This window comes from Nonomuraea sp. NPDC051191, from assembly GCF_044455665.1.
Lineage (GTDB): Bacteria > Actinomycetota > Actinomycetes > Streptosporangiales > Streptosporangiaceae > Nonomuraea.
In genome coordinates this window covers 309827-365195 of sequence record NZ_JBITEZ010000009.1, presented here as the reverse complement: position 1 = coordinate 365195, position 55369 = coordinate 309827, and the positions used below count along the sequence as shown (strand labels likewise).

At 73.0% G+C, this 55369-nt stretch carries 52 protein-coding genes (1 of these 52 only partly in view); 28 read left to right on the top strand and 24 right to left on the bottom strand.

Features of this window, described 5'->3' with window-relative positions:
• The 8 genes from ACIA8R_RS27165 to ACIA8R_RS27130 all read right to left on the bottom strand — a co-directional run.
• A protein-coding gene (locus ACIA8R_RS27165; protein WP_357705085.1) for a YfjP family GTPase crosses the window boundary here: on the bottom strand, nucleotides 1-1449 show its 5' portion. The gene continues 177 nt to the left of window position 1, outside the view; the window shows 1449 of its 1626 coding nt (coding positions 1-1449); the start codon lies at nucleotides 1447-1449; its stop codon lies beyond the left edge, outside the window.
• Nucleotides 1446-4379 carry a dynamin family protein gene (locus ACIA8R_RS27160; protein ID WP_397041071.1) on the bottom strand — a complete coding sequence of 978 codons (2934 nt, stop codon included), beginning with the start codon at nucleotides 4377-4379 and terminating at the stop codon, nucleotides 1446-1448. The genes ACIA8R_RS27165 and ACIA8R_RS27160 overlap by 4 nt, the downstream gene beginning before the upstream one ends.
• Before the next feature lie 374 nt (nucleotides 4380-4753).
• A complete protein-coding gene (cobA, locus tag ACIA8R_RS27155) occupies nucleotides 4754-5986 on the bottom strand; it encodes a uroporphyrinogen-III C-methyltransferase (protein WP_397041070.1) in 1233 nt (410 codons plus the stop codon).
• 79 nt (nucleotides 5987-6065) lie between these two features.
• Complete coding sequence (gene speB / locus ACIA8R_RS27150) at nucleotides 6066-7079, bottom strand: agmatinase (RefSeq protein WP_357705078.1); 1014 nt, start codon at nucleotides 7077-7079, stop codon at nucleotides 6066-6068.
• Between the two features lie 37 nt (nucleotides 7080-7116).
• A complete protein-coding gene (cobT, locus tag ACIA8R_RS27145) occupies nucleotides 7117-8184 on the bottom strand; it encodes a nicotinate-nucleotide--dimethylbenzimidazole phosphoribosyltransferase (RefSeq protein ID WP_357705076.1) in 1068 nt (355 codons plus the stop codon).
• 13 nt (nucleotides 8185-8197) lie between these two features.
• Nucleotides 8198-9043, bottom strand: coding sequence for a sirohydrochlorin chelatase (locus ACIA8R_RS27140; protein WP_357705073.1), 846 nt, complete (start codon nucleotides 9041-9043; stop codon nucleotides 8198-8200).
• Nucleotides 9044-9110: 67 nt separating this feature from the next.
• Nucleotides 9111-10286 (bottom strand): precorrin-6Y C5,15-methyltransferase (decarboxylating) subunit CbiT, encoded by a 1176-nt coding sequence (locus ACIA8R_RS27135; RefSeq protein ID WP_397041067.1) that lies wholly within the window; start codon nucleotides 10284-10286, stop codon nucleotides 9111-9113.
• Between the two features lie 81 nt (nucleotides 10287-10367).
• Nucleotides 10368-11471: a GNAT family N-acetyltransferase gene (locus ACIA8R_RS27130; RefSeq protein WP_397041066.1), complete on the bottom strand. Its 1104-nt coding sequence runs from the start codon at nucleotides 11469-11471 to the stop codon at nucleotides 10368-10370.
• Between the two features lie 75 nt (nucleotides 11472-11546).
• Between ACIA8R_RS27130 and ACIA8R_RS27125 the strand changes: the two genes are divergently transcribed.
• Complete coding sequence (locus tag ACIA8R_RS27125; protein ID WP_364092232.1) at nucleotides 11547-11954, top strand: DUF2795 domain-containing protein; 408 nt, start codon at nucleotides 11547-11549, stop codon at nucleotides 11952-11954.
• A 3-nt stretch (nucleotides 11955-11957) separates the two neighbouring features.
• On the top strand, nucleotides 11958-12968 hold the full coding sequence (locus ACIA8R_RS27120; protein WP_357705064.1) for a Vms1/Ankzf1 family peptidyl-tRNA hydrolase: 1011 nt from the start codon (nucleotides 11958-11960) through the stop codon (nucleotides 12966-12968).
• Between the two features lie 20 nt (nucleotides 12969-12988).
• Here ACIA8R_RS27120 and ACIA8R_RS27115 read toward each other — a convergent pair whose 3' ends face one another.
• The 3 genes from ACIA8R_RS27115 to ACIA8R_RS27105 are packed head-to-tail and all read right to left on the bottom strand — an operon-like array spanning nucleotide 12989 to nucleotide 15688.
• The gene (locus ACIA8R_RS27115; RefSeq protein ID WP_397041064.1) at nucleotides 12989-13576 is read right to left on the bottom strand and encodes a lactate utilization protein C; all 588 of its coding nucleotides are present in this window, start codon (nucleotides 13574-13576) and stop codon (nucleotides 12989-12991) included.
• Nucleotides 13563-14960 (bottom strand): lactate utilization protein B, encoded by a 1398-nt coding sequence (locus ACIA8R_RS27110; protein WP_397041063.1) that lies wholly within the window; start codon nucleotides 14958-14960, stop codon nucleotides 13563-13565. The genes ACIA8R_RS27115 and ACIA8R_RS27110 overlap by 14 nt, the downstream gene beginning before the upstream one ends.
• Nucleotides 14957-15688: a (Fe-S)-binding protein gene (locus ACIA8R_RS27105; RefSeq protein WP_357705058.1), complete on the bottom strand. Its 732-nt coding sequence runs from the start codon at nucleotides 15686-15688 to the stop codon at nucleotides 14957-14959. The genes ACIA8R_RS27110 and ACIA8R_RS27105 overlap by 4 nt, the downstream gene beginning before the upstream one ends.
• Nucleotides 15689-15772: 84 nt before the next feature.
• On the opposite strand from ACIA8R_RS27105, the gene ACIA8R_RS27100 reads away from it, so the two are divergent.
• Nucleotides 15773-16453, top strand: a complete 681-nt coding sequence (locus tag ACIA8R_RS27100; RefSeq protein ID WP_364092226.1) for an FCD domain-containing protein — start codon at nucleotides 15773-15775, stop codon at nucleotides 16451-16453.
• On the opposite strand, the gene ACIA8R_RS27095 is transcribed toward ACIA8R_RS27100, so the two are convergent.
• Nucleotides 16447-17877 (bottom strand): sulfatase, encoded by a 1431-nt coding sequence (locus tag ACIA8R_RS27095; protein WP_397041061.1) that lies wholly within the window; start codon nucleotides 17875-17877, stop codon nucleotides 16447-16449. The two genes, ACIA8R_RS27100 and ACIA8R_RS27095, sit on opposite strands and share 7 nt — an antisense overlap.
• Nucleotides 17878-17951: 74 nt before the next feature.
• Between ACIA8R_RS27095 and ACIA8R_RS27090 the strand changes: the two genes are divergently transcribed.
• On the top strand, nucleotides 17952-18953 hold the full coding sequence (locus ACIA8R_RS27090; RefSeq protein WP_357705051.1) for an LLM class F420-dependent oxidoreductase: 1002 nt from the start codon (nucleotides 17952-17954) through the stop codon (nucleotides 18951-18953).
• A 30-nt stretch (nucleotides 18954-18983) separates the two neighbouring features.
• Here the strand turns inward: ACIA8R_RS27090 and ACIA8R_RS27085 are convergent, their stop codons facing one another.
• The gene (locus ACIA8R_RS27085) at nucleotides 18984-20924 is read right to left on the bottom strand and encodes an FtsX-like permease family protein (protein ID WP_357705049.1); all 1941 of its coding nucleotides are present in this window, start codon (nucleotides 20922-20924) and stop codon (nucleotides 18984-18986) included.
• On the bottom strand, nucleotides 20921-21598 hold the full coding sequence (locus ACIA8R_RS27080; RefSeq protein ID WP_364092223.1) for an ABC transporter ATP-binding protein: 678 nt from the start codon (nucleotides 21596-21598) through the stop codon (nucleotides 20921-20923). Before ACIA8R_RS27080 ends, ACIA8R_RS27085 begins: the two co-directional genes overlap by 4 nt.
• A 91-nt stretch (nucleotides 21599-21689) precedes the next feature.
• Here ACIA8R_RS27080 and ACIA8R_RS27075 point away from each other — a divergent pair, with 91 nt between their 5' ends.
• A complete protein-coding gene (locus tag ACIA8R_RS27075) occupies nucleotides 21690-22337 on the top strand; it encodes a response regulator transcription factor (RefSeq protein WP_357705044.1) in 648 nt (215 codons plus the stop codon).
• Nucleotides 22338-22383: 46 nt separating this feature from the next.
• Nucleotides 22384-23124: a DUF4328 domain-containing protein gene (locus tag ACIA8R_RS27070; protein ID WP_364092221.1), complete on the top strand. Its 741-nt coding sequence runs from the start codon at nucleotides 22384-22386 to the stop codon at nucleotides 23122-23124.
• 43 nt (nucleotides 23125-23167) lie between these two features.
• Here ACIA8R_RS27070 and ACIA8R_RS27065 read toward each other — a convergent pair whose 3' ends face one another.
• The 3 genes from ACIA8R_RS27065 to ACIA8R_RS27055 form a co-directional block, all read right to left on the bottom strand.
• Nucleotides 23168-26809 (bottom strand): DNA polymerase III subunit alpha, encoded by a 3642-nt coding sequence (locus ACIA8R_RS27065; protein ID WP_397041059.1) that lies wholly within the window; start codon nucleotides 26807-26809, stop codon nucleotides 23168-23170.
• Nucleotides 26809-27075, bottom strand: coding sequence for a DUF6504 family protein (locus ACIA8R_RS27060; protein ID WP_357705037.1), 267 nt, complete (start codon nucleotides 27073-27075; stop codon nucleotides 26809-26811). Before ACIA8R_RS27060 ends, ACIA8R_RS27065 begins: the two co-directional genes overlap by 1 nt.
• Before the next feature lie 81 nt (nucleotides 27076-27156).
• Nucleotides 27157-27915, bottom strand: a complete 759-nt coding sequence (locus ACIA8R_RS27055; protein WP_397041057.1) for a GntR family transcriptional regulator — start codon at nucleotides 27913-27915, stop codon at nucleotides 27157-27159.
• A gap of 112 nt (nucleotides 27916-28027) precedes the next feature.
• Between ACIA8R_RS27055 and ACIA8R_RS27050 the strand changes: the two genes are divergently transcribed.
• From ACIA8R_RS27050 to ACIA8R_RS27015, 8 genes are read left to right on the top strand one after another with little or no spacing between them, the layout of a single operon-like run.
• On the top strand, nucleotides 28028-29182 hold the full coding sequence (locus tag ACIA8R_RS27050) for an ABC transporter substrate-binding protein (RefSeq protein WP_397041055.1): 1155 nt from the start codon (nucleotides 28028-28030) through the stop codon (nucleotides 29180-29182).
• A complete protein-coding gene (locus tag ACIA8R_RS27045) occupies nucleotides 29179-30003 on the top strand; it encodes an ABC transporter permease subunit (protein WP_364092214.1) in 825 nt (274 codons plus the stop codon). Before ACIA8R_RS27050 ends, ACIA8R_RS27045 begins: the two co-directional genes overlap by 4 nt.
• Complete coding sequence (locus tag ACIA8R_RS27040) at nucleotides 29991-30845, top strand: ABC transporter permease subunit (protein ID WP_357705028.1); 855 nt, start codon at nucleotides 29991-29993, stop codon at nucleotides 30843-30845. Before ACIA8R_RS27045 ends, ACIA8R_RS27040 begins: the two co-directional genes overlap by 13 nt.
• Nucleotides 30842-31912, top strand: coding sequence for an ABC transporter ATP-binding protein (locus tag ACIA8R_RS27035; RefSeq protein WP_357705026.1), 1071 nt, complete (start codon nucleotides 30842-30844; stop codon nucleotides 31910-31912). Before ACIA8R_RS27040 ends, ACIA8R_RS27035 begins: the two co-directional genes overlap by 4 nt.
• Nucleotides 31905-32555 (top strand): HAD family hydrolase, encoded by a 651-nt coding sequence (locus ACIA8R_RS27030; RefSeq protein ID WP_397041053.1) that lies wholly within the window; start codon nucleotides 31905-31907, stop codon nucleotides 32553-32555. The genes ACIA8R_RS27035 and ACIA8R_RS27030 overlap by 8 nt, the downstream gene beginning before the upstream one ends.
• Nucleotides 32556-32609: 54 nt before the next feature.
• The gene (locus ACIA8R_RS27025; protein ID WP_397041052.1) at nucleotides 32610-33554 is read left to right on the top strand and encodes a hypothetical protein; all 945 of its coding nucleotides are present in this window, start codon (nucleotides 32610-32612) and stop codon (nucleotides 33552-33554) included.
• Nucleotides 33555-33579: 25 nt separating this feature from the next.
• Nucleotides 33580-35268: a serine/threonine-protein kinase gene (locus tag ACIA8R_RS27020; protein WP_397041051.1), complete on the top strand. Its 1689-nt coding sequence runs from the start codon at nucleotides 33580-33582 to the stop codon at nucleotides 35266-35268.
• 24 nt (nucleotides 35269-35292) lie between these two features.
• Nucleotides 35293-35442 carry a hypothetical protein gene (locus ACIA8R_RS27015; RefSeq protein ID WP_357705018.1) on the top strand — a complete coding sequence of 50 codons (150 nt, stop codon included), beginning with the start codon at nucleotides 35293-35295 and terminating at the stop codon, nucleotides 35440-35442.
• Nucleotides 35443-35556: 114 nt separating this feature from the next.
• Here the strand turns inward: ACIA8R_RS27015 and ACIA8R_RS27010 are convergent, their stop codons facing one another.
• Nucleotides 35557-36144, bottom strand: a complete 588-nt coding sequence (locus ACIA8R_RS27010; protein WP_357705015.1) for a TetR/AcrR family transcriptional regulator — start codon at nucleotides 36142-36144, stop codon at nucleotides 35557-35559.
• A gap of 71 nt (nucleotides 36145-36215) precedes the next feature.
• On the opposite strand from ACIA8R_RS27010, the gene ACIA8R_RS27005 reads away from it, so the two are divergent.
• From ACIA8R_RS27005 to ACIA8R_RS26975, 7 genes are all read left to right on the top strand, one after another.
• Nucleotides 36216-37781: an ABC-F family ATP-binding cassette domain-containing protein gene (locus ACIA8R_RS27005; RefSeq protein ID WP_397041152.1), complete on the top strand. Its 1566-nt coding sequence runs from the start codon at nucleotides 36216-36218 to the stop codon at nucleotides 37779-37781.
• Nucleotides 37775-38692, top strand: a complete 918-nt coding sequence (locus ACIA8R_RS27000; protein ID WP_364092203.1) for a virginiamycin B lyase — start codon at nucleotides 37775-37777, stop codon at nucleotides 38690-38692. Before ACIA8R_RS27005 ends, ACIA8R_RS27000 begins: the two co-directional genes overlap by 7 nt.
• A gap of 133 nt (nucleotides 38693-38825) precedes the next feature.
• On the top strand, nucleotides 38826-39773 hold the full coding sequence (locus ACIA8R_RS26995) for a quinone oxidoreductase (RefSeq protein ID WP_364092201.1): 948 nt from the start codon (nucleotides 38826-38828) through the stop codon (nucleotides 39771-39773).
• A 17-nt stretch (nucleotides 39774-39790) separates the two neighbouring features.
• Nucleotides 39791-40411, top strand: a complete 621-nt coding sequence (locus ACIA8R_RS26990; RefSeq protein ID WP_397041049.1) for a LysE family translocator — start codon at nucleotides 39791-39793, stop codon at nucleotides 40409-40411.
• A 156-nt stretch (nucleotides 40412-40567) separates the two neighbouring features.
• The gene (locus ACIA8R_RS26985; RefSeq protein ID WP_397041047.1) at nucleotides 40568-40942 is read left to right on the top strand and encodes a hypothetical protein; all 375 of its coding nucleotides are present in this window, start codon (nucleotides 40568-40570) and stop codon (nucleotides 40940-40942) included.
• Between the two features lie 58 nt (nucleotides 40943-41000).
• Nucleotides 41001-41813, top strand: coding sequence for a patatin-like phospholipase family protein (locus ACIA8R_RS26980; protein ID WP_397041046.1), 813 nt, complete (start codon nucleotides 41001-41003; stop codon nucleotides 41811-41813).
• Between the two features lie 40 nt (nucleotides 41814-41853).
• The gene (locus ACIA8R_RS26975; protein WP_397041044.1) at nucleotides 41854-42984 is read left to right on the top strand and encodes a 1-acyl-sn-glycerol-3-phosphate acyltransferase; all 1131 of its coding nucleotides are present in this window, start codon (nucleotides 41854-41856) and stop codon (nucleotides 42982-42984) included.
• On the opposite strand, the gene ACIA8R_RS26970 is transcribed toward ACIA8R_RS26975, so the two are convergent.
• Nucleotides 42954-44453, bottom strand: coding sequence for a cobyric acid synthase (locus tag ACIA8R_RS26970; protein WP_364092193.1), 1500 nt, complete (start codon nucleotides 44451-44453; stop codon nucleotides 42954-42956). The genes ACIA8R_RS26975 and ACIA8R_RS26970 overlap by 31 nt on opposite strands.
• A 148-nt stretch (nucleotides 44454-44601) precedes the next feature.
• Here ACIA8R_RS26970 and ACIA8R_RS26965 point away from each other — a divergent pair, with 148 nt between their 5' ends.
• Complete coding sequence (locus ACIA8R_RS26965) at nucleotides 44602-45912, top strand: MFS transporter (RefSeq protein WP_397041042.1); 1311 nt, start codon at nucleotides 44602-44604, stop codon at nucleotides 45910-45912.
• Here the strand turns inward: ACIA8R_RS26965 and ACIA8R_RS26960 are convergent.
• Nucleotides 45909-46784 carry a diacylglycerol kinase family protein gene (locus ACIA8R_RS26960; protein WP_364092191.1) on the bottom strand — a complete coding sequence of 292 codons (876 nt, stop codon included), beginning with the start codon at nucleotides 46782-46784 and terminating at the stop codon, nucleotides 45909-45911. The genes ACIA8R_RS26965 and ACIA8R_RS26960 overlap by 4 nt on opposite strands.
• A gap of 64 nt (nucleotides 46785-46848) precedes the next feature.
• Between ACIA8R_RS26960 and ACIA8R_RS26955 the strand changes: the two genes are divergently transcribed.
• From ACIA8R_RS26955 to ACIA8R_RS26945, 3 genes are read left to right on the top strand one after another with little or no spacing between them, the layout of a single operon-like run.
• A complete protein-coding gene (locus ACIA8R_RS26955) occupies nucleotides 46849-48411 on the top strand; it encodes a phospholipase D-like domain-containing protein (RefSeq protein ID WP_357704989.1) in 1563 nt (520 codons plus the stop codon).
• Nucleotides 48408-49133: a phosphatase PAP2 family protein gene (locus ACIA8R_RS26950; protein WP_357704987.1), complete on the top strand. Its 726-nt coding sequence runs from the start codon at nucleotides 48408-48410 to the stop codon at nucleotides 49131-49133. The genes ACIA8R_RS26955 and ACIA8R_RS26950 overlap by 4 nt, the downstream gene beginning before the upstream one ends.
• On the top strand, nucleotides 49120-49818 hold the full coding sequence (locus ACIA8R_RS26945) for a phosphatase PAP2 family protein (protein ID WP_364092187.1): 699 nt from the start codon (nucleotides 49120-49122) through the stop codon (nucleotides 49816-49818). The genes ACIA8R_RS26950 and ACIA8R_RS26945 overlap by 14 nt, the downstream gene beginning before the upstream one ends.
• Nucleotides 49819-49841: 23 nt before the next feature.
• On the opposite strand, the gene ACIA8R_RS26940 is transcribed toward ACIA8R_RS26945, so the two are convergent.
• On the bottom strand, nucleotides 49842-51017 hold the full coding sequence (locus tag ACIA8R_RS26940; RefSeq protein ID WP_357704983.1) for an acyl-CoA dehydrogenase family protein: 1176 nt from the start codon (nucleotides 51015-51017) through the stop codon (nucleotides 49842-49844).
• A 116-nt stretch (nucleotides 51018-51133) separates the two neighbouring features.
• Here ACIA8R_RS26940 and ACIA8R_RS26935 point away from each other — a divergent pair, with 116 nt between their 5' ends.
• Nucleotides 51134-52015, top strand: coding sequence for a DNA-3-methyladenine glycosylase family protein (locus ACIA8R_RS26935; RefSeq protein ID WP_397041040.1), 882 nt, complete (start codon nucleotides 51134-51136; stop codon nucleotides 52013-52015).
• Nucleotides 52016-52046: 31 nt separating this feature from the next.
• On the opposite strand, the gene ACIA8R_RS26930 is transcribed toward ACIA8R_RS26935, so the two are convergent.
• Nucleotides 52047-52970 (bottom strand): TIGR03620 family F420-dependent LLM class oxidoreductase, encoded by a 924-nt coding sequence (locus ACIA8R_RS26930; RefSeq protein WP_357704978.1) that lies wholly within the window; start codon nucleotides 52968-52970, stop codon nucleotides 52047-52049.
• Between the two features lie 94 nt (nucleotides 52971-53064).
• Here ACIA8R_RS26930 and ACIA8R_RS26925 point away from each other — a divergent pair, with 94 nt between their 5' ends.
• Nucleotides 53065-53610 (top strand): helix-turn-helix domain-containing protein, encoded by a 546-nt coding sequence (locus ACIA8R_RS26925; protein ID WP_364092181.1) that lies wholly within the window; start codon nucleotides 53065-53067, stop codon nucleotides 53608-53610.
• 70 nt (nucleotides 53611-53680) lie between these two features.
• Here ACIA8R_RS26925 and ACIA8R_RS26920 read toward each other — a convergent pair whose 3' ends face one another.
• Both ACIA8R_RS26920 and ACIA8R_RS26915 read right to left on the bottom strand, forming a co-directional pair.
• Nucleotides 53681-54340 carry a TetR/AcrR family transcriptional regulator gene (locus ACIA8R_RS26920; RefSeq protein WP_397041038.1) on the bottom strand — a complete coding sequence of 220 codons (660 nt, stop codon included), beginning with the start codon at nucleotides 54338-54340 and terminating at the stop codon, nucleotides 53681-53683.
• Nucleotides 54333-54671 (bottom strand): hypothetical protein, encoded by a 339-nt coding sequence (locus ACIA8R_RS26915; protein ID WP_364092177.1) that lies wholly within the window; start codon nucleotides 54669-54671, stop codon nucleotides 54333-54335. Before ACIA8R_RS26915 ends, ACIA8R_RS26920 begins: the two co-directional genes overlap by 8 nt.
• Nucleotides 54672-54751: 80 nt before the next feature.
• On the opposite strand from ACIA8R_RS26915, the gene ACIA8R_RS26910 reads away from it, so the two are divergent.
• The gene (locus ACIA8R_RS26910; RefSeq protein WP_397041037.1) at nucleotides 54752-55216 is read left to right on the top strand and encodes an AAA family ATPase; all 465 of its coding nucleotides are present in this window, start codon (nucleotides 54752-54754) and stop codon (nucleotides 55214-55216) included.
• The last annotated feature ends 153 nt before the right edge of the window (nucleotides 55217-55369 follow it).

Below are 55369 nucleotides of genomic sequence, written 5' to 3'. Positions count from 1 at the left end.
GGACAGGGCGCCCAGTCCGAGCACAGAAGCGATCATGAGCGCCACCCACGGCAGCGCGGCGCCGTCGCCGACCAGTTGCAGGGTCGCGGGCAGCTGCCTGGGCACGGTCAGCCCGGCCACCAGCCAGACCACGCCGGCCACGAACGCCACCACCAGCAGGTACTGCCACACCTTGAGCAGCCGCCACCAGCCGGGCACCCGGTCGAGGCGCGGCGCCACCTCCGTGAGCTCCTCGGTCAGCGCCTTCGGCAGCTGGGACGCGTGCGAGCGCGCCGCCTGTTGCACCGCGGTCCGCCACACCGGGTCCATCCCGGACGACAGCCCGTCGGTGAGCGCCTGCACGGCGTTGGCCACCTCGGCGGACTGCGCGCTCACCGAACCGGTCGTGATGCCGCGGATCTCGTCGCCGACGTCCTGGAGACGCAGGCTCTTCAACGGATCCGGACGGAACTTGGCGAACCACCGCGGATACGGCCAACCGACCCACTGGCTGGACCGCTCGGCGTAGACGTTCTCCATGGCCTCCCCGACGGCGGGGACGCCGATCGCGTCGCAGAGCGCGTCGGTGAGCCCCATCCTGCGCGCCTCGTCGACCGACGACGGCACGAGCAGCGCGTCGCCGAGCGGCATGGCCTCGCCGAGCCGCTGCTCCATGCGCTGGAGGTCGGCCTCCAACTTCTGGATGGCGGCGCGGCGGCGGCCGACGGCGGTCGCGATCACGCTCTTGAGGCTCTCGACGCCGCGCCCGGTGACGGCCGAGGTGGGGACGACGCTGGGATGCTCGACGCCTTCCCTGCGCAGCAGGTCGTTGAGGTCGATGACCAGCTCGGCCAGCTCCGCGGCGGAGAGCTTGTCGGCCTGGTTGAGCGCGAACACGGTCACCGCGTCGTGCCCGGCCAGCTCGGTGACGTAGCGGCGGTGCGTGGAGGCGTCGGCGTACTTCTGCGGGTCGAGCACCCACACCACCAGGTCGGCCAGCCCGATGAGCCGGTCGGCCTCGTTGTCGCTGAGCGCCCGGATCGAGTCGTGGTCGGGCAGGTCGAGCAGGATCAGCCCGTGGAGCTGGCTGTCGCCCTTGTCGAGCGCGCTGGTACGGGAGAAGCGGTGGCGCTGCTGGATCCGCAGCCAGTCGAGCAGCGGCGCCGAGCCCTCCAGCCCCCACACACAGGCGTGGGTACGGGCGGTCGTCGGGCGGCGTACGCCCGTGGGCGACAGCTCAAGCCCCGAAATGGCGTTGAACAGGGACGACTTTCCGCTGCCCGTGCCGCCCGCGAGAGCGACCACGGTGTGCTCGGACGACAGCTTGAGCCGGTCGCCCGCGTGCATCAGCAGCGCTCCGGCCTCGGTGAGCAGCTTCTGGTCGAGCCGTCCGGGGCCGAGCTCCACCACCTTGTTGAGCGCGGCCAACCTCGGCGCGAGCCCCGCCCTCGGGGGCGTGGTCGTCGTCATCGGGCGACCTCAAGGTTGTAGGTCGCCTGGAAGAGGCGGGTCGCGACGGACTCGTCCGGGATGCCCGCGGAGTCGAGAGCGTGTACGTAACGCATGGATTCCTCGTCGAACAGCATGCCTATCCTGGCTCGCAGGTCACTGAGCGCCTTGGAGCCGATGCCGCGTAGCGACTCCGCTCCGAGCAGCGCGTTCACGAGCCGGTGCGGGACGCCCGACCCGTCGCCGCCGCTGAACATGGCGACCGTGAAGATCAGGGAGAGCGCGTCGGGATCGAACGAGACGAGCTTGGACACCGAGCGCTTGGTCACGCCCTCGGTCCGTACGAGCTCGTTCAGGTGATCCTGCCAGGACGCGATGGCTCGCCCGGCGTGCCGCAGAAGGTTGTCCGACGGGCGGTCCAGCCCTTCGACGAGCTTGGCGCCCAGCTCCGAGCGGTGCCGCCAGCGAGCGACCACCTCCTCGGCGGCGCGGTTGGCCGCGGCGACGATCACCGACTCCAGCCCGGCCCGGATCGCCGCCTTGAACGCCAGCACGCGCTCGGGCGTCTGTCTGCCCGCCTTGCCGCCCTTGCCGAACTGCAGCGAGCGCATGAGGTCGCCGGAACCCGCGAAGTCCTGCCAGCGGGCCAGCACCTCGCCGTGCAGCAGCGAGCCGTTCTTGGACGCCTTGTCGATCTCGGCCAGCGCGCCCAGGTAGGCGGCCTCCACGTCGCTGCGCAGCTCGGCCCGGAACACCGCCTGGCCCTCCAGGTGCCTGGCCAGCGCGGGCACGCGGGTGCGGAAGCTGTTGAGCACCCCGTTCAGGGTCTCCTGCACGGCCTGCGCGCGGCGCGCCTCGTCGACGGAGAGCTCGGCCAGCCAGAGGCGCAGGTCGGTGACCTCGCTGTCGGGCAGCCTGCCGTCGGTCACCGTCGCCTCGTGGATCACGAACCTGTCGATGTCGCCCAGGCCGTATTCGGTCAACATGCGGACGAAGTGCTTGAGCACGACGTCGGCCGAGCGCGGCTGCACCCGCGACAGCACGATGGCCAGGCGGGCGCCGCGCTCCTTGGCCAGGCGCAGGAGGTTCCAGGCGGGGGCGTCGGCGTAGCGGGCGGCGGTGGTCACGAAGATCCACAGGTCGGCGGCGTCGAGCATGCGGTGCGCGATCTCGTGGTGCTCCTCGACGACCGAGTCGATGTCGGGGGTGTCGAGCAGCGCTACGCCCTGCGGGAGCTTCTCGGTGGACACGACGACCAGGCCGTCCGTACCGCTGTCGGGCGACGGCCGCTCCAGCCGTTCGAGGCCGGCGAGCAGCTCGCCCTCGGCGAACCAGCTCCTGTCGTCGGGGTGGCAGGCGAGGATCGGGGTGCCGGTGGTCGGGCGGCGCACTCCGGTACGGGAGATGTTCCGCTCGGCCAGGGAGTTGACCAGGGTGGACTTGCCCGCGCCGGTGGAGCCCGCGATCACGATCAGCGCGGGGGCGGTGTTGGTGCGCACCCTGGGCAGGACGTAGTTCTCCAGCTGGGCGAGCAGGTCGGCCCGTGCCTGCCTGGCCTCCTCGGCTCCCGGCAGGTCGAGGCTGAAGCGCAGGTCGGACACGCTTTCGCGCAACGCGCGCAGTGCCGCCGTCATGGCCTCGACGACCTCGGCGGGCAACTCCTCGACCCGCTGCCCTGCTTCCGCGCCCTGCGGATCTTCCGGCTCCGGCACGGCGTCCGCGTCGGCCGCCGTGTCGGCCGCCGTGTCGGTGTCGGCCACGGCATCCGGGTCGGTGTCAGGATCGGTCTCGCCGCTGTCGTCGGCGGGATCGGCGGCATCCGTTCCGGCCTTGTCGGCCTCACCCGGGATCGTGATGTCGTCGGTGTCGGCCTCGACGTCGAACTCCTCTTCCGCCAGGTCTCCCGGGTCGGTGGGGTAGTCGGCGTCGGCGGGGACATCGGTGGCCGCAGTGTCTTCGGTGGCTTCGGTGGTGGCGGTGTCGCTGGGTTCGTCGTCGGCGGGGGTGTCGTCGAGATCGCCGTCGTTGTCGTCAAGGGCGATCGCCTCGGCGAGGACGTCCTCGCCTTCCGTAGAAGGCGCCGCTTCGGCTTCGGGAGCGGGGTCGGATCCCGCGTCGGCCTGAGTGGCGGGACCGGCGTCGGCGTCCTCTCCTTCGAGGTCGGTCGCCTCGGCGAGGGCGCCGGTGTCCACGTCAGCGTCGGGAGCGGTGTCGAGGTCGGGGTCGCTGTCAGAAGCAGCGCTCACCTCGGAGGGGACGGCATCTGCGTCGGGGACGGGGGCGACGTGGGGAAGGGGGCCGTCCGTGGTGGGCGGGCGGTCGTCGCCTGTGGTGTCCGTCTCGTCGTGCGTATCCCGTGGTGAGAACTCTTCGGGGTGTGGGTCGAGCGGAGCGTCGTTCGGGGGTGCGTCGTCGTCGCCAGAAGCCGCGTCGGCCGGGACGTGCTCGGGCTCGATGTCGGAAGGGGTGGCTCCGGTGTCGTCCGCGTCGGCGTTCGGGCTCGCGGCCACCGGGTCGGACTCCGCGTCCGGGGTCGGCTCGGGGGAGGCGGGCTGGTGGGAGGGGGCGGCGGGTTCTTGGGCGGCGCGTTCCCAGAAGGCGGGCGGCCTCGGGCGCGGGTCGTTGCCCTCGCGCGGCTCGGCAGGGCGGGCCGGGGTGAACAGGCTGGGCCGTTCGGCGGGACGCGCCGGAGTGAAGAGGCTGGGGCCGGTGGGCTGGCCGGTCTCCGTCTCGGCGGACGGCCGTTGCGGCGCCGAGGGCACCTGCCGCGTGAAGGGCCGCTGCGGCGCGGCCGGCTCCTGCGACGCCGAGGCCGGCGGCCCGGACGGGTGACGCGGGGCGGCGGGCTCGTCGGCACGCGGCGGCCGCTGGAAGAGCGAGGGCCGGCCAGAGGAGGACGACGGCTCGTCCGCAGCGGACGGCAGCCGTTCGGCAGAGGACCGCGACGGCAAACCGGAGGGGGACCGCTCACCGGTAGACCGCGATGGCAAACCTGAGGAGGGCCGTTCAGCAGAGGACCGCGACGGCAACCCCGAAGAGGGCCGCTCAGCGGAAGACCGCGACGGCAACCCCGAAGAGGGCCGCTCAGCGGAAGACCGCGACGGCAACCCCGAAGAGGACCGCTCAGCGGAAGACCGCGACGGCAAACCCGAAGAGGACGACGGCCCTTCGGTGGGGGGAGGCGGCGGGGCCGCAGGAGGTTGGGGGGCCTCGGTGGACGAAGGGGCCGGGTTTCCGGGGTCGGGCAGGTCGTCGTCCGTCACCGGACGGAAGCTCAACGTCTGCTCCCCCAGCGACTCGTGCCGCCCGTCATCCATGGCGGTGTTCACGGCGATCGCTCCGCTCGAACCATCTCGACCTCCTGGCCGACCCGCACGACGTCGCCGACGATGACGATCGCCGGAGGCCGTATCCCAGCCGCGGACACGCGGTCGGCCACGGTGGAAAGCGGTGCGACTACCGCCCGCTGGGTCGGAAGGGTACCGTCCTGTACCACCATTACGGGAGTCTCCGGCGCACGTCCGTCTCGAAGGAGCGCCTCGGCCACCTTCGGCAGCCGCTCGACGGCCATCATCAGCACCAGCGTGCCCTGGGAACGGGCCAGGCCGGGCCAGTCGACGGTGGAGGCCGGGTCGTCGGGCGCGACGTGCACGGAGATGACGTGGAACTCCTGGCTGACCCCGCGATGCGTCACCGGCACCCCGGCAGCGGCCGGGACCGCGACGGCGCTGGTGATGCCGGGCACGACGAGCACGGGGATGCCGGCCCGGGCACAGGCGATCATCTCCTCGCCGCCGCGCCCGAACACGAACGGGTCGCCGCCCTTGAGCCGGACGACGAACTTGCCCTGCCTCGCCCGGTCGACCAGCAGCTCGTTGATCTTCTCCTGGGACAGCGACCTGCCGTAGGGCACCTTGGCGGCGTCGATCAGCTCGACGTCGGGGGCGAGCTCGTCGAGCAGCGCCCGGGGCGCGAGCCGGTCGGCGATGACCACGTCGGCCTGGGCGAGAAGCTGCCGCCCGCGCACGGTGATCAGGCCGGGGTCGCCGGGACCGCCGCCGACCAGGGCCACGCCGACGGGCTTGGTGCGGTTGCGCCGGGCGTCGACCGTGCCGTCGCGCAGCGCGTCGACGACCGCGTCGCGGATGCCCGCGGCCCTGCGCGGGTCGCCGCCCGCGGTGACGGCCACGCTGATCTCGTCGACCCGGCTGGAGGCGGGGGTCCAGGCGGCGGAGGCGTCCTTGTCGTCGGCGCGCACGCACCACACGCGCTTGGCCTCCGCCTCGGCGGCGACCGCGGTGTTGACGGCCCTGTCGTCGGTGCACGCCTGCACGAGCCAGGCGCCGTCGCAGTCGCCGACCTCGTACGGCCGCGGGTGCCAGGTGACCCGGCCCGCCGCGATCAGATCGTCGAGGGCAGGCGTGACGCCCGGGGACACGACGGTGACCTCCGCACCGGCCTCTAGCAGCGCGGGAACACGCCGCTGGGCGACGCGGCCGCCGCCCACGACGAGGACCCGGCGGCCGGAAAGCCGCAGGCCGAGGAGGTAGGGACCCATGGGGGAAATCTCCCGTTCGCGAAGGTTGTGTTCGGAGGTAAACCTACCGGCTCACCGTGCGTCGTTCGCTGCACACGGCTCAACGGCCGTCAAGAAGAGGCTGCGACGGGTCCCAGCGTGGCCCGCCCTGAGCGTCTTTGCGGCGTCTGGCCATGGCCGAGAGTGCCTCAAGAATAACGCGGTTCCCGAGGAACGCGGTGATGTCGGCGTGGTCGTACGGCGGCGAGACCTCCACCACCTCCATCCCGGCCACGGGCAGCTCGTAACAGATCCTGCGCACGGCGTCGAGGAGCTGCCTGGCCGACAGGCCGCCGGGCTCGGGCGTGCCGGTGCCGGGGGCGTGCCCGGGGTCGCAGACGTCGATGTCCACGGACAGGAAGACCTGGTCGCACTCGTCGAGCGCGATCGTGAACGACTCCGTCAGGCACTCCTCCAGCCCGCGCGTCACGATCTCGGTCATCTCGTACGAGCGCATGCGCTGCGCCGCCATCCAGTCGAGCGTCTCGGGCTCGGGCCAGTAGCCGCGCAGCCCGATCTGCAGGAACCTGTCGCCCCGGATGGCGCCGGACTCGATGAGCCGCCGCATCGGCTGGCCGTGTCCGTGCAGGTGGCCGAACTCGATGTCGCCGGTGTCGGCGTGAGCGTCGAAGTGGATCATGGACGTGCGGCCCGGCTCGTACGCCCTGGCGGTGCCCCGGGCGTCCGGCAGCGCGACGGTGTGGTCGCCGCCGAGCACCACGGGCACGGCCCCGGAGGAGGCGATCCGGTGGACCGCGTCCTCGATGGCGGCCAGCGAGCCCTCGACGTCGCCGGAGTAGCACTCGACATCGCCCGCGTCGAACACCCGCAGGTCGCGCAGGGCGTCGACGCGCAGGGCCAGGCTCGGACGGGACCCGTTGTGCGGCAGGTAGCAGGTCTGGCGCAGCGCCATCGGCCCGAACCTGGCGCCCGGCCGGTTGGAGGTGCCCCCGTCGAAGGGGGCGCCGATGATCACGACGTCGGCGCCGGCATGACTGGCCGGGTCCGCGAGGTCGCAGCGCTCGACGCCGAGGAACGTGATGTCGGGGCCGAACATGGGACCGTACCGGGACACTGCTCACCTCACGTGCTGTCTGGCGTGTCCCCCATCATCACACGGGTTTCTCGGTGACCCCCGCCGAGTCGAACGTCGCCACGTCGTGCATCACCCGTACGGCCGCGCACACCAGCGGATGCGCGAGCAGGCCGCCGGTGCCCTCGCCGAGCCGCAGCTCCAGGTCCACCAGGGGGCGCAGCCCGAGGTGGTCGAGCGCGGCGGCGTGGCCGGGCTCGGCCGAGCGGTGACCGGCCACGCAGTGACCGCTGACGTGGGGGTCGAGCGCGGCGGCGGCCAGGGCGGCCGAGCCGGCGATGACGCCGTCGAGGATCACCGGCACCCGGTTCGCCGCGCCGCACAGCACGAAGCCCGCGATGGCCGCGTGCTCGAACCCGCCCACGGCGGCCAGCGCGCGCAGGGCGTCGCTCGGCCCGGTGCCGCCCGGCAGGCCGTTGACGCGCAGCGCCTCGCGGACGATGTCCACCTTGTGCGCGTACGTCTCGTCGTCGATCCCGGTGCCCCTGCCGGTCACCTCGGCCGGGTCCTTGCCGGTGAACACGGAGATCAGCGCGGCCGAGGCGGTGGTGTTGGCGATGCCCATGTCGCCGGTGATCAGGCAGCGGGCGCCCTTGTCGATCAGCTGCTGGGCCACCGCGATGCCCGCCTCCAGCGCCCTGACGGCCTGGTCGACGCTCATGGCGGGGCCGCGGGACAGGTCGGCGGTGCCGTACGCGACCTTGCGCTTGATCAGGTCGGGGGCGTCGGGCAGGTCGGCGGCGACGCCGACGTCCACGACCGTCACGGAGGCGCCCACCTGGGCGGCGAAGGCGTTGGCGACCGCGCCCCCGGCCAGGAAGTTGGCGACCATCTGCGTGGTGACCTCCTGCGGCCACGGGCTGACGCCGCGCGCGTGCACGCCGTGGTCGGCCGCGAAGATGGCCAGGGCGGCCGGCTCGGGCACGGGCGGCGGGCAGACGCCGGAGGCGCCCGCAAGGCGTACGGCCACCTCCTCCAGAGCCCCGAGCGCGCCGCGCGGCTTGGTGAGCCGGTCCTGGTGGGCACGGGCCTCGGCGAGCGCCTCGGGGTCGGCGGGACGGATGGCTGCCAGGGTCTCGGCGAGCACGGGACACCTCCACTTAGTGAACGAGCTGGAGCGCTTCCTCGTAGCGGTCGATCACGACGTCGGCCAGCGTCTCGCAGTCGCCGATCACCTCGGCGCAGCGGATGTCGAGGTCGGGGTGGCCCGCGCCGTACGCCAGGGCCTGCGCCCACACGCGCTCCAGCAGACCGCCCGCGAACAGCAGGTACGGCACCACGATCACGCGCTTGGCGCCCAGCCGCCGGCAACGTTCGAGCCCGCCGGGCACGCCGGGCGGCGTCACCGAGACGAACGCGGTCTCGACGGTCATGTAGTCGTAGGCGTGCGTCTCCCAGAACAGCCGCGACACCCGGTGGACCTCGGCGTTGGCGACGGCGTCGGTCGAGCCCTCGCCGACCAGCACGACCGCCGTCTCGCCCGGCTCGACCTGCCCGGGGGCTTCGTCGAAGGCCGGCGTGTCAACGGCGCGCAGCCGGGGGCGGGCGCCGACCAGCTCCAGCGGGCGCGGCCTGGCCATCTCGGCGGCGGCCTCGCCGAGCCGGTCGGCCAGCAGCGCCAGCACGCGCGGGTCGGGGCCGAGGGGACGGCCGTAGTCGTACATGAGGGTGGGGTGGCGCTGCTGTTCGAGCGCCATCGCGGCCGGGAACTCCTCGCCCACCCTGCTGAGACTGAGCGGCAGCGCGACGAGACGGTGGTGGCCGCGCGCCATCAGGGACGCCACGGAGTCGCTCAGGCGCGGCGTGGCGCGTTCCAGGTAGCCACCGGAGACGTCGACGGCCGTCTGGTCGAGGCGGCAGCGGAGCCGGTGGACGAACCTGCCGAACTCCGCGGCGTAGGCGTCATCGTTCGAGCCCTGCCCGATCAGCAGGAGCGGCGGCTTCATTGAGGGAATCTCCGGTGCGTAGACAAAGTCACGCGAGGATAACCGATACGTGCCCGTGGGGGACAGGTCACGCTGCGTGCACGGGCCTGGCGTGCACCACGAAGACGGGGTCGGCGGAGGTCAGGCGGTGCGACCCGGCGGCGCCGAGCGTCAGCCCGGACGCCTGGATCCGCGTGCCCTCGGCGCGGTAGCCGTGCTCGCGCAGCAGGGCGAGCACGGCCACGGCCCGCTCGACCGTGCCGAGCGCGCACACCAGCGCGCGGGGCCCGCGGGCGGCGCAGGCCGCGAGCACGTCGGCGCCGCCGCCGCCGACGTAGACGGCGTCGGGGTCGGGCAGCGGTTCGAGCGCGGCCGGCGCCTGTCCCCTGGTCAGAGCCACTTTGACGCCGTGGGCCAGCACGTTGGAACGCAGGCGGGCGCAGGCGGCCTGGTCGCGTTCGACCGCCACGACGGCCGCGCCCAGCCTGGCGCACTCGACGGCGATCTCGCCCTCGCCGGCGCCGACGTCCCAGACCAGGTCGCCGAGCCGGGGACCGAGCTTGGCCAGGACGAACGCCCGCACCTCGGCGGGCAGCCCCTTCCCGGACGGCAGCGCCCACTCCGGCGGCCCCGGCTGCGCCCCGGCCAGCCAGCCGGGCTCTCCCGGCCGGTGCAGCGGGTCGATGACGAGCACCACGTCGGGGTCCTTCCAGGGCCGGGTGGTGGCCTCGCCCATGCGGCTGTGCGTGACGCGCTGCTCGGGGCCGCCCAGGTCCTCGCAGACGATCAGGGCGCGCGGCGTGGTCGGTGCCAGCTCCCTGGCGATCTCGGCGGGGCCGACGCCGGGCGCGACGAGCAGCGCGACCTTGGGGTGGGCGCGGCAGGCGTTCACCACGCGGGCGAGCTGGCCGGGGCCGGAGGGGGCGACGACGAGGGCGTCCTCCCAGTTGAGCCCGGCGCAGGCGAAGGCGCGGCTGATCAGCGAGGTGGCCGGGAGCACGTCCGGCCGGAGGCCGTGCGCCCGTAACGTGCGGACGACTCCGAAGAAGCCGGGATCGCCCTCGGCGACCACGACGGCCGGCCCGCGGCCCTGTCCGAGGTGGCCGTCGAGGGCTTGCAGCAGGTCGCCGTCGTTCGCGGCCCGTCCTTCGACCCTGAGCCGGCCGAGAATGGCGGCGGGGCCGACGACGAGCTCCGCCTCACGCAGCCTGTCCGCGGCCCTGGCCGGCAGCTCGACCCCGTCCCAGCCGACAACCGTGATCATTCAGCCTCACCGTCCTCATCCCCAGGGTGACGGTTCACGCCGGGTTTCACCATGGGTCGGCGGGGCCAGTCCGCTGTGCCCTCAGGCCAGGTCGGACGGGAGGAGGCTGTAGACGACCAGGTCCTCGCCGCCGAGCGCGGCGCGGGCGACGCCCTCGCGGGTGAAGCCGGCCTTCTCCGCCACGCGCTGTGAGCCCGGGTTCGACACCGCCGCCCGCAGTTGCAGCCGGCGGAAGCCGTGGCGCTCGAACAGCCAGCGGGCGATGCCGGTCACGGCCTCGCCCGCGTAGCCGTGGCCGCGGGCCCAGGGGGCGGTCATGTAGCCGACCTCGGCCGTACGGTTGTGCCAGTCGAGGTCCCTGAGGTCCACGTTGGCCACGAAACGGGTGGTCGTGAACTCCTCCGCGGCGAACGCGATGCCCGCGCCCCTCATCCGCATACGTTCGCAGATGTCGATGAAGCCGCGGGCGTGGTCCTCGGTGTAGTCGCGGGGGACGCCGGTCCTGGCCTGGGTGAGCGGGTCGGCGGCGGTGGCGGTCAGGTCGGGGACGTCGGCGAGATTGGGCTGCCTGAGCAGCAGCCGGGGCGTGCGCAGCTCGGTCTTCGGCAGGGCGGGCGCGGGCTCGCCGGAGTCCTCGCGCAGCCGTCCGAGGACGACCAGGTCGTGCGGGCCGTCCTCCTCCAGCACGGCGGCGCGCAGCACGCCTTCCCAGGTGAAGCCCGCTTTGAACGCGACGCGCAGGGAGGCCGGATTGTCCAGGTTCGCGGTCAGGTCGACCCTGCGCAGGGCGGTGGTGGCGAACACCCAGGCGGTCAGGGCGCGTACGGCCTCGGTCGCGTAGCCGCGGCCCCGGTACAGCGGGTGGACGCCGTAGCCGACCTCGGTCGTGCCCGCCGTCCAGGAGGTCTTGAACAGGCTGATGGCGCCCACGATGCGGTCGTCGGCCTCGGTCATGGCCAGGTGCAGGCCCTGCTGCGAGCGGTACAGCTCGTGCACGCCGTGCGTGAGCCACTGGCCGACGCCGGAGGGGTGGACGGGCGCGCCCGGCGGGAGGAAGCGGTCCCCGGGCCCGGACGCGGCCCCGACTGCGGCCTCGACCACGGACCTCACACGGTCGGCGTCACGGGGACCGAACGGCCGCAGCACGAGCCGTCCGGCGGCTATGCGCGCATCGGGATCGAACACGTGCGCACCCTACACACCCACGATGTTTGCCCACGAAAGCGGGGGTAGGGGCCGATCGAGAGGAGTGAGGGAACTATGGAACGTGGGAGCGACAAGCACGGTCCGCGCCTGGACGATCAGCAGAAACACGAGACCGAGGGCATGGTCCGCGGCGGCGGCAGCACGCACGCCGAGGAGTGGAAGGAGACCGAGTCCATGCCCGGGCCCGGCGAGGAGTCATTGCAGTCGTACCCCCCCGGACACGAGCCCGGCACCCCCCAAGGCATCACCCGGCGGGGCGTCGACATCCGCAGCGACCTGGCCAAGTGGCTCAGCGACACCCATTGGCCCGCGTCCAAGGACGATCTGGTCCAGCACGCCCAGGAGGTGGACGCGCCTGACCAGGTGGCCGACATGGTGCAATCCCTTCCCGACCGCCGTTTTGTGAACATCGCCGACGTGGCCAAGGCCCTCGGGCTCGGCCTGGAAGAGCGGAGGTGGTGACCGGTGCGCCTCGACTTCATCCGGCCGCTGTACGAGCGGCGCGGCCCGTACGCCTCGGTCTATCTGGGCGCGCTCACCGAGCCGCAGCGGGAGACGCACTGGCACAGCGTGCGTGACCAGCTCGACGGGACCGACCCCGCCACCATCGACGCCCTGGAGGTGGCCGCCAACCGGCCGGCCCCCGGCCAGGCGCTGTTCGCCACGCACGGGGCCGTGGTGCTGGCCGAGCCGCTGGCGCGGCCGCCGTACGAGCTGGCGACCGTGTCGCCGCTGCCGCACGTCACGCCGATGCTGATGCAGCGCGGCGAGAACGTGCCGCACCTGCGGGTCATCGTGGACCACGCGGGGGCCGAGCTGTCGGTCTTCGGCGGCGGCGCGGCGCGCACGACCACCGTGGAGGCGGCCGACTGGCCGCTGCAGAAGACCGCCCAGGGCGGCTGGTCGCAGAAGCGGTACGAGCGGGGCGCCGAGGAGACGTGGGAGAAGAACGCGGTCGCCGTCGCCCGCGAGATCGACGAGCAGGTCCGCAGGATCGGCGCCGAGCTGATCATCGTGGCCGGCGAGCCGAAGTCGCGCTCCTACCTGCTGCAGCACCTCAGCACCAAGTCCGCCGACCGGGTGATGATGGTCGAGCACGGCAGCCGCTCCGACCACGGCCAGTTCGAGGAGGACGTCGAGCGCGCGCTGGACGACTGGCTCGACCGCCGCCGCGCCGAGCTGCTCGACCGCCACCGCGAGTCCTCGGGGCCGGCGGGCCTGTCCCAGGTCGCGCACGCCCTGCGCGAGGGCAGGGTGCACGCGGTGCTCATGCCCGGCCCGCTCGACCGGAACGTGTGGACCGGCGACGGCGGCACCCAGCTCGCCACCGACCCGGCCGAGCTGCGGCGCTGGGGCGTGGAGCACCCCGTCGAGGAGCGCGCTGACTCGGCCGTGGTCAGGGCGGCCGCCATGACGGACGCCGAGCTGTGGTTCACCGACGACGTGCACGACGTGGCGGCCGTGCTCAGATACTGACGATTTGCGAGGGCGGCCGCTCAGGTGCTGATGATCACTTCGAGCGTCCTGGGGCCGTGCACGCCCTCGACGCGGTTCAGCTCGATGTCGCTGGTCGCCGACGGGCCGCTGATCCAGGTCAGCGGGCGGGCCGGGTCGAGCCTGGCCACCGCCTCGGGCACGCCCGCCACGATCTGATCGGCGCGCACCACGCACACGTGGTGGTCGGGGACCAGCGTCTGCGCCCTGGCGCCCTGGCCGGGCCCGTGGTCGAGGACGATGGTCCCGGTCTCGGCGACGGCCACCGCGCAGGCGGTGAACACCCCGTCGGCGGCGTCCAGCGCGTCCCAGCGCCGGTCGGTCCCGGCCTCCGGGCTGCTCGGCGCCGCCCAGGCGAAGCCGTCCGGGACGATCATCCGGCGGCCCTCGGCCAGCTCGGCCAGCTTGCCGGGCACCTCCGCGTCGGGGAGCACGTGCACGACGGCCCGGTAGTCGCGCACCCGCTCGGCGAACAGGCCCACCACGTCGTCCACCTGCGGGCGGGTCCGGTAGTGCCGGGCGACCTCCACCTCGGGCGCGTCCGCGACCGCCTTCCTGACCTTGGCCAGGATCTCTTCACGCGCGCCCATCGTCACGCTCCCACCAGTCTCTAAAGGATTCTTCAGGGATGTCCGGCACGTCCCGGGTGTCGGTCCAGGCCGACAGCGGGCCGGGGAGCCGACGTCTGGGCACCAGCCGGCGCAGCCGGCCCGCCAGCCGCTGCGCCCTGGCCAGCCGCGCCTGGTCGCCCAGCACCCAGCCGGCGGCCTTCATGCCCGCGCGCTCGGCCGCCGCGTGCGGCGCCTTGGCCCGCAGGTCCACCAGCACCTCCGGGATGTCGATGGCCACCGGGCAGACCTCCAGGCAGGCCCCGCACAGGCTGGAGGCGAACGGCAGCGAGGCGTCCAGGTCCGAGGACATGCCCCTGAGCTGCGGGGTGAGGATGGCCCCGATCGGCCCGGGATAGACCGAGCCGTACGCGTGGCCGCCCGCGCGTTCGTAGACGGGGCAGACGTTCAGGCAGGCCGAGCAGCGGATGCAGCGCAGCGCCTGGCGGCCGACCTCGTCGGCGAGCACGTCGGTGCGGCCGTTGTCGAGCAGCACCAGGTGGAAGTCCTGGCCCTCGGTGGCGCCGGTCCACGTGCTGGTGTACGGATTCATCCGCTCACCTGTGGAGCTGCGCGGAAGAAGCTGGAGGAAGACCTCCAGATCCTGCCAGGACGGCAGGAGCTTCTCGATGCCGACGACGCTGATGAGCGTCTCGGGGAGGGTCAGGCACATGCGGCCGTTGCCCTCCGACTCCAGCACGACCAGCGTGCCGGTTTCGGCGATCATGAAGTTGGCGCCGGAGACGGCGACCTTGCTCTTGAGGAAGCGTTCGCGCAGGTGGAGCCGGGCGGCCTCGGCCAGGGCGGGCGGCTCGTCGGTGAGGCCGGGGGGCGCGCCGGGCATGTGGTCGAGGAAGATCTCGCGGATCTCCGACCTGTTGCGGTGGATCGCGGGGACCAGGATGTGGCTGGGGAAGTCGTCCCCGAGCTGCACGATCAGCTCGGCCAGGTCCGTCTCGTACGCGGTGATCCCGCGCCGGGCCAGCGCCTCGTTGAGCCCGATCTCCTGGGTGGCCATCGACTTGACCTTGACCACCTCGGTCTCGCCGGTGGCCGCGACCAGGTCGCCGACGATGCGGTTGGCCTCGTCGGCGTCCCTGGCCCAGTGGACGGTGCCGCCCGCCCGCCGGACGGCCTCCTCAAGCTGGAGCAGGTAGCGGTCGAGGTGGCGGAGGGTGTGGTCCTTGACGGCCTTGCCGGCGGCGCGCAGTTCGGCCCAGTCGGGCAGCTCGCCGACGACGGCGGCGCGCTTGCCGCGAATGGTGTGAGTGGCTTTCCGGAGGTTGAACCGGAGTTGCGAGTCCTCCACGGCTTTCGCCGCATTTTTCGGGAAATTTCCGGGCATGCCGAGGAATGTTGCGCTCATGGGGTCTCTTCCGTGGCTGCGAGGATTTCCGCCAGGTGCATCGTCCTGACTCCCGTCTTCTGGCGGCTCAGGGTGCCGCCGATGTGCATCAGGCACGAGTTGTCGGCCGCGCAGATCACCTCGGCGCCCGTGTCGAGGATGCCGCGCACCTTGTCGGCCCCCATGGCGGCCGACACCGCCGGGTTCTTGACCGCGAACGTGCCGCCGAAGCCGCAGCACTCCTCCGCTCCGGGCAGCGGCACGAGCTCCAGGCCCCGGACCTTCCGCAGCAGCCGGGTGGGCCGGTCGCCGAGATGCAGCCCGCGCAGCGAATGGCACGTCGGGTGATATGTCACCCGGTGCGGGAAATATGCGCCAACGTCGTCGACTTTCAGGACGTCCAGCAGGAACTCGCTCAGCTCGTACACCTTGGGCACGACCTCGGCCACGGCCGCCGCGCCCCTGCTGCCCGGCCGCACCAGCTTCGGGTACTGCTCGCGCACCATGGCCGCGCACGACCCGGACGGCGCCACGACGGCGTCGTACCCGGCGAACACCTCGGTGAACTTCCTGGCCAGCCGCACGCCCTCCGCCCGGTAACCGGTGTTGACGTGCATCTGCCCGCAGCACGTCTGGGCGACGGGGAAGTCCACGTCGCAGCCCAGCCTGCGCAGCAGCGACACGACGGCCTTGCCGGTGCCCGGGAAGAGCGTGTCGTTCACGCAGGTGATGAACAGGGCGACTCGCACGACTCTCCCAATGAATGGTCTGACCACTGTATGGTCAGACCATACCCAACCACACTGTTCCGGGCCAGCACCGGGGAGGCATCGGTGAAACGCACACGGGCGTTCGAGGACGTGCTCGCCCAGATCGAACGGCGCATCGCCGAGGACGGCCTGACCGTGGGCGACCGGCTGCCGGGCGAACGCCGGCTGGCCGAGCAACTGGGCGTCGGCCGCTCGTCCGTACGCGAGGCGCTGCGCGTCCTGGAGACCCTGGGCGTGGTGTCCTCGCAGGTGGGACGGGGACCGGAGGCGGGGGCCGTGCTGACCTCGCGGCCCGACACCGCGCTGACCGACCTGCTCCGGCTCAACCTGGGCCTGGCCACCCTGGAGCAGCGCGAGGTCGTGGACGCCCGGCTGATGATCGAACGCTGGTCGGCCGCGCACGCGGCGGCGACCCGGGCCGGCACCTCGGCCCTGGACGCCGCGATCGAGGGCATGGACCGGGCGGGCACGGCCGAGGAGTTCGTGGAGCACGACACGGCCTTCCACTGCGCGATCGCGGACGCCTCGGGCAACCGGCTCATCGCCGCCATCATGCGCTCACTCCGGGACGCGATGCGCAGGAACGCCATAGAGGCGGTCGAACGCCTCGGCGACCCGTCCGTGCTGCGCGCCGACCACGAGCGCATCCGCGCGGCCATCGCGGCCGGCGACCCGGACGAGGCCCAGCAGGCGGTCACCGACCACCTGGCGCACGCCTACCCCGCCCTGTTCCCCGGTCACTGACGCAGGTCGGCCTCCCGGCACCCGGCGCCCGAGCAGGCCCGCATCGCCTGGAGCCGGGTGTCGAGCCCGAGCAGCAGCGCCGGGTCGGCAGTGGCCGCGAGGTTGTCGAGCTGGTACGGGTCGGCGGTCAGGTCGTAGAGCTGCCGCTCCCCCGTGTCGTACCTGACGTAGGTGTAGCGGTCGGTGCGCAGCGCCTGGTAGGAGGGCACCGGCGTCTGGGCCGCCGACGACCGGTTGACCGGCCTGTTGAACTCGACCAGCACGTTCCTGCGCCACTGGGCGGGCGGGCTGCCGCGCAGCAGCGGCACCAGCGAGCGCCCCTCGGTGAACGACGGCACGGCGGCCCCGCCCAGCGCGGCGATCGTCGGCGCGATGTCGACGGTCGCGCCGAGCTGCCCGATCGCCGAGCCCGGCTTGATCCCCGGCCCGCGCACCACGAACGGGACCTTGATCGCCTCCTCGAACGGCGTCGTCTTGCCCTGGGTGAGCCGATGCGTGCCGAGATGGAAGCCGTTATCGGAGGTGAAGACGATGTAGGTGTTGTCGAGCTTGCCGGACGCGCGCAGCGTCTCGACCACCGACCGGACCAGGTCGTCCACGCCGAGCATCGAGCGCAGCCTCCGGCGGTGGCGCTCGTCGACCCGGTCGATGTCCTCCTGGCTCAGCGGGGGCAGGGAGCGCAGCCACAGCGGCTCCTTGCTCACGTCGACCTGGTTGAACGACGGCGTGCGCGGCGCGCCGACCTCGGGGAGGTCGGCGACGTGCCGGACCGCCGGGTTGGCCGGGTTGTGCGGGCCGATGGGCGTCAGGTAGAGGAAGAAGGGGTCGTCGGAGCCGGTGATGAAGTCGCTCGCCTTGGCCGCCAGCACGTCGGACAGGTAGTCCTGCTCCGACCAGCCGTAGTCGTACAGGTCGCCGTTCTCGTTGAGACGGTAGCCGTACTCCTCGTAGAGCTTGCGGACCGGGACGTCCCATTCGTCCCAGCCGGGCGGCACGTACGCGGCGTCGGCGGTCGCGCCGGGATAGTGGTTCAGGAACTTGCCCATCAGCGCGGTGCGGTAGCCGGCCTGCTGCATCCACGTGCCGATCGTGGAACGTTCCAGATCCAGCGAATGGAAGCGGTCGAACCCCCCTTCGGGGGCGGTGTTGGTCAGGACGCCATGGCTGTGGACGTACTGGGACCGCAGGATCGACGTGCGCGAAGGGCAGCACCAGGAGTTCGTCACGAAGAAGTGGTCGAAGGAGGCGCCCTTGGCGACCAGCTCCGAGGTGATGGTCGGAAAGTAGGGCAGCACGCCGCTCTCCAGGTCGTCGGCCATCACGAACACGATGTTCGGCCGCGCGGCGCTCACGGCCATCGTCGGCTCGGCCGCCGGCGACAGCAGGAGCAGCAGGCAGAAGAGACGACAGAGACTCTTGAGCACAATGTCTGATCTCCCCGGAGGATCACGCATTGACACTGCGGCGTCGGTAATGGAACTTTATTCCGGAGGTACGTATGAAGCTCGGCCTGAATCTCGGCTACTGGCAGCGCGGCGCCGACGACGCCACGGAGACCGTCCTGGCCGCCGAACGCCTCGGCTACGACTCGGTGTGGACCGCCGAGGCGTACGGCAGCGACGTGTTCACGCCCCTGGCCTGGTACGGCGCGCGTACGAGCCGGATCAAGCTGGGCACGTCGGTGGCGCAGATCTCGGCCCGCCCGCCGGTCACCACCGCGATGACCGCGATGACGCTCGACCACCTGACCGGCGGCCGGCTGCTGCTCGGCCTCGGCGCCTCCGGCCCGCAGGTGGTGGAGGGCTGGTACGGGCAGCCGTTCGCCAGACCCCTGGCCAGGACCCGCGAGTACGTCGAGATCATGCGCCGCGTGTGGCGCCGCGAGGAGCCCGTGACCAGCGACGGCGAGCACTACCCGCTCCCCCTGGCGGGCGGCCTGGGCAAGCCGCTCAAGCTCATCACCCACCCGCTGCGCCCCGAGATCCCCGTCTACCTCGGCGCGGAGGGCCCGAAGAACGTCGCCCTGGCGGCCGAGATCGCGCAGGGCTGGCTGCCGCTGTTCGCCTTCCCCGGCCGGATCGAGGAGATGTACGGCGACGCGCTGGCGGCCCGGAGCCCCGGCTTCGAGATCGCCGCCATGGTGATGGTCGTCATCTCCGACGACGTCAGGGCCGCCCTCGACGGCGTCAAGATGATGCTGACGCTCTACATCGGCGGCATGGGCGCCAAGCAGCGCAACTTCCACGCCGACATCATCGGCCGCATGGGCTTCGCCGAAGCCGCCGAGCACATCCAGGCCCTCTACCTGGCCGGCCGCAAGGACGAGGCGTTCCGGGCGATCCCGGACGAGCTGGCCGACGGCATCTCGCTCGTCGGCCCGCCCGGCCGGATCAGGGAACGGCTCGACCTGTGGCACAAGAGCCCGGTCACCAGCCTGCTGGTCATGGGACCGCGCGACGAGCAGTCGCTGCGCACGGTCCGCGACCTCGTGCTCGGCTGAGCGGCCAGTTCGGACACCCGGTCCGGGTGGTCAGTCCGGGCGCGGCGCCGGGTCGTCGGTCACCGAGCGCAGCAGTGGCCTGCTCAGCGCGCCCGCGCCGATCACGCCCCCGAAGCCCGCGGCCACGCAGACCAGCAGCGTGACCACCCCGGTCGTGCTGATCCCGCCGATCATGAACGGTATCGCGCAGAACGCGCCCACCAGGATCGCGCCGCCGCCCATCACGGCCATCGGGATCAGCGTCTCGGCCCGCCGGGCCCGGTCCAGGACCTCCAGGGGCGTGCCGGCCAGCCGCAGCAGCGCGTACGTCTGCCGCCGGTCCAGCACCGACGACGCCGCGGTGATCCCCGCACTGGCGATCGCCACGAGGAACGACACCGACAGCACCACGATCGTGCCCACGCGCACGTCGGCGAGGATCTGCAGGCCGAAGCGCTGGTCGTCGGCCTTCGTCGTCGGGGTGTGCCCCGGCACGAGATCGCTCAGCACGGTGCGCGCCCGGTCGACCACGACATCGTCGGCGCCGCTGCCGAGCGCCGCGACCACGGTGTGCTTGGTGGTCTTCACCGTGGCCGTGATGCCCGCCCGGCCGAGCCGGTCGCGGGCCTGGTCGGCCACCTTCGACACCTCGCCCACCGGCGCCGCGACGCTGAGCTGGGCGGGCCCGGTGTCCCCGCCGAACGCGCCGGGGCTGAGCAGGCCGAGGAACCCGGCCACGAAGCCGGTCAGGGCCACGCCGCTGACGGTCCGCCAGGCCGAGCGCGGATCGTCCACGAGCCTGCGGGCCGCCAGCAGCCGCGCGGGCCGGCGCGCGGTCCCGGCCGCGACCTTGCCGATGAGGCCGACCACCCACGGGCCGGCCAGGTTCAGGCACAGGAACGCCAGTCCGAGCGCCACGGCCACGATCGCCACGCTGGTCCCCCTGGTGAGCAGCGGGAACGCGGCCAGCACCGCGAGCAGCGCGAGGACGCGGACGAACCGCATGCCGGGCGGCGTCTCGCGCTTGGCCACGCCCAGCGGGCTGACCACGACCCGGCGCAGCCCGACCACCGCCGACACCCCCACCAGCAGCGGCACCGCGACCAGCACGCCGGCCAGGATCAGCAGGTTCGGGAACAGGTCCGCGACGAACCAGGTGCCGCCCTGGATCGGGATGCGCGCCAGCAGCGGCACGGCCGCCCCGAACGCGACCGCCCCGGCCAGCGCCCCGGCGAAGGCCACCAGCACGGCCTCGGCCACCGTCATGCCGATCACCTGGCCCGGCGTGGCGCCGACCAGCCTGAGCGCGGCCAGCCGCTGGTCGCGCCGGGCGACCGTGAGCCTGGCCGCCGCGCCGCCGAACACCAGCAGCGGCACGACCATGAGCACGCTGGCGATCAGCGCCAGCACCTGGTATGCGGTGGCGTCCTCGCTGGGCGTGCCCGCCAGGGTGGCGACCTTGACCGGCGGCTTGCCGAGGATCCAGTCGTCGCTGCGCTCGGCGGTCATCGCGGGCGAGTCCGGGGCGTGGCCGACGACCGCGACCAGCTCCTCGGGCTGGACCAGCGCCTCCGGACCCAGGACGCCCTTCGGCGCCGGGTAACGCTTGGCGAGCTGGTCGGCGGGCAGCCGGGCGGCCAGCTCGGACAGGGCGGGCGACAGCCACACCTCGCCGGGCGCGGGGAAGTGCGGCATGCCGGGCGGGGCGGGCGCCCCCGGCTTGAGCGCGGCCAGGTCGACGACGGTGATCGCCTGGTCCCCCACGTAGTCGAAGCGGCTCGCCTCGACGGCGACCGCCGCGTCCTTCTGGGCCGCCGCCACCGGGTTGCGCCAGGCGCTGCGGTCGGCCCTGGCGTCGAAGGCGACGTTCGCGGCGACGGCGAACAGCAGCAGCGCCGTGGCCACCGCGACCGCGCCGAAGGTGAGCCAGGTGCCCAGCATGCCCCTGCGCCCGCCGCCCTTGAGCAGCCGCCAGGTCAGGTCGAAGTTCACGCGGTCACCCCGTGGGCGAGCAGGCGGCCGTCGCGGACCTCGACCGTGCGGTCGCACCAGGCGGCCACGTTGGGGTCGTGCGTGACGACGATCAGGCAGGCCCCGTTGTGCCTGGTCGCCTCGGTGAGCAGGCGCATCGTGTCCTGGCCGGTCTGCTGGTCGAGCGCGCCGGTGGGCTCGTCGGCGAAGACCACGGCGGGCTTGCTCACCAGCGCCCTGGCGATGGCCACGCGCTGGGCCTGGCCGCCGGACAGCTCGCCGGGCCGCCGGGCCTCCATCTGGTGCAGGCCGAGCAGCGGGAACCACTCGCGCGCCTGCCGTACGGCCTGGACGCGCGGCACGCCGCCCAGCATGAGCGGGAGCGCCACGTTCTCCTCGGCGGGCAGCTCCGGCAGGAGCTGGCCGAACTGGAAGACGAAGCCGAAGCGGGTGCGCCGCAGGGCGCTGCGCTGGCGTTCGCCCATCGCGTCGATGCGCTGGCCCAGCAGGTGGACCTCGCCGTCGTCCGGCTTCATGATCCCGGCCAGGCAGTGGAGGAGGGTCGACTTGCCGGAACCGCTCGGGCCCATGATGGCCACGGCCTCGGCCGCCCGTACCGTGATGTCCACGCCGCCCAGGGCGACCGTCTGCCCGAACCGCTTGGCCAGGGCTCGTCCAACAAGCACGTCGTTCATGGGCTCCAGCCTTCCGGGACAGGGGGTGCCGGCGGATCGGCCGTGCGTCCATTTCGGCCTCGGCCGAACGGCTGATCCTTAGAGTTGAGCCGTGACTATTCGGGTTCTCATCGCCGACGACCAGCAGCTGGTACGCACCGGCTTTCAAATGATCTTGGACGCACAACCGGACATGGAGGTCGTGGCCGCCGTGGCCGACGGCGCCGAGGCCGTGGCCGAGGCCAGGCGGCTGCGGCCGGACGTGTGCCTGCTCGACATCAGGATGCCCAAGCTCGACGGGCTGGAGGTGACCCGCGTGCTGTCCGGGCCGGGCGTGGAGAACCCGATGCGGGTGGTCATCGTCACCACCTTCGACCTCGACGAGTACGTCTACGGCGCGCTGCGCGCCGGGGCCACCGGCTTCCTGCTCAAGGACAGCGGCCCCACGCTGCTCATCGAGGCGGTCAGGGCGGCCGCCGGCGGGGACGCGCTGGTGTCGCCGTCGGTCACCGTACGGCTGCTGCAGCACCTGACCCAGCCCAGGCGGGCGGCCGAGCCGCCGAACGGCGCGCTGACCGACCGCGAGCTGGACGTCGTGCGCCTGGTGGCCAGGGGACGCACCAACCAGGAGGTGGCCGCCGAGCTGTTCGTGTCGCTGTCGACGGTGAAAACGCACCTCGGCAGCATCCAGGCCAAGCTCGGTGTCCGCAATCGAGTGGGAATCGCAGCTTGGGCGTGGGAATCCGGCGTGGTGAGCTGATTAACAGCGGTGCTCACGGGATACAAGTGAGTCAGAACCTCAGCGCATGGCCCGGGGGGAGAACATCGTGCGCTACGCCCAGGCACCGCCAACCAAAGCAGCTTCCGCCGTCTACGTGACGCTCGCCGCGCAGGTCCTCTCCCTGGGCGCCCTCGTGGTCTTCGAGCGGTCCAGCGGCCGTCATCTCGCCGTCCAGCTCGCCGCGTTCGGCGGCCGTCCCCATGGGGCGCAGGCCGAGGCGGTCGTGGGGGCGGTGACGATGTTCGCGGTGCTGATGATGCTGGTCGCGGGCACCTCCGTCGCCGCCGCGGCCGCCTACGTGACCTGGCTGGTGCGCGCCCGCCAGGTCAAGGACCGTTCCAGCCCCACCGGGCCGGTCGCGGCCGCCTGGCTGATCCCCGTCGTCAACCTGGTCGCGCCCGCGCTGCTGGTCGACGACGTGTGGCAGCGGGCCAAGCCGCCGGCCGGGCGGCGCGGGCGGTGGCTCGCGCTGCTGACGGCGTGGTGGCTGAGCTGGCTGGCCATGCTGACGCTGATCACGGTCCGCCTGCCGCTGGAGTCCTCCTCCGACGGGCTGACCGGGGTGGGGTTGCTGGAGCTGGCCGGCGCGGTGACGGCGGCCCTGCTGTGCGCCGCCACCGTCCGCGAGGTCACCCGCGTCCAGCGGCTCGACGTGGCCGGACGGCTGCGCGAGGCGGTCGCCGAGGCCGCGCCCGGCCCCGAGGTCGTGACCCGCCTGACCACCCGGCCCGCCCAGGGCTCGACCCCGTTCGGCCACACCGGCTAGCCGTGGCGGCCACGCGGGCTCTGTCGGGTCAGAAGCTGCCGGGTCAGGCCGCCGTCGGGCCCGAGCTGCCGGGGCTGGCGTGCCAGAGCTGCCGGGGCGGGGCGGCGATGGCGGGGCCGAGGTCGGAGTAGGGCGAGAGCCGGAAGCCGTTGGCGTACTCGATCTTCCGTCCGCCGACGCCCTGCGACTGTTCCGGGGCCTGGTCGAGCAGGGCGCGGACCGCCTCGACGCCCTCCGCGCGCCACAGCGCGTCCAGGTCGGTCAGGTTCCAGCAGTCCACGGCGCGCATGGAGACCGCGCGGGCCCCCGTACGGCGGACCACTCCCCTGGCGAGCATGAGCCACGAGCCGAACACCGTCGCCGCGCACCTGCCCTGCACCGACTCGAAGAACGTCAGGTCGATCGGGCCCGTCGAGTCGTCGAGGGTGGTGAAGATGACCCGCTGCCCCGAGCGCACGGCGGGCGTCTGGGTGGCCACCTTCACCCCGGCGACCAGCACCTCCGCGCCGTTGCGCTGGGCGAGCAGGTCCTTGGAGCGCACGACCCCGAGCGCGTCGAGCAGCTCGTCGTGGAAGCTGATGACGTGCCGGCTGACGTCGATGCCCAGGATCTCCAGCTCGGCCTCGACCATCTCCGTCTCCGTCATCTCGGGCAGCTCGCCGGGCGGCAGGTGCTCGCCGAAGCCGAGCGGGAGCTGCGTGGACGGCTGCTCGGCCCGGGGGCGGGGCGCCGCCGCGGTGTAGCGCCTGGACCGGGGCGCGGCCGAGCGCACGCCGATCGACGACGCCCGTTCCAGCGCGCCCACCTGGGCGATCAGGTCACGCCGGGTCAGCTCTCCCGGACGCCAGCGGGGACCGCCGGGACGCAGGCCGTGCAGCGCGTCGAGGCCGCCGACCTGGACGATGCGCTCGATGGTCGGACGCGAGGGCCGGGCCCGGTCCCAGAAGTCGGCCAGCGACGTGTACGGCTGCCCCGCCACCATGCGTTCGACCTCTGCCTCGCTCACCCCCTTGACCGCCGAGAACGGCACCCGCAGCGCGTAACCGCGGCCGATCTCCCCGATCCGGAACTCCTGCCGCACCGGACGCCGCTCCTCCCCCAGCTCCGACGGGCTCACCCGCAGCCGCAGCGGCGGACGCGGGCCGAGCCGCTCCACCCGCCAGTCCTTGCCGGACCCGTTGACGTCGAGCGGCAGGATCTCGACCCCGCACTGGCGGGCCTCGTCGATGATGACGCGCGACGGGTACATGCCGGGCTCGTGGGTGAGCACCCCGGCGAAGAACGCCGCCGCGTGGTGCCGCTTGAGCCAGGCCGACTGGTAGGTGGGCAGCGCGAACGCCGCCGCGTGCGCCTTGCAGAACCCGAACGCGCCGAACGCGTCGAGCACCTTCCAGGCCCGCTCCACCGCCGCGTCGCCGAACCCGTTGGCCCTGGCCAGCGGCACGAACGCCTTGCGCACCCGCTCCCGGCCCGCCGGCGTGTCCAGGGTGCGCCGCAACGTCTCGGCGAAGGACAGGTCACGTCCCGTCATGACCGAGATGACCTTCAGCACCTGCTCGTGGAAGACGACCACGCCGTGCGTCTCCTTCAGCGCCTCGCGCAGCCGCTCGTGCGGGTAGTACGGCCGCCGCCACCCGTGCCTGGCCTCCAGGTACGGGGTGACCATGTCGGAGTTGACCGGCCCCGGCCGGAACAGGGAGATGTCCACGATCAGGTCGTGCATCCGGCGCGGCTCCAGCTTGGCCACCAGCTCGCGCTGGCCCGGCGACTCGATCTGGAAGCAGCCGAGCGTGCGGCTGGCGCAGATCATGTCGTAGGTCTCCTGGTCGTCGTGCGGGACGTACTCGACGCCGGGGTCGTCGCCGGTCTGCTCGTCGAGCCTGACCTCGATGTCGTCCACGCGTTTGATCTCGCTCAGCGCGTACGCCATGGCCGACTGCATGCGCACGCCCAGGACGTCCAGCTTGAGCAGGCCGGCCTCCTCCACGTCGTCCTTGTCGAACTGGGACATCGGGAACTCCAGCAGGCTGCGTTCCACCGGCGTCCTGTCGCGCAGGCCCGAGTTGCCGACCAGCACGCCGCACGGGTGCAGCGCGATGTGCCTGGGCAGCCCGTCGAGCCTCTCGGCCAGCCGGAACACCCGGTCGAGCCCGGCCTCGCCGAGCCGGCTCTCGCGCAGCTCGGGCAGGTCGGCCAGGGACGCGGTGATCTGCCTGGCCCTGATGTGCGGGAACGCCTTGGCGATGGCGTCGATCTCGTGCGGGGGCAGGCCCATCGCGCCGGCGACGTCCCTGATGGCGCTGCGCGCCCGGTAGGTCTCCATCATGGACACGCAGGCCACGCGGGCCTCGCCGTAGCGTTCGAAGATGGCCTTGTAGCAGTCGAGCCGGCGGGCCGACTCCACGTCCACGTCGATGTCGGGCAGGCCGACGCGCCCTTCCGACAGGAAGCGCTCCATGAGCAGGCCGTGTTCGAGCGGGTTCACCTCGCCGATACCGATGAGGTAGTTGACCAGGCTGCCGGCGCCCGAGCCGCGGATGGCGCAGCGGATGTCCATGCCGCGGATCATGTCGGTGATGCCGGCCACGGCGATGAAGTACCCGGACAGGCGCTTGCGCTCGATGACGTCCAGCTCGGCCCGCAGGCGTTCCCTGGCCTGCGGTGAGCGGTCGAGGCCGCGCCTGACCAGGCCGTCCTCGACGCGGTTGCGCAGCAGCGGCACCGGGTCGCGGCCGATCTCGGGCAGGTTGAGGTCGGGCGGGTCGTTCCTGAGCGCGAGCAGCCGCAGCGGGTCCATCGAGCACGCCTCGGCCAGGCGCCTGGTGGTGAACAGCAGCCGGGCCACCCGTTCCCGGTCGGCGCCGCAGACCTTGGCCGCCACCTGCCACATCTCCTTGGTGCTCTTGAGGTAGGCGTGCGAGGTGGTGCGTTCCAGGTGCCGCGGGTGCAGCGGGACGAGCTGGCGGGCCGCGTCGAGCACGTCCCCGACCTGGTGGTCGGCCGGGTCGAGGTAGCGGGCGGCGTTGGTCAGCACGGCCGGCACGCCGGCGGACTCGGCCAGGCCGAGCATGCGGACGGCCGTGGTGGCGTCGCGGAAGCCGTACTGGTCGACCAGTTCGATCACCACGCCGGGGACGGCGGCGCGCCACAGGCCGAGCAGCGTCCTGGCGTGCTCGTCGCGGCGTTCGGCGATCGCGCGGCCGACGTCGGAGCGCGGCCCGAGCAGCACCACGAGCCCGTCCTCGGCGCCGAACCCGTGGTCGCCGCCCTGCGGCCCGGCCCAGGCGCCGAGCAGCTCGCGGGTCACCTTGGGCGCGCCGCGTTCCCCGGCGGCGTGCGCGGCGGTGACCAGGCGGCACAGCCGTGACCAGCCGCCGGCGCGGGCCAGCACGGTGACCCGGTCCTCGGCGCCGGGACCGGTCCTCGGCCGCGGCGGGCGGAGGCCGGGCGCCGGGGTGGAGGCCGGGACGTCGAGCGCCAGGTTCACGCCGACCACGGGGGCGATCCCGGCGTCCGCGCACGCCTGGACGTGCTTGACCGCGCCGTAGAGCCCGTCGCGGTCGGTCAGCGCGAGGATGTCCATGCCGTGCTCGGACGCCCGGTCCACCAGGGCGCGCGGGAAGGCGGTGCCGTACCGCATGGAGTACGCCGAGGCCACGTGGAGGTGCGGGAACGGGGGCGCCATCAGTCCCACGCCCGCAGCAGCAGCCAGCCGTTCCCGGCGGTGTCGTAGCGCAGCTCGTACGAGCCCACCTCGCGCCCCGGGCTCGCCTCCACCCGCCAGAAGCGGCGCTCGCCGGGGTCGCCCTCGCCGGTCTTCCACCACTCGCGCGCCACGACCCAGTGGTCGAGCACGTTGCGGACGAGGTAGAGCCGGTCGCGCCAGACGAATTGGGTCGGCTCGCCGTCTCTGGTCCACACCTCTATCGGATCGCCATAGAGTCTGCTCAAGACGCTTCTCCCCGCGGCTCTGGTTCGTTTGCTGAGCCACCCGGGGGAAGACGGGCGTGCTTATGTATCGAACATATGTTCTTACGGCCCGAAGCGCAAGTCACCCGCCCGTCTTGTCAGGGGGTTGGCGCCGATCGAGTTGCGGATGCTGAAGGTGACGCTGCCCGCCCGGTACCTGTCGTCGGAGGACTCCACCGGCCGGCCCTCGTGGGTGGTGGTGACGCGGCGCTGGCGCAGGAGCGGGCTGCCGCGCCGCACGCCCAGCAGCCGGGCGTCCTCGGCCCCGGCGGGCACGGCGTCGATGAGGTGCTCGCCGTAGGCGAAGATCAGGCCGACGGAGTCGTACAGGGCCTCGGTGACGGACGCGCAGTCGGCGGGGAGCGCCTCGACGGCGGGGGCCACCCAGCCGGCGTAGACGGTCCGCTCGACGAGGACGGGCTCGCCCTCCAGCGAGCGCAGGCGCAGCACCTCCAGCACCTCGCCCCCATCCTCGCCCGCGCCGAGCCTGGCGGACTCGGGCGCGGTGGCGGGCCGGCGGCGCTGGGAGACCACCTGGCCGCCGATGCGGTAGCCGTTGGCCCTGGCCCACTGGGCGAAGCTGTGCAGCTCGGCGAAGCTCTGGCTGCGCGCGTTGCCGAGCACGATGCGCCTGGCGCCCTGCCGCGACCCCACCAGCCCCTCGGCGACCAGCACGGCCACCGCCTGCCGTACGGTCCCGCGCGCCGCCCGGTGGCGGGTGGCCAGCTCGGCCTCGCTCGGGAGCTGGGAGCCGACCGGGTACGCGCCCGTGAGGATGTCATCACGCAGCTCAGCGGCTATCCGTTCATAGCGCGCAACCATTCGCGACCCTCTCCATTCATGAAAGAGCAATGTTTATGCGACTTACTGGTGCTCGCTTGTTTGTACAAGTTCCCTTAGGTTCTTTCCACACCCCCCGGAGAGTGGAGGCGACGTGTTCACACCTCGCGCCCGTACGGCCGGCGTCATCGCGGCCCTTACCGTTGTCACCGCGGCGTGTGGCGCCGCCCCGAGCAGCCAGCAGACCACCAAGACGACCGAAGGCGGGGCGAACGCGGCGACCGCCGCCTCGGCCGCCGACTTCGGCGGCTTCGACAAGCTCGTCGAGGCCGCCAAGAAGGAGGGCAACCTCCACGTCATCGCACTGCCGCCCGACTGGGCCAACTACGGCGAGATCATCAAGTCGTTCGAGGCCAAGTACGGCATCAAGATCGAGAGCGAGACGCCCGACGCGGCCAGCGCGGACGAGATCAACGCCGTCAAGACCCGCAAGGGCCAGGACCGCGCCCCCGACGTGCTCGACCTCGGCCAGTCGTTCGCGATCAGCGGCGCCAAGGAAGGGCTGTTCGCGCCGTACAAGGTGCAGGCGTTCGACAAGATCCCCGAGGGCCAGAAGGAGCCGACCGGGCTCTGGACCAACGACTACGGCGGCTACGTCTCGATCGGCTGCGACGCCAAGAAGATCGCCAACTGCCCGACCAGCTACGCCGACCTGCTCAAGCCCGAGTACAAGGGCAAGGTCGCGATGAACGGCAACCCGACCAAGTCCGGCTCGGCCTTCGCCGGCGTGTACGCCGCCGCCATCGCGAGCGGCGGCTCCTTCGACGACATCCAGCCCGGCATCGACTTCTTCAAGAAGCTCAAGGACGCCGGCAACTACAACCCGGTCGAGACGACCCCGGCGACCATCGAGAAGGGCGAGACCCAGATCAGCATCGACTGGGACTACAACAACGCCGCCTACGCCCCCCAGATGTCCGCCAAGGGCCTCGACTGGAAGGTGAACGTGCCGACCGACGGCAAGTACTTCCAGATGTACGCCCAGGCCGTCAACAAGGACGCCCCGCACCCGGCGGCGGCCAGGCTGTGGCAGGAGTACCTGTACAGCGCCGAGGGCCAGAACCTCTACCTCAAGGGCTTCGCCCGTCCGGTGCTGCTGCCGTCCATGACCTCCGACGGCACGGTGGACAAGGCGCTGGCCGAGAAGCTGCCCCAGGTCGAGGGCACGCCCGAGTTCCCCACGCCCGAGCAGGTCGACGCGGCCAAGGCCAAGCTGGCCAGCGGCTGGGACGCCGCGATCTCGGGATGACCCGCTCGCGTTCCAGGGGCTGGGCGGGAGCCCTGCCCCTGCTGGCCTTCTTCGCCCTCGTCTTCGGCGTCCCGGCGGTCGCGCTGGTGGCGGGGGCCTTCACCGCGCAGGGACGGCCGAGCCTGGCCAACCTCGCGCAGAGCCTCCAGGGCGGCTATCTCGTCGCCATGGCCGGGAGCGTCAAGCTGTCGGCCGTGGTGGCGCTGGCCGGGGCCGTCCTCGGCACGTTCCTCGCCTACGCCGTGGTGACCTCGCGCTTCACGCTGCTGCGCGAGGCCGTGCTGACCGCCTCGGGCGTGCTGGCCAACTTCGGCGGGGTGCCGCTGGCGTTCTTCTGGATCGCCACGCTGGGCAACTCGGGCGTGATCAGCGGCCTGGTGGGGCTGCCCTCGGGGGCGCTGTACACGTTCTGGGGGCTGGCGATCGTCTACCTGTACTTCGCGATCCCGCTGATGGTGCTGGTCATGGCGCCCGCGCTGGACGGGCTGAAGCCCCAGTGGCGCGAGGCCGCGGCCAACAGCGGCGCGACCGCCTGGCACTACTGGCGCTTCGTCGCGCTGCCGGTGCTCGCGCCCGCGATGCTGGGCGGGGTGGTGCTGCTGTTCGGGTCGGCGTTCTCGGCGTACGCGACCGCCAACGCCATGGTGGGCACCGTCGTGCCGCTGGTCACCCTGAAGATCGCCAGCGCGCTGACCGGTGACGTGCTGGTCGGCTACGAGAACATCGCGCTGGCGCTCAGCCTCGACATGATCGTGGTGGCCGGCCTGGTGATGGCGATCTACCTGCCGCTGCAGAGGAGGAGCTCCCGATGGCTGCGCTGACCGGGCTGGAGCCCGTCGCCGCGGCGGCGGCGAAACCGCCCGCACGGCCCCGCTGGTGGCGCGGCCTGGTGTTCGCCCTGGCCGCGGCCTACTTCCTGATCCCGCTCGGGGCCTCGCTCTGGTACACGATCCACAACCCCGCCACCGGGGTGTCGTTCTCCGCCTACGGCGAGCTGCTGACGGCCGAGGGCTTCGCCCGCTCGCTGCTGATGTCGCTGTCGCTGGCCGCCGCGACGATCGTGCTGGTCCTGCTGCTGGCGCTGCCGGCGATGCTGGCCGTACGGCTGTTCGCGCCGCGGCTGCGGCCGGTGATGGAGGTGCTGTGCACGCTGCCGCTGGTGGTGCCGCCGATCACGTTCGTGGCCGGGCTGACGACCTCGCTGCGTGACGGGGCCGATCTGCTGGCGCCGACGCCGTTCTGGGGCACGCTGATCGCGATCCAGGACCCGGGGTTCCCCGTCGTGCTCGTGCTCGCGTACGTCGTGCTGGTGCTGCCGTTCGTCTACCGCTCGCTGGACGCCGGGCTGCGCACCATGGACGTGCGCACGCTGGTCGAGGCCGCGCGGAACCTGGGCGCGTCCTGGCCGCACGTGCTGCTGCGGGTCGTGGTGCCGAACCTGCGCTCGGCCCTGGCCAGCGCGTCGTTCCTGACGCTCGCGCTGGTGCTCGGCGAGTACACGGTGGCCAGCCTGCTCGGGTACGAGCCGTTCGCGGTGTGGATCGTGACCGTCTCCGGTTCCAAGGGGCAGCTCTCCGTCGCGGTCTCCATCCTCAGCCTGCTGCTCATCTGGGCGTTGCTGCTCGCCGTCTCCACCGTCTTCAGTGGAAGGAAGAAATCATGACCGCTCAGGTGGAGTTCCGCGGGCTGCGCCGGGTGTTCGGCAGGACGGTCGCGCTCGACGGGTTCGACCTGACCATCGCCCCCGGCGAGTTCGTGGCCCTGCTCGGGCCCTCGGGCTGCGGCAAGACGACGGCGCTGCGCTGCGTGGCCGGGTTCGAGCGGCCCGACTCCGGCGCGGTGCTGCTGGACGGCAAGGACATCACGAACGTGCCGGCCAACAAGCGCGACGCCGGGATGGTCTTCCAGTCGTACTCGCTCTTCCCCAACCTCAACGCCCGCGACAACGTGGCCTTCGGCCTGCGCGTACGCAAGGCGCCCGCGGCCGTCCGGCACGCCAGGGCCGCCGAACTGCTCGAACTCGTCGGGCTCCCCACGCACGCCGACCGTTTCCCGCACGAGCTGTCCGGCGGCCAGCAGCAGCGCGTCGCCCTGGCCCGCGCGCTCGCGCTCGAACCGCGCGTGCTGCTGCTGGACGAGCCGCTGTCGGCCCTCGACGCCAAGGTGCGCGTGACGCTGCGCGAGGAGATCCGCCGGCTGCAGCTCGACCTCGGCATCACCACCGTCTTCGTCACCCACGACCAGGAGGAGGCCCTGTCGATCGCCGACCGGGTCGCGGTGCTGCGCGAGGGGCGGCTGGAGCAGTGCGGGCCGCCCGCCGAGGTCTACGACCGCCCGGCCACGCCGTTCGTCGCCGAGTTCGTCGGGGCCATGAACCACCTGGCCGGGCGGCTCTCCGGCGACGGCGTGACCGTGTTCGGCCAGCTCCTTCCCGTGGACGGCCCGGTGCCCGCCGAGCCCGACGTGGACGTGCTGATCCGGCCCGAGGCCGTACGGGTCACGCCCGACCCCGACGGGCGGGCCGAGGTGCTGGCGGCGTCCTTCCGGGGGGCCTCGGTGCGGCTGCGGCTGTCGCTGGAGGGCGGCGAGGTGCTGGCCGACGTCCCGGGGCACGAGGCGGCCCGGCTGGGCGCTGGGGCCCGGGTCACGGTCCGGCTGGTGGAGCGGCCGGTGCTGGTGGCCGCCCGTACGGTCACGGCGCCCGCGCCGGTGTTGTCGGCCGATGCCTGAGGCGCTGCCCGACGCGGTCCAGGTTGATGCCGTCCCTGCCGACGCTGTCCTGTTCGACATGGACGGCACGCTGGTGGACACCGAGGGGCTCTGGTGGCAGGCCGTGGCGGCGGTGGCCCGGTCGCTGGGGCGCTCGCTGACGGCGGCCGACGCGCCGCACGTGGCGGGCCGCACGGTGGGCGACACGGCCGCGTACCTGGTGGACGGGACCGGCGCCGGATCCTCTGGCGAGGTGGCGGAGGCGCTCACCGAGGCGTTCGCCGAGCGTGTCAGGGAGGGGCTGACGGTCCTGCCGGGGGCGCCGGAGCTGCTGGCCGGGCTGGCCGCGGCCGCCGTGCCGACCGCTCTGGTGACCGCCTCCCCCCGGAGCATCGCGGAGCTGGTGCTGCCCCGGCTCGGGCACGCGTTCGACCTGGTGATCACCGACGGGGACACCGCCCGCGGCAAGCCGCACCCGGACCCGTACCTGGAGGCGGCCCGCAGGCTGCGGGTGGCCCCGGCGCGGTGCGTGGCCGTCGAGGACAGCCCGGCGGGCGTGGCCGCGGCCACGGCCGCCGGCTGCCGCGTGCTGGTGGTGGACCCCGCACACGGGCTGGCGCGGGTGCGGGCCGCGCTGCTCGGCGCTCCCCCGCACGGGGGATGAGCACACCTCCCGCAGGGGAGGGACGGGCCCGCGGCCGTCGGCAGGATGCCGTTCATGAGCATTGTCAGGACGCCCGTCGCGGCGCTCGCGCTGGTGGTCCTCTACGGCGGCCTGCGCGTCTACTGGGAGCTCGGCCACATGCCGGCGCGGATGTCGCCGATCGGTCCCGATCTGATCGTGTTCACCGGCTGGGCGGCGGTGGGCCTGTGCGCAGCGGCCGCGGCGGCACTGGTGGTCATGATGACCGTGCGCCCGGACGGCCCGCTCGGGTGGGCGCCGCCGGCGCTGGCGTGGGCGGTGGGCGGCGCGCTCATCGTGTCGGGGGCGCTGCTGCTGCTCGACGTGGTGTCCGCGGTCGTCCCCGGGCTCGGCATCCCGTTCTCGTGGACGGGGGCGCTCAGCAAGGCGGCCTGCGTGGGCTCGGGGGTGCTGCTCTGGCGGTCGGCCGCGGCCTACCGGCGGCGGGCCGCGGCGACCTGCGAGGCGTGCGGGCGCGGGCCGCGTTCGGCCAGGGCGCTCGGCCGTACGCCGGGGTGGGCCTTCGCGGCGGCCTACGTGTCCGTGGCCGGTTGCCTGGCGCGGATCGCGGCGCAGGCGGCCGTGGGGTTCGACGCCGTGCCGTACCGGGCCGGGGCGGTGGCGTTCGAGGTGGAGTTCCTGCTGGCCGGGACGCTGCTGCCGCTGGCGCTCGTCCACCGGTTCGGGCGGGTGTGGCCGGGATGGGTGCCGTGGCTGGCCGGTCGGCCGGTGCCGCGCCGGCTGGTGCTGTGGCCGGGCGCGGGGGTGTCCGGCGGGCTGCTGGCCTACTTCGGGGTGGCGCTGGGGCAGATGGCCGCCGAACGGCTCGGCGGGGGCGTGCCGTTCTCCGGGGGCGACCTGCCCGAGGCGTTCTTCTGGGTGGCCGTGCCCGGGTACGTGGTGTGGGGCGCCGGGATGGCCGTGGCGGCCTGGTCGTACGCGCGGCGTACGCGTACCGCCTGCGAGATCTGCGGCGGATAGCCGTCAATCGGTAAGCTGACCCGCCGTGAGCGGTGATATATCCCAGATCGGGCGCTACCGGCTGCTGAGCGTGCTCGGGCGAGGCGGCATGGGCACCGTCCACCTCGCCGAGGACCCGGCCGGGCAGCAGGTCGCCATCAAGGTGATCAACCCGGAACTCAGCCAGCACGAGCAGTTCAGGATGCGCTTCCGCCGGGAGGCCGACGCCGCTCGCCGCGTACGCAGGTTCTGCACCGCCGCGGTGATCGAGGCCGCGCTCGACGGCGACCTGCTCTACGTCGTCACCGAGTACGTGCCCGGCCCCAACCTGGAAGAGGCCGTACGCCGGTCGGGGCCGCTGCGCGGGTCCAGCCTCGACGCCCTGGCCGTCGGCGTGGCCACCGCGCTCACCGCCATCCACGGCGCCGGGGTGGTCCACCGCGACCTCAAGCCGTCGAACGTGCTGCTGTCCCCCGTCGGGCCGCGCGTGATCGACTTCGGCATCGCGCGGGCGCTCGACACGCTGGGCGGCGTCACCGGCACCGGCGAGCTGGTCGGCACGCCCCGGTACATGGCGCCCGAGGTGCTGCGCGGCGAGCCGGTCTCGCCCGCCTGCGACGTGTTCTCGTGGGGCTGCCTGATCGCGTTCGCGGCGAGCGGACGGGCGCCGTTCGGCGGCGACACGCTGCCCGCCATCGTCTACCAGGTGCTCAACACCGAGCCCGGCCTCGACGACGTCGATCCCGGCCTGCGCGAGCTGGTCGGGGCCGCGCTGCGCAAGGACCCGGCCATGCGGCCCACCGCGCAGCAGCTCCTCGACCACCTCGTGGGCCGCTCGGCGGCGCCCGCGCAGGCGGCGCACACCGTGCAGGTGGCCTGGCAGCAGGCCACCACGCCGTTCACCGAGGTCGCGCCCCCGGCCGGCACAGCAGCCAACACAGCGGCCAACACGGCGGCCGGCACGGCGGCGAAGCGGCGCGGCAGGCTGCTCGGAATCGGCGCGGCCGCCGCGGCGGTGCTCGTGGCGGGCTCGGTCGCCGCCTGGGCGATGCTCACCCCGGGCGGGCCGCCCGACGACCTGGACGTCCTGTACCGCGAGGACTTCACGCAGACCTCCGGCGGCTGGCTCGGCACGTACGACCCCACCACCACGGGCAGCAAGGGCTACCGCACGGACGGCACGTACGGGCTCGACGTGGCGGACGGCCGCGAGGAGCAGCGGGCCAAGGCCCCGATCCCCTTCCTCGTCGCCACGCCCACGACCACGCCCGATCCCTCGGCCACGCCCACGCCGATGTTGCCGTCGTCGGTGGTCGTCGGCGTCACCGCCGAGATCCGGGAGTCCGCGGGCAACGGCGAGTACGGCGTCTACTGCCACGACTCCGACGACGACGACACCTACTACGAGTTCGGCCTCGACCTCCAGGGGAACGCGCGGATCCGCCGCGTGTACGACGGCGCGGGCGGCACGCTGACCCAGCCCGCCAAGGTGGCCAAGCCGGAGGGACGCGTGCGCATCGTGGCCTCGTGCGAGCAGCGCGGCGCGGCGGTGCGGCTGACGATGTGGGTGAACGACAAGCGGGTGGCGCAGGCCGACGACCCCAACGGGCTCGGCAACGGGCACGTCGGGCTGTTCGCGCGTACGCCCAAGGACAGCGAGTCGTCGCTGAAGCTGACCTTCGACGACTTCGAGCTGCGGGGGCAGAAGGAACCCCAGGCGGGCCCGCGTTCATGACGGCCATCGGGGTAGGGGATGCGGATGGCGAAGCTCATGGACCGGGTGCGCGCGTACCTGCGCAGCCCTGAAGGCAGGCAGAACGTGGAGAAGGCCAAGCGCATGGCCCGCGACCCGCAGAACCAGGAGAAGGCCCGGCGCTTCCTGAACCGATTCCGCACCCGCCCACACTGACGGCCCTCTCCGTCCGCCGCCGCTGACCGGCCCCTCCGGCCTCAGCCACTGACGGGCCCTGCCGGTCGCCGCCGCTGACCGGACGCTGCCGGTCGCCGGCCTGATCCGGGACGCTCAGAGGACCCCGGCGCGGGCGGCGGCCAGGGCGGCGTCGGCGGCGCGGTCGGCGTCCCGCTCGCTCACCGGCTCGTGCGCCACGAACAGCCGGTAGTAGACCGGGGCGACGGCCACCCTGATCACCTCCCGCACGTCGACGACGTCGGGCAGCTCGCCACGGGCGATCGCCCGCCGGACCACCTCGGCCGACTGGTCGTGCCGCGCGGCGAAGAACTCGTGCAGGGCCCGCGCCGCCTGCGGATCCTGGACGGCCGCCGCCACGAACGCCGACGACACCGGCCCCATCTCCGGGTCGGCGAACCCGCTGCGGACGAGCTGGACGACCCCCCGCAGGTCGCCCTCGACGCTGCCGGTGTCGGGGATCGGCCACGGCTCGTCCTTGGCCAGCTCCAAGGCGTCGGAGATCAGGCCCTCCACGCTGCCCCACCGCCGGTAGACGGTGGTCTTGTGCACGCCCGACCGCTCGGCCACGTTCTCGACCGTCAGGCCGCGGAACCCGTGGGCGGCCAGCTCGGCCAGGGTCGCCTGGCGCACGGCGTCGCGCACCCGCGCGCTGCGCCCTCCCGGACGCCTGCTCGTCTCCAAAAACTACTCCAGTTGCTTTTACGGCTCGACCTGTGCCAAACTAAAGCTACAATAGTTGCGATTGGAGTTCCATCCTGATCAACGTCCGCAAGCTCAGCAAGTCGTACGGCGACCGCGCCGTGCTCACCGAGGTGTCCCTGTCCGTGGGGTCCGGCGAGCGCGTGGCCGTCGTCGGCGAGAACGGCTCCGGCAAGTCCACGCTGCTCAGGCTGCTGGCGGGCGTCGAGCGGCCCGACGACGGCGAGATCACCGTCACCGGCGACGTCGGCCACCTCGGCCAGACCCTCGGCCTGCCGCTCAGCCACACCGTCCGGCAGGCGGTCGACCACGCGCTGGCCGGCCTGCGGGCCATGGAGCGGCGGCTGCGCGAGCTGGAGTCGTCGCTCACCGACGACGTCATGGACGAATACGGCGAGCTGCTGACCGCCTACGAGGCCCGCGGCGGCTACGAGGCCGACGCGCGCGTCGACAGGGCCTTCCACGGCCTCGGCCTGGCGCACGTCACCCGCGACCGGGTGCTGTCGAGCCTGTCGGGCGGCGAGCGCGCCCGGCTGGGGCTGGCCTGCGTGCTGGCCGCCGATCCCGCCACGCTGCTGCTCGACGAGCCGACCAACCACCTCGACGAGCCCGCGCTGACCTGGCTCGAAGAGCGGCTGCGCGGGCACCGGGGGCCGGTCGTCGTGGTCTCGCACGACCGGATCTTCCTCGACCGGGTGGCCACCGCCGTCCTGGAGGTCGAGGAGGGGGTCGTCACCCGCTTCGGCGGCGGCCACACCGGCTTCCTGGCCGCCAAGGCGGCGGCGCGGGCGCGGTGGGAGCAGGCGTACGCGGCCTGGCGCGAGGAGGTCCGGCAGGTGCGCGAGCACGCCGCCACCACCGCTCACCGCGTGGCGGCCGGGCGGGCCATGAAGGACAACAACAAGATGGCCTACGACCGCAACGCGGGCCGCGTCCAGAGCTCGGTGGCGGCCCGGGTGCGCAACGCCCACGAGCGCCTGCGCCGCCTGGAGGAGGACCCGGTCCCGCGTCCGCCGGCCCCGCTCCGCTTCCGGGCCGCCTTCCGCGGTCCCGCCCCGGCGGGCGACGGTCCCGGCACGCCCCGGCCCCTGGTGGAGCTGCGCGACGTCCACGTCGGCGACCGGCTCCACGTCGAGTCGCTGACCGTCCGGCCGGGCGAGCGGGTGCTGGTGAGCGGGCCCAACGGCGCGGGCAAGTCGACGCTGTTGCGGATCATGGCCGAGCGCGCCGCGTGCCGGGCCGGCCACCTCCCCCAGGACGACGACTTCGACCCCGGCCTGCCCGTGCCGGCCGCGCTCGGCCACGACGGCTACGCCGACGAGCGTCGCGCGGCCCTGCTGGACACCGGCCTCTTCCCGCCGCACGTGCTCGGCCAGAAGGTGGGCGCGCTCTCGGTCGGCCAGCGGCGCCGGCTGTCGCTGGCCAGGCTGCTGATCCGGGAACACGACCTGCTGCTGCTCGACGAGCCGACCAACCACCTGTCGCCGACCCTGGCCGACGAGCTCGACCACGCGCTCGCCGCCTACCCCGGGGCGGTGGTCATGATCACCCACGACCGCGCGCTGAGACGGCATTTCTCAGGCACCGAGATCCGACTGACAGGGGGACACGTATGTTGACCATGATTCCCGAAGGCGCGCCCTACGGCGTGGCCACCGCCGCCGACGGCGCGCTCTGGTTCACGCTCGTGCACCAGGGCCGCGTCGGCAGGCTGGTGCCGGGGCGCGAGCCGGTGATCCACCAGCTCGACCCGGCCGACGGGCAGCCCGGCGTGATCGTGCCCGGCCACGACGGCGCGATGTGGTTCACCGAGGGCAAGGGCGGCCGGGTCTGCCGCATCACCGGCGACGGCCAGGTCACCGCGTACGCGGCCGACTCGCCGTACGGGATCGTCGCCGGGCCCGACGGGGCGATGTGGTTCACCCAGATGGGCAGCGGGCGCATCGGGCGCATCGGCGGCGCGGGCGAGCGGTCCGACTTCGACGTGCCGGTGGAGGGCGGGATGCCCGCCTTCATCACGGTGGGCAGCGACGACGCGCTCTGGTTCACGATCAACCAGGGCCACGCCGTCGGCCGGATCTCGTTGTCCGGGGAGGTCAGCGTGCATCCGCTGCCGACCGAGGGGGCCGCCCCCGTGGGCATCACGCTGGGGCCGGACGGGGCGGTGTGGTTCGTGGAGATCGGCGCCGGGCAGGTCGGCCGGATCGATCCGGCCGGGAAGATCACCGAGTTCCCGTTGCCCGATCGCGCCTGCCGTCCGCACGCCATCGTGGCCGGTCCCGACGGCGCGCTCTGGTTCACCGAGTGGGCCACCGGGCGGCTCGGCCGCATCACGGTCGACGGCACGATCGAGGAGCACCCGCTGCCCTCGGTGCCGCCGTCCGCGTCCGCCGGAGAGGGCGCCCCGAGCCCCGCCGAGGGCAGCGAGCCGCACGGGCTGACGGTCGGGCCCGACGGAGCGATCTGGGTGGCTTTGGAGGCCGGCGCCCTGGCCCGCGTCACGCCCACCCCGGACTCGGCACCCCGATGAGCCACACGTAGCGGCGCAACTGGCGGGCGCGCGGCGCGGCGCGGGGCGCGGAGAGGCGCGGCGGGGGTGCGGCGGGGTGCGGCTTGGTGGGTCAGGGTGGCGGTGGGAGGGCGGGGCGGAGTTGACTGGGGGGATGCATGCCATCATCGTCTCCGCCCAGGGCGGTCCAGAGGTTCTCGAGTACGTCGAGCGTCCCGATCCGGTGCCGGGCGACGGGGAGGTCGTGGTCGACGTCGCGGCCAGCGGGGTCAACTTCATCGACATCTACCACCGTTCCGGCGCCTACCCGCTCTCCCTGCCGAGCCCGATCGGGTCCGAGGGGGCGGGCGTGGTCTCGGCCGTCGGCCCGGGGGTGCACGAGTTGGCCGTCGGCGACACCGTGGCCTGGGCCGGCGTGATGGGGAGCTATGCGGACAAGGCCGTGGTGCCGGCCGACCGGTTGGTGCCGGTGCCCGACGGCGTGTCCGCCGAGGTGGCGGCGGCGGCGATGCTCCAGGGCATGACCGCCCACTACCTCACCCACTCGACGTACGAGGTCAAGGAGGGCCACCAGGTCCTGGTGCACGCCGGGGCCGGCGGCATGGGCCAGTTGCTGATCCAGCTCGCCAAGCTGCGCGGCGCCAAGGTCTACAGCACGGTCTCCACGCCGGAGAAGGAGAAGCTGGCCCGCGCAGCGGGCGCCGACGAGGTGCTGCACTACGACGACTTCGCCGAGGCGTTGCGCGGCCGGATCCACGTGGTCTACGACGGCGTGGGCAAGACCACGTTCGACGGCGGTCTGGAGGCGCTGCGTCCGCGCGGCCTCATGGCCCTCTACGGCGCGGCCAGCGGCCCGGTCCCGCCGATCGACCCCCAGGTGCTCAACCGCAGCGGCTCGCTCTTCCTGACCAGGCCCACGCTCGTCCACTACGTCGCGGAGCGGGAGGAGCTGCTCTGGCGGGCCGCCGACCTGTTCGGCTGGATCTCCTCCGGGCAGCTCAGGATCAACGTGTCCGAGCGCTACCCGCTGGCCGAGGCGGGCCGGGCCCACGAGGACCTGGCCGCCCGGCGTACGACCGGAAAGTTGCTGTTGATTCCCTAGCGCTACGCTCACCCCTTGTGGACATCAATGCGGCAGTTTGGTCCTTCGCTGCCGTCGTCGCGCTCCTGACGATCACGCCGGGGCTCGACACGGCTCTCACCCTGCGCACGTCGCTGCTCGTGGGCCGGCGTGCCGCCTGGGGGGTGGTGCTGGGCATCCAGCTCGGCACGCTCGTCTGGGGCGTGCTCACCGCGGCGGGGCTGTCGGCGCTGCTGGCGGCCTCGCGGCCGGCCTACGACGTCCTGCGCTGGGCGGGGGCGGCGTACCTGGTGTGGATGGGGGTGCGCATGCTCCTCACCAAGGCGCGGGCCGGCGAGGAGGAGGACGGGCAGCACGCGTTCGGATTCGGGAAGGGGTTCCGGCGCGGGCTGCTCACCAACCTGCTCAACCCCAAGGTCGGGGCGTTCTACGTGGCGATGTTGCCGCACTTCATCCCGGCCGGGGCGCCGCACGCGGCGATGGGGCTGCTGCTGGCCGGGGTGCACGCGGCCGAAGGGCTGCTGTGGAGCACGGTGCTGATCGGGTTCGCCTCGCTGATGAGCGACGTCCTGCGGTCGGCCCGCGTACGGCGGGTCCTCGACCGGGTGACCGGCGTGGTCATCATCGGGTTCGGGCTCCGGCTGGCCCTTCACGACTGACCACGGGCCGATCCGGCAGCCGCTTTCCGGACGTTTCCAGAAACAGCAGTTTCCAGAAACCGGACTTTCCTTATATCTCTCGCAAATCTTTGAACTCATTTCGCATTCGCTCCCGTACGTCCCCACACAAGCAATTCCTTCGGGACAAGGAGCGAAATGTTCACCACCCGCACCACCGTCGGCGCGTCGGTGCTCGCCGCCGCGTTCGTCCTCGCGGCCGTTCCCGCGAGCGCCCAGACGCAGAGCCAGGCCCCCGCGGCCTCCGCCTGCCGCCAGATCGTCATCACGGGGTCCAACGTGGGCGTGCGCGAGTTCGCCTTCAACAACGGGCAGGTGCTGCAGACACGCAAGACCGGCAGCGTCCTCACCTCCTGCCAGTTCCTCAGAGGCAACGGCAGCAACGGGTACACCCCCAAATGCGGGGCCAGTGGTTACAACTGGTACCAGGTCAACATCAGACCCACGCGCGACGAGATCGGCCTCGTGGTCACGAAGGGGTACGTGCCCGCCACCTGCGCCCGCGTCCGCTAGCGTCGCCGCCGGTTCCCTTCCAGGACACTGCGCCGGGAAATGGGGCAGGGTGAGGTGCGTGAAGACAGCGTTCGTGCTCGGTGGCGGTGGTGTGCTCGGTGCTCACGAGGTGGGCATGCTTCAGGCGCTCGACGACTTCGACGTCCAGCCCGACCTGGTCGTCGGCACGTCGGTGGGCGCGCTCAACGGCGCGCTCATCGCCGCCGACCCGGCGCGGGCGGTCGACCGGCTGACCTCGCTGTGGCGGTCCGACATCGTGCGCACGGCGTTCGCCGGGTCGTGGGTGGCCCGGCTGTCCACGCTGGCCAGGACCGGCACCCACCTGCACCCCAACGGCCCCCTGCGGGACGTGCTGGCCGGGACGGTGCGCACGGAGCTGATCGAGGAGCTCGCGGTGCCGTTCCAGTGCGTGGCGGCCTCGGTCGAGCGGGCCGCGGCCCACTGGTTCACCAGCGGGCCGCTGGTGGAGGCGGTGCTGGCGTCGTGCGCGGTGCCGGGGCTGCTGCCGCCCGTGAAGATCGACGGGGAGCACTTCTTCGACGGCGGGCTGGTGCACAGCATCCCCGTCGGCCGGGCCGTGCAGCTCGGGGCCAGGCGGGTCTACGTGCTGCACGTCGGCCGGATCGAGCGGCCGCTGACCGCGCCCCGGCGGTTCTGGGAGGTGGGGATGGTGGCGTTCGAGATCGCGCGGCGCTACCGGTTCGCCGAGGAGATGGCCACGTTGCCGCCGGGAGTGGAGGTGCACGTGCTGCCTGCCGGGGTCGGTGAGCCGCTGTCGCCGTTGCGCTACCGGGACCTGTCCCAGATCTCCACCTACATCGACCGGGCGTACGAGGCTTCTTCTCGTTATCTGCGGACAATAGGAGGATGAAGACCCAACCTCAGGGAGGCTGACCCAAGGGAGGCCACCGATGCTCCCGCCGCGGATCGTGCGCCGGATCATCCTCGCGCCGCTCGTGATCGTGGTCACCGTGCTCGTGCTGGTGACGCTGCCGTTGTGGCTCCTGGTCACGTTCGGGGCCTCCTTGCGGCTGCCGCCGCCGCAGCGCAGGGGGCTGCGGTTCGTCTGGTTCGGGGCGGCCTGGCTGACGCTGGAGTCGGCGGTGCTCATCGCCTGCCTCGGGCTGTGGCTGTCGGGGGCGTTCGGCCGGGCCCGGCGCCAGGAGCGGCACTACGCGCTGATCCGCTGGTTCCTGTCGAAGGTCTACGCGGTGGCCGTGCGGATCTTCAGGCTGACCCTGGTCGTCGAGGAGCCGCCGCCGACCCCGCAGGAGCGCGCCGCCCGGCTGAGCCGCCCGGTCGTGGTGCTCTCCCGGCACGCCGGGCCGGGCGACTCCTTCCTGCTGATCTATCTCCTGCTGTCCCGGTACGAACGCCGCCCCCGGATCGTCATGAAGGCCGCCCTCCAGTACGACCCCTCGCTCGACGTCGTGGTCAACCGGCTGCCGAACGCCTTCGTGCCGCGCCGGTCCGGCCGCGAACGGGTGGTCGCGGAGATCCGGCGGCTGGCGACGACCATGGACGACCACGACGCGCTGGTGATCTTCCCGGAGGGCGGCAACTTCACCCCGCGCCGGCGGCGGCTGGCGATCCGGCGGCTGGAGGAGAAGGGGCTGGCCGAGGAGGCGGAACGGGCACGCGGCATGGACCACCTGCTGCCGCCCCGGCCGAACGGCGCCATCGCCGCGATCACCGCCTGCCCGGAGGCCGACGTGATCTTCGTCGCCCACACCGGCCTGGACGACCTCGTCACGATCGGCGACGTGTGGCGCAGGCTGCCGTACGCGGCGCGGATCACGGCCAAGTGGTGGCGGGTGCCGGCGGCCGAGGTGCCCCGGGACCGGGAGAGCCAGGTCCGCTGGCTGTACTCCCACTGGGAGGAGATCGACGCCTGGATCACCGCCCAGCGTTCCACGCGGGACGGGGAAACGCCGCCGGACCGGGAAACGGCCCGGGATCAGGAGGCGCCACCGGATCAGGAAGTGGTGCCGGATCAGGAAGTGGTGCCGGATCAGGGTGAGGGGGCGCCCGGCGGCAGGTAGGGGACCGGGGCGGGGCCGTCGCGCAGCAGGCCCAGCAGGGCGTCGGTGTCGAGGTTCTCCTCGATCAGGTCGCCCAGGGCGTCGAGGCGGGCCTCGCGCAGACGGGCGAAGTCGGTGTCCGGGGCGGGGACGAAGGCGCGCCCGGCCCGGTCGGCGACGTCGGCCAGGAACGCCCGCCGGAAGGCGTCGTTCTCCAGGGCACCGTGCCAGGTGGTGCCCCACACGTCGCCGGCGCGGCAGCCGTCCAGGAAGGGTTCGCCGCCCTCGACCGTCGCCCGGCCGTGGTGGATCTCGTACGCGCTGACCGGCTCCCCGTAGGCCCGCCCGACCGGCCGTCCGAGCCGCTTGTCCGGCGCGAACTCGACCCGCACGGGCAGCAGCCCGAGCCCGTCCACCCGGCCCGCCCGCGACTCCACCTCGTCCACGATCTCCCGGCCGAGCATCTGGAACCCGCCGCAGATCCCCAGGACGGGCCCGCGCCGGGCGAGGAGGGCATCGGCCAGGCCGGTACGCCGCAGCCAGGCCAGGTCCTCGACCGTGGCCCGCGAGCCCGGCAGCACCACCAGGTCGGCGTCGTCCAGCTCGACCGGGTCGGTCACGAAGCGCACCACCACACCGGGCTCGGCGGCCAGCGCGTCCAGGTCGGTGAAGTTCGAGATGCGCGGCAGCCGGACGACCGCCACGCGCAACGTCTGCCTGCCCAGTGGCCGGCCGGTCGCGACCCGGCGGGAGTCCAGCGCGAGGGAGTCCTCGACGTCCAGCCAGAGGCCGTCGAGCCAGGGCAGCACGCCGTACACCGACCGGCCGGTGAGCTTCCTGAGCATGTCGAGGCCGGGTTCGAGCAGCTCGCGGGCGCCCCGGAACTTGTTCACGACGAAGCCGGAGACGAGGGCCTGGTCGGCCGCGTCCAGCAGCGCGACCGTGCCGTGGAAGGCGGCGAACACGCCACCCCTGTCGATGTCGCCGACCACGACGACGGGCAGCCCGGCGGCCCTGGCCAGGCCCATGTTGGCGATGTCGCCGCGGCGCAGGTTGATCTCGGCGGGGCTGCCGGCGCCCTCGCAGATCACCACGTCGTACCGGGCGCGCAGCCGTTCCAGGGAGGCGAGGGCGGTGGTCCGCAGGAGGTCCTTCAGCGCGCCGTACTCCATGGCGTCCACGTCGGCGACGGGCTCGCCCAGGAGCACGACCTGGCTGCGGCGGTCGCTGCCCGGCTTCAGCAGGACGGGGTTCATGTCGGCGACCGGTTCGAGCCCGGCGGCCTGGGCCTGCATGGCCTGGGCGCGGCCGATCTCGGCGCCGCCGGCGGTGACGTAGGAGTTCAGCGACATGTTCTGGGCCTTGAAGGGCGCCACGCGCACGCCCTGACGGGCCAGCCAGCGGCAGATCCCGGCGGTCACCACGCTCTTGCCCGCGTCGGAGGTGGTGCCGGCGACCAGCATCGCCCCGGTGAGCCGCGCAGCGTTCATGCAGATCACCGTACATGAGCCCCAAACTGCGAAATTTCCCAGAAAACGGCCATTTACGAATCGTGTGACTTCTGCCACTCTGTCTAGAACGTTCGCCTAGAACAGCATTCTAGATTTTCCTACTGGAAGGGTGAGCATGGTCAGGACGTTGGGATCGCCGCGTGCCGGCGCCATCGACGCGCAGACCCGGGCGCCGTTCGGCTGGGCGCCGCTGGTCGTGCTCTTCATCGTCGGACTCGTGGACCGGATCGAGTACAACCTGCTGTCGGGGGTGCTGCCGCTCGTCCAGAAGGAATGGGGGTTCAGCGACACCGCCGCGGGCTCGATCCCCACCGCCGCGGCGCTCGCGGCCGCGATCGTCTCCCTGCCCGCGGGCTTCCTCGCCGACCGGTTCAGCCGTACGCGGATCATCGCGGTGGTCGTCCTCCTGTGGGCCGTCGCCACGCTCGGGTCGGGCCTGGCCACCGGCTTCGTGATGTTCTACCTGATGCGGGTGCTGCTCGCGGCGGCCGAGAACATCGACAACCCGGCGGCCGGCAGCCTGCTCGCCGACTACTACCCGCCGGTCAGCCGGGCCAAGGCGTACGGGCTGACCCGCGTCACGACCTATCTCGGCGGCGTCGGCACGCTACTGGGCGGCGTGCTGGCCGAGGCGTACTCGTGGCGCACCGCGTTCCTGGTCATGGTGGTGCCCGGCGTGCTCACGGCGGTGCTCTGCTGGTTCCTGCGCGAGCCGGGCCGCGGCGACCTGGACCGGATGGTGGCCGGAGCCGCCGTCGAGCCGCCCGCAGCCCGGCCCGCGACGCCCAAGGCGCCCTTCTGGCAGCAGTTCGGGCAGGTCATCCGCATCCCGACGCTGCTGTTCGTGTGCGCCGGGCTGGGCCTGCTCACCCTCGGCCTGGCCGGCATCTTCTACTGGCTGCCCACCCTCATGGTCCGCGAGTACGGCGTCGGCGTCGGCGCCGCCGGCTCGCTGAGCGGCCTGATCACCATCGCGGGAACGCTGGCCGGCACCCTGGTCGGCTCCTGGCTGGGCCGCCGGTGGCACGGCACCCGCAAGGGCGGCAGGCTGCTGGCCGGCGGCGGCGGCATCACGGCGGGCGCGGCGGTGCTGGCCGGGGCGCTCGCCATGGACTCGATCGGCCCGATGACCGCGCTGGTCCTGCTGGCCTGCTCGCTGATGTCGATCGCGATCCCGAACATGACGGCCTGCCTGGCGGACGTCGTCCCGGCCGCGGCGCGCGGTCTCGGCTTCGCCGTGCTGCAACTGCTGATCACGGCGGCCGGGGCGTTCGGCTCGCTCGTCGTCGGCATCGCCTCCGACCGGTTCGGCTCGCTGATCGGCGGCATGTACCTGCTGGTCGTCCCCATGATCGTGGGCGGCCTCCTGACGCTCGGCGCCCGCGCCTCCTTCGAGCGCGACGCCGGGCGGGTCATGGACGCCGCCCGCGCGGGCTAGGGCAGGCAGACGGTCAGCGCCCCCGGGGCCACCTCGGCTTTGAGCTTGGTGGTGGCCTCGCGGTCGCCCCCGTCCAGTTCGTACGTCAGCGGCGACCCGAACCGGGCCGTCACCTTGCGCGCCCGGGTGATGCGCACGAACGGCGAGTCCTCCGACCGTCCGGCGGCCATCTTGCCCATCACCCTGGCCCACTGGATGGGCCCCTTGGCCGTGGACAGCCCGACCTCCAGCCAGCCGTCGTCCGGCCGGGCGTCGTCGAACGCCTCGATCCCGCCGGCGATCGTGCCCACGTTGCCGAGCAGCAGGCAGCTCGCCTCGCCCTCGAACCAGGTGACCCCGTCGACCTTGACCTTCATCGGCACCAGGGGCCCGCCGACGTGCCGGACGGCGGCCTTGACGTAGCTGAGCCTGCCGAACTTCCGCTTGGCCTTGCCGTCGGCCTCGGCGATCATCTCGGCCTCGAACCCGGCGCCGGCCATGACCGCGAAGTGCTCGCCGTTGAGCAGCCCGAGGTCCAGCTGGGCGCGGCGGCCCTCGAAACCGATCCGTACGGACTCCTCCAGGTCGGTGGGGATGCCCAGGTTGCCGGCGAACAGGTTGGCCGTGCCGGCGGGCAGGATCGCCATCGGCACGCCGGAGCCGGCCATGGCGTCGGCGCACCGTTGCACCATGCCGTCACCGCCCCAGACGAACACCTGCTCCGCGCCCGCCTCCAGGGCCTTGCGCACCTTCTTGGGCGCCTTCTTGCTCTTGGGCACCTCGTGCCAGATCAGCTCTCCGACGTCCCGCTCGGTGAGCAGCACGCGCAGCCGGTCCAGCCCGGCGCCGAGGATCTTCTTCTGATGTGCGACAACTGCGATTGTGGGGGACACTCCTCCCGCACTACCCGTGGTTTGCGGGGTTATGAATGGCTTTCATGCGGGTAGCGGTGGCCGAATGCGCATCCAGGACTGGTTCCTCACCGAGGAGGAACGCGACAACCGGGCGACCGGGCTCGACGCCTGGTCCAGCGGCAACGAGGTACGCCCGCTCATCCACGGCGCCACGTACTTCGCCGAGCTGAACAGCCGCCTGGCGGCGCTGCGCAAGGACGACCTGCTGCTGTTCGCCGACTGGCGGGGCGACCCCGACGAGCGGCTGACCGACGACGGGCCCACGGTGAGCGCGGCCCTCGGCGCCGCGGCCGAGCGCGGCGTCATCGTCAGGGGCCTCATCTGGCGCTCCCACCTGGACCGCCTGCGCTTCAGCGCGGCCGAGAACCGGCACCTGGGCGAGAAGATCGAGAACGCGCACGGGCAGGCGATGCTCGACACGCGGACCAAACCGGGCGGCTCGCACCACCAGAAGTTCGTCATCCTCCGCCACGACCGCGACCCCTCGGCGGACGTGGCCTTCGTCGGCGGCATCGACCTGTGCCACAGCCGCCGCGACGACGCCGAGCATCTGGGCGACCCGCAGTCCTGCCCGATGCCCGACGTGTACGGCCCCCGCCCGCCCTGGCACGACATCCAGCTCGCCATCCACGGCCCGGCGGTCGCCGAGGTGGAGAAGACCTTCTGCGAACGCTGGGAGGACCCGGCCCCCGAGACCAGGGACCCGCTGCGCCGCCTGCGCGACCATCTGAGCAGGCTGGACGACGCTCCCCCGCTGCCCGACCCGGGCCCGCCGCCCCCGCGCGCCGGCACGCACCACGTGCAGCTCCTGCGCACCTATCCGGCCCGGCACAGCGCGTACCCGTTCGCGCCGGACGGGGAGCGCAGCATCGCCCACGCCTACCACAAGGTGCTCGGCAGGGCCCGGTCGCTGGTGTACCTGGAGGACCAGTACCTGTGGTCCACGGACGTGATCGAGCCGTTCGCGCAGGCGCTGGAGCGCGAGCCGGAGCTACGGATGATCATCGTGGTCCCGCGCCACCCCGACCAGGACGGCTGGCTGGCCGGCCCGGCGAGCCTGATCGGCCGGGTCGAGGCGCTGAACCGGCTGACGAGCGCCGGCGGCGACCGCGTCGCGATCTACGACCTGGAGAACCACCAGGGCACCCCCGTCTACGTGCACGCCAAGGTGTGCGTGGTGGACGACGTGTGGGCCTCGGTCGGGTCGGACAACGTCAACCTGCGCTCGTGGACCTACGACTCGGAGCTGAGCTGCGCCGTCCTGGACGAGCGGGAGGACCCGAGGCCGCCGCACGGCGCCCTGAGGTTCGCCCGCGACCTGCGGCTGACGCTCATGTCCGAGCACCTGGACGAGGAGTCCGAGGCCGGCCGGGACGAGCTGTGCGACCCGGTCGCCGCGTTCGACGCCTTCGCCGGGTCGGCGGCCCGGCTGGAGGACTGGCACTCCTCCGGCTGCCGGGGACCGCGCCCGGCCGGCCGGTTACGCCCGCACCCCGCCCCCACGCTGTCCAGGGTCCGCAGGGCGATGGCCATGCCGCTCTACCGGTTCGCCGTCGACCCCGACGGCCGGCCGCCGGAGCTGCGGAGATCGCGGAGGTTCCGATGAAGACGTTCCTGCTCCACAGGCTGGGGCCGCGGATGACGGTCGCGGCGTTCGCCGTCGCGCTCATCATGATCCCGTTCTCCCTGCTGCTCGTCGTGGCCAAGATGCCGCTCAACGAGCTGGACGCCGGAGCGGCCCGCGAACTGCACGAGTACGCGCTCGCCCACCCCGGCGTGACCCGGGTGCTCATCGTCTGGACGGACCTGTTCGGCCCGTGGCCGTGGCGGATCGCGGTGGGCGCGTTCACGGTCTGGCTGCTGATGCACGGCAGGCGCAGGCTGGCGCTGTGGGCGATCACGACCGTGACCGCGGGCGGCCTGATCGGGCTCGGCCTCAAGATCCTCGTCGCGCGGGTGCGGCCGCACCTGCCCGACCCCGTCGCCCTGGCGCCCGGCGACTCCTTCCCCTCCGGCCACGCGGTCAACGTGACCCTCGGGGCCGGGGTCGTCACCCTGCTCCTGCTGCCGATGCTGCCCCGGTGGGGGCGGCGGCTCGCCTGGGTGCTGGCCTGGTTCGTGGTGGTCTCGGTGGGCTTCACCAGGATCGCCCTCGGCGTGCACTGGGTGAGCGACGTCGTGGCGGGGATCGTGCTGGGCGTGGCGGTGATCGCCGCGACCGCGGCGGCGTTCGAGACGTGGCGGCGCGACACGGGCCGCAGGCCCACCGCGCCGCTGTCGGAAGGTATGGAACCCGAACCGGTGAAGGTGCCCGATGAGCAAAGCTGAGCATGTCCGGTACTACGCGCTGTCGCTGGTGTTACCTCTGGTGCTGATGGGCGCCGTCTCGTACGGCATGGGGCTGCTCATCGTCGGCGTCCCCCAGCCCGGCGACGTGGCCGTGAGCAAGGAGTTCGCCTCGATCCGCACGTCGCTGTGGAACACCCTCACCGACTACGGCACCAGCCTGTCGGACACGCCCTACGTGGTGGCGTTCACGGCGGTGGCGGTGATCCTGTTCCGGCTGGTGTACAAGCGCTGGCGGGAGTCGTTCTTCATGATCGCCGCGGTCTGGGGCCAGTCGCTGGTCTTCCTGGCGACCACCGAGCCGGTCGGCCGCAGCCGCCCGCCGGTGCACCACCTCGACCCCGCGCCGCCGACCTCCAGCTTTCCGTCGGGACACGTCAGCGCCGCCGTCGCGTTCTACTGCGGGCTGGCGCTGGTGCTGACGACGCACGTACGCAACCGGGCGCTGCAGGTGGTGATCTGGACGATCGGGATCGCGGCCCCGCTGATCGTCGCCTTCTCCCGGCTCTACCGCGGCATGCACTTCTTCTCGGACGTGACCTGGGGGCTGCTGCTCGGGGTGTTCTGCGTGGTGGTGGCCGCGCGGTCGATCCTCTACCGGACCTGGGACACCCGGCAGGCGGCCGTGAAGGGCGACCGAAAGCGTCCCGCCTCCGTCCACGACTAGCGCGGGTCGGCTCGCCGGCCGGGTCAGACGAAGGCCCCGATCCCCGTCACGGCCCGGCCGACGATCAGGGTGTTGATCTCCCTGGTCCCCTCGTAGGAGTAGATCGCCTCGGCGTCGGCGACGAACCTGGCGATGTCGTGGTCCAGCAGGATGCCGTTGCCCGCCAGCAGCTCCCGCGCCCACCCGACGACCTGGCGCATCTGCGTCGTGCAGTACGCCTTGGCCAGCGCCGAGTTCTCGTCCCGGTAGATCCCGGCGTCCTGGAGCTGCGCCAGGCGGACGACCATGCCGAAGCAGGCGGTGGCGTTGCCCAGCATCCTGACCAGCAGGTCCTGCACGAGCTGGAAGGAGCCGATCGGGCGGCCGAACTGCTCGCGCTCCTTGGCGTAGGCCAGGGCGATCTCGTACGCGGCGATCATGATGCCGACCGCCTGCCAGGCGACCCCGCTGCGGGTGCGGCGCAGCACCCTGGCGGTGTCCCGGAAGGAGCCGGCCTCCTGCAACCGGTCGGACTCGGGGACGCGGCAGCCGCGCAGCGTGATGTCGGCGTTCTGGACCGTGCGCAGGGCCATCTTGTTCTCCATCTTCGTGGCGGTGAAGCCGGGGGCGCCCTTCTCCACCACGAAGCCCTTGACACGGCCGTCGTCGGCGTCGCGTGCCCAGACGACGACGAGGTCGGCGAACGTGCCGTTGCCGATCCAGCGCTTGGCGCCGTCGAGCACCCACGTGTCGCCCTCGCGCCTGGCCGTCGTGCGCAGGCCGCCGGCCACGTCGGAGCCGCCGGTCGGCTCGGTCAGCGCGAACGCGCCGATCTTCTCCATCCTGCTCATCGCGGGCAGCCAGCGCCGGCGCTGCTCGGCCGAGCCGCACTCGGCGATGCTGCCCATGGCCAACCCGGTGTGCACGCCGAAGAACGTGGCCATCGAGGCGTCGGCGTGCGCCATCTCCAGGGCGAGGAAGCCGCTGAGCAGGCCGCTCGGCCGGGGCCCGGGGCACTCGGGGTGGGCCAGGCCCGCGACGCCGAGGCCGGCGTAGCCCTTCACCAGCTCGACGGGGAACTCCGCGCGCACCCAGCAGTCGTTCGCGACGGGCACGACCTTCTCCCGCAGGAACGCGCGCACCCGCAGCAGGATCTCGCGCTCGTCGGCCGAGAGCAGGTTCTCGAACTCGTAGAAGTCCCCGGTCAGCAGCTCGGACATGACCTCGTGTCCTTCCTCGGGCCGGCGCGGCGGGCTCTGTCCCAGCGCCCTACCCTGCGCGCCGGAGGCCACACGGACGGTCAGCCGGGTACGCCGCGCCGCTTACCATACGGCCCATGACCACCCACGGATTCACGCTCACCGCGGAGGGCCCGTTCGACTTCGGCGCGACGCTGCGCTTCGTCGAGGACTGGCCGGCCACCAGCGCGCTGCCCTCCGACGGCCGGGCGCTGCGCTTCGCCTACTGCGCCGAGTCCGACTGGCTGCCGATCGGGGTGAGCGTGACCGCCGCTCCCGGCGGCGTCGCCGTCACCACCACCCGCGCCCCCGGCCCGGCGATCCGGGGCGAGATCGCGCGCATCCTCTCCCTCGACGTGGACGCCGGCGGCTTCGCCGAGCTGGGCGAGGCCGACCCGGTGCTCGGCGACGTGCAACGGCACCGCCCGGGGCTGCGGCCGGTGTGCTTCTGGAGCCCGTGGGAGGCGGCCTGCTGGGCGGTGATCGTGCAACGCTCGTCGATGCTCGTCGCCTCGCGGATCAAGCAGCGCATCGCCGACCGCTACGGCGCGGCCGTCACCGTGGACGGGCAGGCGTACCAGGCGTTCCCGCCGCCGGTGAGCCTGGTGGACGCGGGCGGGCTCGGGCTGCCGGCGCAGAAGGAGGAGTGGCTGCGCGGGCTGGCCAGGGCGGCGCTCGACGGCGTGCTCACCACCGAGCACCTGCGCTCGCTCGCCCCCGAGGACGCCCTGGCCGAGCTGCGCGCGCTGCCCGGTGTGGGGCCGTTCTCGGCCGGTCTGATCCTGATCCGCGGGGCGGGCGCGCCCGACGCGTTCCCCGGCGACGAGCCCCGGTTGTTCGGGATCCTGCGCGAGGCGTACGGGCTGCCCGAGGACGCCCCGGCGAGCGCCTACCGCCGGATCGCCGAGTCGTGGCGGCCCTACCGGTCGTGGGCCTCGTTCCTGTTCCGCGCCACCGGCTACCGGGCCGCCGCGGACTGAACCCGTTGGCCGCCGGCGCCGAGCACGACGCTCACAGGGACGTCAGGGCGGCCAGTTCGCGCCACTCGGGCAGGGGCGGCTCGCCGGGGCGGTCGGTGAGCACCTGGAGGCACACGTGGTCGGCGCCCGCGTCGAGGTGGGCCCGTACGCGCTTCTCGATCGCCTCCACGTCGCCGTGGGCCACGATCGCGTCCACCAGCCGGTCGCTGCCGTGCTCGATCTCGTCCTCGCCGAAGCCGAGCCTGCGCAGGCTGGCGGCCTGGTGAGGGGCGCCGGTGCGGTAGAAGAAGACGTGCTCGGCGGCCAGCTCACGGGCCCTGGCCGGGTCGGGGTGCAGCACGACGGCCTGCTCGACGGCCAACAGGGCACCGGGGCCCATGGCCTGCCTGGCCCGCGCGGTGTGCTCGACCGGCACGAAGTACGTGTGCGCCCCGAGCGTGCGCCTGGCCGCCAGGTCCAGCATCTTCGGGCCGAGCGCGGCCAGCATGCGGCGCGGCGCGCGCTCCGGGGCCGGCGAGTTCAGCGGGACGGCGTCCATGGCGTCGAGGTAGCCGCCCATCGTGGTCACCGCCCGGCCGAGGCTGGGGATCGCGTAGCCGTCCATCTGGATCGGCCCGTCGCTGATGCGGTGGCCGCCGAGGCCCAGGACGTACCGGCCGGGGTGGGCCTCGTTGAGCGCCCGTTCGGCGGCGGCCATGCTGATCGGGTCGCGCAGGGCGATGTTGGCGATGCCGGCGGCCACCGTGATCCGCCTGGTCGCCGAGAGCAGCAGCCACGACTGGCTCACCGAGTCGCGGCCGAACCCCTCGCCGAACCACAGCGCGCCGTAACCCAGCTCCTCGATCTCGGCCGCGCCGTCGCGCAGCTCCCCGGCCGGACGGTCGTCGAAGGCGAACGTCCACAGGCCCACCTTGCCCAGGCGGGGGCCGTCGTCGTGGTGGGGGTTGTCGGTCATGGGTCACACCGTCCCGTCTATTCGGAGAGCCTCTCCGGTTACGTCGGGGACTATAATCGGAGATGTTCTCCGATTCAACCCGCGGGAGTGTCCAGTGCCGGCACGGGCGATGCGCGCCGATGCGCGCCGCAACTACGACCAGTTGGTGGCGGCGGCCATCGCCGTGGTCGCCGAGGAGGGGCCCGACGCCTCGCTCAACGAGATCGCCCGGCGGGCCGGCGTCGGGGCGGGCACGCTCTACCGGCACTTCCCCACGCGCGAGGCGCTGCTCGTGGCCGTGTTCGAGGGGCGGCTGGCCCGGCTGTGCGCACGGGCGGAGGAGGCGGGCGAGGAGCTGCCGCCCGGCGAGGCGCTGGTGGCCTGGCTGCGGTCGCTGGTCGCGCACGCGATGACCGACCGGGGGCTCGGCGCGCGGATGATGCTCACCCAGGACGGCGCGGGGGTCGACTGCTGGGCGATGTTGCGCGCCGCCGCCTCGCGGCTGCTGCGGCCCGCCCAGGAGGCGGGGGCCGTACGCGCGGACGTCGAGGTGTCCGACCTGGTGGAGCTGGCCGCGGGCATCGCCCAGGCCACCCCCGACCCGGCCCGCGCCGACCGCCTGCTCACCCTCATCCTGGACGGCCTGCACCCCCGCCCCTGACCGCCCCTGACCGCGCCCGACCACCGCACGCCCGACCACCGCACGCCCGACCACCGCACGGCCATCCCGCTCAGCGGACAGCGGTCATGGACGCCGTGAACGCGGACATCCCGGCGGCCCAGGCGGCTTCGACGTCCGCGCCGGGCAGGAAGCGGCCGTCGAGTTCGAGCACCACCAGGCCGTGGGCCAGCCCCCAGACGGCACGCGCGGCGGCCTCGCCACGCACGATCCGCGCCAGCGGCGCCGCGGCCCGCTCCTCCACCCCGGCGGGCAGCAGGTCACGCGGCAGCGGCCCGGCGCTCATCAGGCGGTACAGATGCGGATGAGCCAGCGCGTACGCCCGATAGGCCCGCCCGAGAGCCCCCAAGCCGCCCCCGCCCCCGCCGCCGTCACGCTCGCCACCCCCACCGCCGTCACGCTCGGCGCGCTCGCCGCCGTCACGCTCGCCACCCCCGCCGCCGTCACGTTCGGCGCGTTCGGCGCGTTCGGCGCGTTCGGCGCGTTCGGCGCGTTCGGCGCGTTCGAGGGCGACCGCCAGTTCGGTCAGGGCGATGGCGATGAGCTCGGCCTCCACGGCGGACTTGTCGGGAAAGTGCTTGTAAAGGGACGGCGCCCGGATCCCCAGCCGCGCGGCCAGCGCGCGCATCGTCAGCGCCTCCGCCCCGCCCGCCTCGACCAGCTCGCGCGCCGCCGCGACGATCTGCCCGGCGCGCGGCGACAGGTCAGCCACGCGCGCTCCTCGGCCCGTGACCCAGGAACCGGGCGACCGCGACGTACGTCATCCAGGCCAGCCCCGCGGTGAAGACCGGCACCCAGCCCAGCGGCGAGACCGAGTAACCGACCAGCACGGCCAGCGGGATCCACGGGCGGTGAGCGAGGTCGTGCAGCACCGCAGGCCCGCGGAACCTGGTCGCGTACGGCGCCAGCACGAACAACGCCGAGCTGACCGGCGTGACGCCTCCGTACTTGGCCACCTCGAAGACGAGGAACGCGAGGCAGAAGGCGGCGAGCAGCGCCCACCCGGAACGGCCGGCCACCCGCCTGACGGTCACTGCGGTCATGATGTCCTCCTCGGCTAACAGCGTTAGCCACACTCTAGGCTAACGACGTTAGCCTGTCCAGGGAGCAATAGGGTGGAATCATGATCGATCGGGAGGTGGCCGTACTCATCGGCCTGCAGGCCTCCGGCAAGTCCACCTTCTACCGGCGCTGCCTGGCCGCCACGCACGCACACGTGAGCAAGGACGACTTCCCCAACGCGCGCCGCCGTCAGCACCGCCAGCTCCGGCTGATCCGCGAGGCGCTGGAGGAGGACCGGAACGTGGCCGTGGACAACACCAACGCCTCGCCCGAGGAGTGGCAGCCGCTCATCGTGGCCGGCCGGGAGCACGGCGCGCGGGTGGTGGCCTACTGGTTCCCGCCCAATGTGAAGGCGTCCCTCCAGCGCAACGCCGAGCGCCTGGGCCGGGCGCGGGTCCCGGAGGTGAGCCTCTTCGCCACGCTCAGGCGACTGCGCCGCCCGCGCGCCTCCGACGGCTTCGACGCCGTCTACGCCGTGGAACTCGACGGCCGCGGCGGCTTCCTGGTCCGCAAACAGGAAGGCTGAGCGGCCGCGGCCCGGCCCGCCAGGCGCGGGCCGGTCCTTCAGGCACGGGCCGGTCGGTCAGGCACGGGCCGGTCGGTCAGGCACGGGCCGGTCGGTCAGGCACGGGCCGGTCGGTCAGGCACGGGCCGGTCGGTCAGGCACGGGCCGGTCGGT

What these genes read in the sequence shown, in the direction of transcription:
- cobA (WP_397041070.1), bottom strand. Translation starts at nt 5,986, where the DNA reads ATGGGTCCCTACCTCCTCGGCCTGCGGCTTTCCGGCCGCCGGGTCCTC.
- ACIA8R_RS27140 (WP_357705073.1), bottom strand. Translation starts at nt 9,043, where the DNA reads ATGAAGCCGCCGCTCCTGCTGATCGGGCAGGGCTCGAACGATGACGCC.
- ACIA8R_RS27135 (WP_397041067.1), bottom strand. Translation starts at nt 10,286, where the DNA reads ATGATCACGGTTGTCGGCTGGGACGGGGTCGAGCTGCCGGCCAGGGCC.
- ACIA8R_RS27125 (WP_364092232.1), top strand. Translation starts at nt 11,547, where the DNA reads ATGGAACGTGGGAGCGACAAGCACGGTCCGCGCCTGGACGATCAGCAG.
- ACIA8R_RS27115 (WP_397041064.1), bottom strand. Translation starts at nt 13,576, where the DNA reads ATGGGCGCGCGTGAAGAGATCCTGGCCAAGGTCAGGAAGGCGGTCGCG.
- ACIA8R_RS27110 (WP_397041063.1), bottom strand. Translation starts at nt 14,960, where the DNA reads ATGAGCGCAACATTCCTCGGCATGCCCGGAAATTTCCCGAAAAATGCG.
- ACIA8R_RS27090 (WP_357705051.1), top strand. Translation starts at nt 17,952, where the DNA reads ATGAAGCTCGGCCTGAATCTCGGCTACTGGCAGCGCGGCGCCGACGAC.
- ACIA8R_RS27080 (WP_364092223.1), bottom strand. Translation starts at nt 21,598, where the DNA reads ATGAACGACGTGCTTGTTGGACGAGCCCTGGCCAAGCGGTTCGGGCAG.
- ACIA8R_RS27070 (WP_364092221.1), top strand. Translation starts at nt 22,384, where the DNA reads ATGGCCCGGGGGGAGAACATCGTGCGCTACGCCCAGGCACCGCCAACC.
- ACIA8R_RS27065 (WP_397041059.1), bottom strand. Translation starts at nt 26,809, where the DNA reads ATGGCGCCCCCGTTCCCGCACCTCCACGTGGCCTCGGCGTACTCCATG.
- ACIA8R_RS27055 (WP_397041057.1), bottom strand. Translation starts at nt 27,915, where the DNA reads ATGGTTGCGCGCTATGAACGGATAGCCGCTGAGCTGCGTGATGACATC.
- ACIA8R_RS27045 (WP_364092214.1), top strand. Translation starts at nt 29,179, where the DNA reads ATGACCCGCTCGCGTTCCAGGGGCTGGGCGGGAGCCCTGCCCCTGCTG.
- ACIA8R_RS27040 (WP_357705028.1), top strand. Translation starts at nt 29,991, where the DNA reads ATGGCTGCGCTGACCGGGCTGGAGCCCGTCGCCGCGGCGGCGGCGAAA.
- ACIA8R_RS27035 (WP_357705026.1), top strand. Translation starts at nt 30,842, where the DNA reads ATGACCGCTCAGGTGGAGTTCCGCGGGCTGCGCCGGGTGTTCGGCAGG.
- ACIA8R_RS27030 (WP_397041053.1), top strand. Translation starts at nt 31,905, where the DNA reads ATGCCTGAGGCGCTGCCCGACGCGGTCCAGGTTGATGCCGTCCCTGCC.
- ACIA8R_RS27025 (WP_397041052.1), top strand. Translation starts at nt 32,610, where the DNA reads ATGAGCATTGTCAGGACGCCCGTCGCGGCGCTCGCGCTGGTGGTCCTC.
- ACIA8R_RS27015 (WP_357705018.1), top strand. Translation starts at nt 35,293, where the DNA reads ATGGCGAAGCTCATGGACCGGGTGCGCGCGTACCTGCGCAGCCCTGAA.
- ACIA8R_RS27000 (WP_364092203.1), top strand. Translation starts at nt 37,775, where the DNA reads ATGTTGACCATGATTCCCGAAGGCGCGCCCTACGGCGTGGCCACCGCC.
- ACIA8R_RS26995 (WP_364092201.1), top strand. Translation starts at nt 38,826, where the DNA reads ATGCATGCCATCATCGTCTCCGCCCAGGGCGGTCCAGAGGTTCTCGAG.
- ACIA8R_RS26985 (WP_397041047.1), top strand. Translation starts at nt 40,568, where the DNA reads ATGTTCACCACCCGCACCACCGTCGGCGCGTCGGTGCTCGCCGCCGCG.
- ACIA8R_RS26975 (WP_397041044.1), top strand. Translation starts at nt 41,854, where the DNA reads ATGCTCCCGCCGCGGATCGTGCGCCGGATCATCCTCGCGCCGCTCGTG.
- ACIA8R_RS26970 (WP_364092193.1), bottom strand. Translation starts at nt 44,453, where the DNA reads ATGAACGCTGCGCGGCTCACCGGGGCGATGCTGGTCGCCGGCACCACC.
- ACIA8R_RS26955 (WP_357704989.1), top strand. Translation starts at nt 46,849, where the DNA reads ATGCGCATCCAGGACTGGTTCCTCACCGAGGAGGAACGCGACAACCGG.
- ACIA8R_RS26950 (WP_357704987.1), top strand. Translation starts at nt 48,408, where the DNA reads ATGAAGACGTTCCTGCTCCACAGGCTGGGGCCGCGGATGACGGTCGCG.
- ACIA8R_RS26945 (WP_364092187.1), top strand. Translation starts at nt 49,120, where the DNA reads ATGAGCAAAGCTGAGCATGTCCGGTACTACGCGCTGTCGCTGGTGTTA.
- ACIA8R_RS26940 (WP_357704983.1), bottom strand. Translation starts at nt 51,017, where the DNA reads ATGTCCGAGCTGCTGACCGGGGACTTCTACGAGTTCGAGAACCTGCTC.
- ACIA8R_RS26935 (WP_397041040.1), top strand. Translation starts at nt 51,134, where the DNA reads ATGACCACCCACGGATTCACGCTCACCGCGGAGGGCCCGTTCGACTTC.
- ACIA8R_RS26930 (WP_357704978.1), bottom strand. Translation starts at nt 52,970, where the DNA reads ATGACCGACAACCCCCACCACGACGACGGCCCCCGCCTGGGCAAGGTG.
- ACIA8R_RS26915 (WP_364092177.1), bottom strand. Translation starts at nt 54,671, where the DNA reads ATGACCGCAGTGACCGTCAGGCGGGTGGCCGGCCGTTCCGGGTGGGCG.
- ACIA8R_RS26910 (WP_397041037.1), top strand. Translation starts at nt 54,752, where the DNA reads ATGATCGATCGGGAGGTGGCCGTACTCATCGGCCTGCAGGCCTCCGGC.